Annotated in this window: 40 protein-coding genes and 1 pseudogene; 4 read left to right on the top strand and 37 right to left on the bottom strand. The window is 40.1% G+C overall.

The features are described from left to right. Window positions 1-67: 67 nt before the first annotated feature. Window positions 68-292, bottom strand: a pseudogene (tnpA, locus tag LKD36_RS15070) (IS200/IS605 family transposase); the annotation flags it as partial. 154 nt (window positions 293-446) lie between these two features. Then, a complete protein-coding gene (locus tag LKD36_RS15065) occupies window positions 447-950 on the bottom strand; it encodes a Gx transporter family protein (protein ID WP_308460116.1) in 504 nt (167 codons plus the stop codon). A 159-nt stretch (window positions 951-1,109) separates the two neighbouring features. Between LKD36_RS15065 and LKD36_RS15060 the strand changes: the two genes are divergently transcribed. Continuing rightward, a complete protein-coding gene (locus LKD36_RS15060; protein ID WP_308460115.1) occupies window positions 1,110-2,063 on the top strand; it encodes an alpha/beta hydrolase in 954 nt (317 codons plus the stop codon). Here LKD36_RS15060 and LKD36_RS15055 read toward each other — a convergent pair. After that, window positions 2,032-2,733: a hypothetical protein gene (locus LKD36_RS15055; RefSeq protein WP_308460114.1), complete on the bottom strand. Its 702-nt coding sequence runs from the start codon at window positions 2,731-2,733 to the stop codon at window positions 2,032-2,034. The genes LKD36_RS15060 and LKD36_RS15055 overlap by 32 nt on opposite strands. 265 nt (window positions 2,734-2,998) lie before the next feature. Here LKD36_RS15055 and LKD36_RS15050 point away from each other — a divergent pair, with 265 nt between their 5' ends. Further along, on the top strand, window positions 2,999-4,021 hold the full coding sequence (locus LKD36_RS15050) for a LacI family DNA-binding transcriptional regulator (protein ID WP_308460113.1): 1,023 nt from the start codon (window positions 2,999-3,001) through the stop codon (window positions 4,019-4,021). Between the two features lie 108 nt (window positions 4,022-4,129). Here LKD36_RS15050 and LKD36_RS15045 read toward each other — a convergent pair whose 3' ends face one another. The 16 genes from LKD36_RS15045 to LKD36_RS14970 form a co-directional block, all read right to left on the bottom strand. Continuing rightward, the gene (locus LKD36_RS15045) at window positions 4,130-5,416 is read right to left on the bottom strand and encodes a TRAP transporter large permease (RefSeq protein ID WP_308460112.1); all 1,287 of its coding nucleotides are present in this window, start codon (window positions 5,414-5,416) and stop codon (window positions 4,130-4,132) included. A gap of 3 nt (window positions 5,417-5,419) precedes the next feature. Then, complete coding sequence (locus tag LKD36_RS15040) at window positions 5,420-6,031, bottom strand: TRAP transporter small permease (protein WP_308460111.1); 612 nt, start codon at window positions 6,029-6,031, stop codon at window positions 5,420-5,422. 13 nt (window positions 6,032-6,044) lie between these two features. Continuing rightward, entirely contained in the window at window positions 6,045-7,058 is a 1,014-nt protein-coding gene (locus LKD36_RS15035) for a TRAP transporter substrate-binding protein (protein WP_308460110.1), read from the bottom strand. A gap of 63 nt (window positions 7,059-7,121) precedes the next feature. After that, the gene (locus tag LKD36_RS15030) at window positions 7,122-8,555 is read right to left on the bottom strand and encodes a hypothetical protein (RefSeq protein ID WP_308460109.1); all 1,434 of its coding nucleotides are present in this window, start codon (window positions 8,553-8,555) and stop codon (window positions 7,122-7,124) included. Window positions 8,556-8,571: 16 nt separating this feature from the next. After that, a complete protein-coding gene (locus tag LKD36_RS15025; protein ID WP_308460108.1) occupies window positions 8,572-9,678 on the bottom strand; it encodes a cysteine desulfurase family protein in 1,107 nt (368 codons plus the stop codon). Window positions 9,679-9,882: 204 nt separating this feature from the next. Then, window positions 9,883-10,416: a DUF2284 domain-containing protein gene (locus LKD36_RS15020; RefSeq protein ID WP_308460107.1), complete on the bottom strand. Its 534-nt coding sequence runs from the start codon at window positions 10,414-10,416 to the stop codon at window positions 9,883-9,885. Next, on the bottom strand, window positions 10,403-11,884 hold the full coding sequence (locus LKD36_RS15015) for an ASKHA domain-containing protein (protein ID WP_308460106.1): 1,482 nt from the start codon (window positions 11,882-11,884) through the stop codon (window positions 10,403-10,405). Before LKD36_RS15015 ends, LKD36_RS15020 begins: the two co-directional genes overlap by 14 nt. Before the next feature lie 106 nt (window positions 11,885-11,990). Then, window positions 11,991-13,403 carry an aldehyde dehydrogenase family protein gene (locus LKD36_RS15010; RefSeq protein ID WP_308460105.1) on the bottom strand — a complete coding sequence of 471 codons (1,413 nt, stop codon included), beginning with the start codon at window positions 13,401-13,403 and terminating at the stop codon, window positions 11,991-11,993. Between the two features lie 2 nt (window positions 13,404-13,405). Then, complete coding sequence (locus LKD36_RS15005; protein ID WP_308460104.1) at window positions 13,406-14,302, bottom strand: HpcH/HpaI aldolase/citrate lyase family protein; 897 nt, start codon at window positions 14,300-14,302, stop codon at window positions 13,406-13,408. A gap of 34 nt (window positions 14,303-14,336) precedes the next feature. Next, the gene (locus LKD36_RS15000; RefSeq protein WP_308460103.1) at window positions 14,337-15,407 is read right to left on the bottom strand and encodes a zinc-dependent alcohol dehydrogenase; all 1,071 of its coding nucleotides are present in this window, start codon (window positions 15,405-15,407) and stop codon (window positions 14,337-14,339) included. Window positions 15,408-15,433: 26 nt separating this feature from the next. Continuing rightward, window positions 15,434-16,378, bottom strand: coding sequence for a transketolase family protein (locus tag LKD36_RS14995; RefSeq protein ID WP_308460102.1), 945 nt, complete (start codon window positions 16,376-16,378; stop codon window positions 15,434-15,436). A 9-nt stretch (window positions 16,379-16,387) separates the two neighbouring features. Continuing rightward, window positions 16,388-17,188 carry a transketolase gene (locus LKD36_RS14990; protein WP_308460101.1) on the bottom strand — a complete coding sequence of 267 codons (801 nt, stop codon included), beginning with the start codon at window positions 17,186-17,188 and terminating at the stop codon, window positions 16,388-16,390. A 61-nt stretch (window positions 17,189-17,249) separates the two neighbouring features. Continuing rightward, window positions 17,250-18,365 carry a 3-dehydro-scyllo-inosose hydrolase gene (iolN, locus tag LKD36_RS14985; RefSeq protein ID WP_308460100.1) on the bottom strand — a complete coding sequence of 372 codons (1,116 nt, stop codon included), beginning with the start codon at window positions 18,363-18,365 and terminating at the stop codon, window positions 17,250-17,252. A gap of 59 nt (window positions 18,366-18,424) precedes the next feature. After that, on the bottom strand, window positions 18,425-19,072 hold the full coding sequence (locus tag LKD36_RS14980; protein WP_308460099.1) for a corrinoid protein: 648 nt from the start codon (window positions 19,070-19,072) through the stop codon (window positions 18,425-18,427). A 14-nt stretch (window positions 19,073-19,086) separates the two neighbouring features. Then, window positions 19,087-19,890, bottom strand: a complete 804-nt coding sequence (locus LKD36_RS14975) for a methyltetrahydrofolate cobalamin methyltransferase (protein WP_308460098.1) — start codon at window positions 19,888-19,890, stop codon at window positions 19,087-19,089. Window positions 19,891-19,903: 13 nt separating this feature from the next. Beyond that, a complete protein-coding gene (locus LKD36_RS14970; RefSeq protein WP_308460097.1) occupies window positions 19,904-20,950 on the bottom strand; it encodes a uroporphyrinogen decarboxylase family protein in 1,047 nt (348 codons plus the stop codon). Between the two features lie 234 nt (window positions 20,951-21,184). On the opposite strand from LKD36_RS14970, the gene LKD36_RS14965 reads away from it, so the two are divergent. After that, window positions 21,185-22,063 carry an AraC family transcriptional regulator gene (locus tag LKD36_RS14965; RefSeq protein ID WP_308460096.1) on the top strand — a complete coding sequence of 293 codons (879 nt, stop codon included), beginning with the start codon at window positions 21,185-21,187 and terminating at the stop codon, window positions 22,061-22,063. Window positions 22,064-22,168: 105 nt separating this feature from the next. On the opposite strand, the gene LKD36_RS14960 is transcribed toward LKD36_RS14965, so the two are convergent. The 17 genes from LKD36_RS14960 to LKD36_RS14880 form a co-directional block, all read right to left on the bottom strand. Then, window positions 22,169-23,215, bottom strand: a complete 1,047-nt coding sequence (locus LKD36_RS14960; protein ID WP_308460095.1) for a zinc-dependent alcohol dehydrogenase — start codon at window positions 23,213-23,215, stop codon at window positions 22,169-22,171. Beyond that, window positions 23,215-24,189: an ABC transporter permease gene (locus tag LKD36_RS14955; RefSeq protein WP_308460094.1), complete on the bottom strand. Its 975-nt coding sequence runs from the start codon at window positions 24,187-24,189 to the stop codon at window positions 23,215-23,217. Before LKD36_RS14955 ends, LKD36_RS14960 begins: the two co-directional genes overlap by 1 nt. A 20-nt stretch (window positions 24,190-24,209) precedes the next feature. Continuing rightward, the gene (locus LKD36_RS14950) at window positions 24,210-25,724 is read right to left on the bottom strand and encodes a sugar ABC transporter ATP-binding protein (protein WP_308460093.1); all 1,515 of its coding nucleotides are present in this window, start codon (window positions 25,722-25,724) and stop codon (window positions 24,210-24,212) included. Window positions 25,725-25,814: 90 nt separating this feature from the next. Further along, window positions 25,815-26,819 carry a substrate-binding domain-containing protein gene (locus tag LKD36_RS14945; protein ID WP_308460092.1) on the bottom strand — a complete coding sequence of 335 codons (1,005 nt, stop codon included), beginning with the start codon at window positions 26,817-26,819 and terminating at the stop codon, window positions 25,815-25,817. Between the two features lie 483 nt (window positions 26,820-27,302). Further along, window positions 27,303-28,169, bottom strand: a complete 867-nt coding sequence (locus LKD36_RS14940) for an AraC family transcriptional regulator (protein ID WP_308460091.1) — start codon at window positions 28,167-28,169, stop codon at window positions 27,303-27,305. A gap of 147 nt (window positions 28,170-28,316) precedes the next feature. Continuing rightward, on the bottom strand, window positions 28,317-30,386 hold the full coding sequence (ppk1, locus tag LKD36_RS14935; protein WP_308460090.1) for a polyphosphate kinase 1: 2,070 nt from the start codon (window positions 30,384-30,386) through the stop codon (window positions 28,317-28,319). Beyond that, window positions 30,379-31,026, bottom strand: coding sequence for a phosphate signaling complex protein PhoU (gene phoU / locus LKD36_RS14930; protein ID WP_308460089.1), 648 nt, complete (start codon window positions 31,024-31,026; stop codon window positions 30,379-30,381). Before phoU ends, ppk1 begins: the two co-directional genes overlap by 8 nt. A 4-nt stretch (window positions 31,027-31,030) precedes the next feature. Continuing rightward, window positions 31,031-31,780 carry a phosphate ABC transporter ATP-binding protein PstB gene (gene pstB / locus LKD36_RS14925; protein WP_308460088.1) on the bottom strand — a complete coding sequence of 250 codons (750 nt, stop codon included), beginning with the start codon at window positions 31,778-31,780 and terminating at the stop codon, window positions 31,031-31,033. 7 nt (window positions 31,781-31,787) lie between these two features. After that, window positions 31,788-32,669, bottom strand: coding sequence for a phosphate ABC transporter permease PstA (gene pstA / locus LKD36_RS14920; protein WP_118769693.1), 882 nt, complete (start codon window positions 32,667-32,669; stop codon window positions 31,788-31,790). A 2-nt stretch (window positions 32,670-32,671) separates the two neighbouring features. Next, the gene (gene pstC, locus LKD36_RS14915) at window positions 32,672-33,523 is read right to left on the bottom strand and encodes a phosphate ABC transporter permease subunit PstC (protein WP_308460087.1); all 852 of its coding nucleotides are present in this window, start codon (window positions 33,521-33,523) and stop codon (window positions 32,672-32,674) included. An 84-nt stretch (window positions 33,524-33,607) separates the two neighbouring features. Beyond that, a complete protein-coding gene (locus tag LKD36_RS14910) occupies window positions 33,608-34,555 on the bottom strand; it encodes a substrate-binding domain-containing protein (RefSeq protein WP_308460086.1) in 948 nt (315 codons plus the stop codon). 217 nt (window positions 34,556-34,772) lie between these two features. Then, window positions 34,773-35,378 (bottom strand): protein adenylyltransferase Fic, encoded by a 606-nt coding sequence (gene fic / locus LKD36_RS14905; RefSeq protein ID WP_308460085.1) that lies wholly within the window; start codon window positions 35,376-35,378, stop codon window positions 34,773-34,775. Window positions 35,379-35,439: 61 nt separating this feature from the next. Beyond that, a complete protein-coding gene (locus LKD36_RS14900; RefSeq protein ID WP_308460084.1) occupies window positions 35,440-37,584 on the bottom strand; it encodes a M56 family metallopeptidase in 2,145 nt (714 codons plus the stop codon). A 2-nt stretch (window positions 37,585-37,586) separates the two neighbouring features. Beyond that, on the bottom strand, window positions 37,587-37,949 hold the full coding sequence (locus LKD36_RS14895; protein WP_308460083.1) for a BlaI/MecI/CopY family transcriptional regulator: 363 nt from the start codon (window positions 37,947-37,949) through the stop codon (window positions 37,587-37,589). Window positions 37,950-38,304: 355 nt separating this feature from the next. After that, a complete protein-coding gene (locus LKD36_RS14890; RefSeq protein WP_118769687.1) occupies window positions 38,305-38,838 on the bottom strand; it encodes a prolyl-tRNA synthetase associated domain-containing protein in 534 nt (177 codons plus the stop codon). Window positions 38,839-38,955: 117 nt separating this feature from the next. Further along, window positions 38,956-39,636, bottom strand: coding sequence for a hypothetical protein (locus LKD36_RS14885; RefSeq protein WP_308460082.1), 681 nt, complete (start codon window positions 39,634-39,636; stop codon window positions 38,956-38,958). A 78-nt stretch (window positions 39,637-39,714) separates the two neighbouring features. After that, complete coding sequence (locus LKD36_RS14880; protein WP_308460081.1) at window positions 39,715-40,566, bottom strand: Rpn family recombination-promoting nuclease/putative transposase; 852 nt, start codon at window positions 40,564-40,566, stop codon at window positions 39,715-39,717. Between the two features lie 570 nt (window positions 40,567-41,136). Here LKD36_RS14880 and LKD36_RS14875 point away from each other — a divergent pair. Then, entirely contained in the window at window positions 41,137-42,843 is a 1,707-nt protein-coding gene (locus LKD36_RS14875; RefSeq protein WP_308460080.1) for a protein kinase family protein, read from the top strand. Between the two features lie 160 nt (window positions 42,844-43,003). Here LKD36_RS14875 and LKD36_RS14870 read toward each other — a convergent pair whose 3' ends face one another. Further along, window positions 43,004-44,989, bottom strand: coding sequence for an ATP-binding protein (locus LKD36_RS14870; protein WP_308460079.1), 1,986 nt, complete (start codon window positions 44,987-44,989; stop codon window positions 43,004-43,006). Window positions 44,990-45,468 lie beyond the last annotated feature (479 nt).

Here is a 45,468-nt window from a genome sequence, read left to right as displayed (position 1 = left end):
TTTGGTAGAAAATGATTGTGCGCCGGAGATGATATTTTTACAAACGACTTACAGACAACACTTAAAGAATAGCAAACTGAGGGTCTACTTCCATGAGTATGTGTACATGATCCGGCATGATTTCCATTTCCATGATGTCTACAGAAATATTTGCAGCATATGCAAGGAGAAGTTCCTTTAATCTGGTATCTATTCCATTTGTTAAAATTTTGCGTCTATACTTAGGACACCAAACAACATGGTATTTACAAGAATAGACTACATTGCTATTGGATTTATATGTAATATTCATATATGTATTATATGCCATTTTTAAATCTAATACGAGGATATTTTGTTCCATCGGGGGTTACTTGCGTAAATTCGATGGAAGTGTCTTATATCCCCATAGCTAAAGCAAGGGGGTTTACGACACACTGGATAATCTTATACACAATCTTATTTTATCACACATGGCTTATCGGCACCCGTTTCTTCACTTCCGCCGATACCACACCGATCAGCAATCCGGTAATCACGCCTGCTGCCAGCAGCACGGGACCATAATAGATAAGATTCACGGATTCCAGCACCAGCATGGCCATAAAAAGCTGACCCACGTTATGCATAACACCACCTATCATACTCACACCGTAAATACTGAATGCACCGCTTTTTTTTGCCAGCAGCATCGTCAGGAAACTGACTACAGCACCTGAGAGACTATAAAGAATCATGGACAAGTTTCCAAAGAGAAATCCAGAAAGGAAAATCCGCATCATGTTCACGCAGATTGCTTCCACTGGAGTCAATGTGTACAGTGCCCATACGATCACGATATTGGCAAGTCCCGGTTTTACACCAGGTATCCCAAGCGGAATGGGAATCAAAAATTCAATATATCCGGCAATCAGACCAAGGGATGTCAAAAGTCCCATCAGTGCCAGCCGTCTTGTTTTATCATTTCTCATAAAATATCCTCATATACTATATGTTCAAATTATAATATATGGATTTGTAAAATACAACTATAACAGTACTAACAGCCAAAAGGAACTGTGATTCTTCGTTCCTCTTTGACCTTTCTCACTCTTTCGTATATAATGTTTTCTTGAAAGAAGTGGTTTACTATGAAAAAAGAACTTTTTACATTTACCGGTACGGCAGGAAATTCCCTGTCGGCTGTCATCTGGCTTCCGGAAAAGACACCAAAGTTACTTTTCCAGATTACCCACGGAATGACAGAACATATGGGACGCTATGAGAAACTGGCAGAAAAGCTTACCGAACAGGGGATTGTTACCGCGGGATTTGATCTGCCGGGACATGGACGAAACCCGGGACGCCCGGACTGTGCATCTTTTGGTGAAGCAGGATGGACCCAGACCCTTGCCGATATACAGGCATTTTCGGAACAGCTGACATCACGCTTCCTAGGTGTTCCTCTGGTACTTATGGGATTTTCTCTGGGATCTTTCCTGGTAAGAGATTATCTGAGCAGCGGATATACCATTCCGTCAGCTGCTGTTATTATGGGCACAGGTACCCAGCCGTCCCTGCTACTGTCCGGCATCAAAAAACTGGTAGAACGTGAATTTAAAAAAGAGGGTTTCAACAATACAACACCATTGATTCACAAATTATCTTTTGAAACCTATAATCAGAAATTCAAACCGGCCGGAACGGATTTCGACTGGCTCTGCTCTGATGAGCAGGAGCTGGAAGCTTACATGTCCGATCCACTCCGACGTGCCAATATTTCTTCTGGTCTGTTTTGGCAGCTGCTGGATGCCATGCAGCGTACTGCACAGCCAGAAGCCTATGCATCCCTTCCGAAGGAGTTTCCAGTGTTACTGCTTTCCGGAGCAGCGGATCCTGTCGGTAGTTTTGGTGAAGGTGTGAAAACGGTTGCAAAGATTATGAAAAAAGCAGGCATGAACAATGTTCAGCTGAAACTGATTGCTCATGCCCGCCATGATGTGTTTCATGAATTACAAAGTGGTGCCGCTGATGAGATGACAGAACTTCTGCTTTCCTTTCTGCATTCATTCCTTATTGCACCAGAACCTCCCAGTCTTCCATAAGCACCTGCACGCCGGCTGCAGACTGCGCCTCATAAGTGAGCTGATCGTATTTAATCCGATAATGAAAATCCAGATCACCAGTTACCGTCACTCTTGCACCAGAGCCTTTCCAATCAGGATCATATTCTGAGGAGCACCTGATAAATACAGCCTTTGTGTCCCAACATACACCGACTCCATCCACTGTATAGACGTTCAAACCTCCATATTCTGGATTAGCCATAACAAAATAGATCTCGTCACCTCCAAAATCCAGGACTTCTACATCCTCATCACCAGGTGTAAATCCTGAATAGGATATATCATGATACCAGTCATCAGCCGGCTTATGTTCTGTATTGCCCGGCTGTGGACCATCCATATATTTAATCAAGATTCTGCTGTCTTCACAAATTGGCATTTTCCAGACATCTTTATTTCTTATATCAAACTCTGACAACACCTCTGAATCTTCTTCCTCCGGCATCATTTCACTTTCCACCGGCAGTTGTTCTTCGTTGTTTTCTTCGTCCTGTTCTTCCTCAGCCTCTTCGATTTCCTGCTGATTTTGCTGTTGGTGCTGTTCCAGGAGAACAGGCTCTTCAGATCTGCTGCCGCACCCGCACAGACCAGACAAAGTAAAAAATAATAATATTCCAATTGCAGTTTTCTTTACTTTCTGTAATTTCATCTTCTTTCCCCCCTGTTTGTTTTTTCTACTATATCCCCTACTATAAGCTTACTCCCTGCTTCTGTATCCCGTCAAGTAAAGCATCATCATTCATTCCCCTCTCCATATAATTAAAAATAACTGAATCTCTTAAAATGTATACGTATTCATTTTTCTTGCTATTCTTGTTTGTCAATGATAAAATAAGTATAGTTTATATTCTTGATCTTAATATTTTCCGCGATTTATAGTGTAGTGTTTAAATTTTCATAGAAGGGATTCTATTATGTCAGACAACAACCTTAATAATCAACAAAAGAATAGTCGTAATACATCCATGGATGTTGCTCGCTTGGTCGGTGTGTCACAGGCAACTGTTTCACGTGCATTCGATCCATCTTCTAAGATGAAGCCAACTACTAGAGAAAAAGTTTTAAATGCGGCTCTTAGCTTAAATTACACGCCCGATGCAATTGCAAGAAGTTTAATTTCAAACAATACTAATATTATTGCCGTTATAATGCAGAACACCACAAACCCTTTTTATGCAAAAGTTTTAACCAAACTATCTATTCAACTTCGTAAGTTTGGAAAACAGATTCTTTATTTCTATTTAGATAATCCTGATAATCTTCAACAGATGATTACTCAGGTTCTTCAATACAGAGTGGATGGCATTTTGATTACTTCCATTAATTTAAGCAGCACTATCGCTGATACCTGTTTAAATTTTGGTATACCAGTGGTTTTATTTAATCGTCAAATAAATAGTTCTAAAATTCAGTCTGTTTGTTGCGACAACTTTCAGGCAGGTCGTGATTGTGCTGATTATTTTGTGATGAAAGGACATCGTCGTCTTGCATTTATTGGTGGTTTTGACACAGCTTCAACTACTTTAAAACGTAAAGAAGGCTTCCTCTCTCGCCTACGTGAACGTGGAATTACAGATGTTACAATTTATCATAGCGACTATACTTATGAAGCTGGAATTAGTGCTTTTCATCACCTTGTAAAAGAACAGGATCTTCTCCCCGATGCAATTTTTTGTATCAGTGATCTCGTTTGTGCTGGTGTCATTGATTGTATTCGTCATAATTATCACCTTAGCATTCCCGATGATATTGCGGTAATCGGTTTTGACGATATTGATCTGGCATCTTATCAATCATATGACATTACTTCCTTTTCTCAACCAATAGATGATATGATTTCTTATACTTGCGAACTTCTCATGTCCCCGGAAAAATATTCTCAAGAATCTAATCTTACACTTTTTCCTTGTACTTTAATTACAAGGACCACTGCATAATTTAATTTTATAATAGCATAGTTACCAGATATGCAAAAAAGCATAATTGCTTCTAATGATATTTCCTATCACTTCGTAGCAATTATGCTTTTTATTTAAATATTCAACTTAAATCATTCCTAGAGCTTTAGGAAGACACAAAGAAATTTCTGGAATATATGTAATCATCATTAGCAATACTATCATTACAAAAATCCATGGCCAAATTTTCTTTACTAATTCATCAAATGATATCTCCCCCACCTGACATGCCATAAATAAATTTGCTCCCAGCGGTGGTGTAATAAATCCTATTGATAAGTTCATAACAACAATAATTCCAAAATGAATCAGATCAACACCTAACATTGTTACGATTGGAAGTAAAATTGGTGTCAATATAATAATTGCAGCATTAGTTTCCATGAAAGTGCCCACAATTAAAAGCAGCACATTTATTAATAATAATACTAATATCTTACTATTTGTAATGCCAAGAATCATATTTGCAATCGCCGCTGGGACCTGAGTGATTGTTAAAATTCTTCCAAATCCTGTCGAAATACCAATAATCATAAGAACTGGTGCACTCATAAGTACAGAACGGAAAGCTAAATACAATAAATCTTGATATTTAATTTCCTTATACACATAAATTCCAATTAAAACACCGTAAATACCCGCAATTGCTGCCGCTTCAGTTGGTGTGAAAATACCACCATAGATTCCACCCAAAATAATAACTGGCATCATTAATCCTGGAATTGCACTTATAATTGTTTTTGCTGCCTCTTTTGCCGTGTATTTTTTATTTTCACCTTTATATCCATGTTTTTTGGAATATATTACAGAATATATTATCAATCCTATACCTATCAAAATTCCTGGCACAATTCCAGCCATAAATAGTCCACTGATAGATGCACCTGCTGCTACAGCATAAACGACCATACAAACACTCGGGGGAATAATTACACCTACCGTTCCTGCAGTAGCAACCAGAGCACTTGCATATCCCTTATCGTATCCCTTCGTAACCATAGTTGGTATCATGATCAGACCGATGGCTGCAACCGCCGCTGAACCAGTTCCAGCTATTGCAGCAAAAAACAGTGAAGTAATTATCGTTACGATTCCAAGACCGCCAGTAAACCTTCCGGTCAGCAAACTGGAAACATCTATCAGTCTTTTGGAAATACCTCCTTTTCCCATTACTTCTCCTGCAAAAGTAAAAAGAGGAACAGCCATCAACGGAAATGAATTAAGACCTTGAATCATAGCCTGTACAAATGTTTCCATACTGATTGGATTCTGTGTTGTGATGACTGCCAAAGAAGACAACCCCAAACTTACGCCTATAGGCACTGAAAGTAATAAGAACAATATAAGCGAAATAAACAATATACCAGCTATCATATCCTATTCCCCCTGTCCCGATTCATATTTTTCCAACAATTCTTCTTTTTTTTCCAGAAAATCTTTTTTTTCAGGCTGACAAAATACTCTATTATTATCATAATAGATGCCATCATAATTGATAAAACGTTCTAAATCAGAATTCCAGTTTCGAATTTTCCAGATGAGAATCTGGATATTTCTCATTACCATCATAAAAAAGCCAAGAACGCCAGCCAGATACAAAACATTATAATTCCATGGTATCGCTATCAGCTTATCGTGATATTTTGCTGCATCAATACATAAATTAATCACTGCTTTTAATCCTGCAACAGAGAAAATCAAAAATAATAAATCACAAATAAACAAAATTTTTTTCTGGACATCCTCTTTTATCTTTCCCACTAAAAATCCAACTCGCACATGACGGCTATTTCTGGTAAGATAGCCAAAACTCGAAAACGACATCCATAAAAAAAGAATTCTGGCAACTTCCTCTCCCCATGAAAAACCTGTCTTAAAAACAAATCGAAGAAGCACCTGTATCGTTATCAAAATAATCATCATTGTAAAAAAAACGACCATTAATACGGCCTCAAAATTCACATCAAGCCATTTTATTAATTTTTTCAAAAAACTACCCCCTTTAGTTGTCTCGTTGTTCTTCTACCGCTTTCATAAAGGTAGTGTATATTTCCTCTCCACAGAGAGAAACAATATCTTCCTTTGTCCTTTCATTCATCAAAGTTCCCATCTTACGGCGTTCCTCTATGTCAACTTCGTTAATATGTACACCTTCTTGTTCCAGTTTTTTTAGAGTATCTTCTTCTATTTCATCTACTAACTGCCAATTATAATCGATTGCCTCTTTGGCACATTCCAGAAGGATACTTCTTTCCTCTTCAGAAATGCTCTCCATAAAATCCTTATTTGCATACCATAAATAATTTGTAAACACATGTTTTGTCAGTGACCAATACTTTTGTGCTTCATAAAATTTTTCTGTGTAAAAACTATTGGTTGCGCATTCCTGACCGTCTATCATTTTTTGCTGTAACGAGGTAAACAGTTCATTCCAACTTACACTAGTAGTATTTACTCCCAATGCTTCCCATGCTTCTATTTGTATAGGATTGTATCCTCGGATTTTTAGACCTTTCAAATCATCCGCTTTTATAATTGGATGCTTACTATTAGAGAAATTACGAAATCCAAGTTCCATATATCCAATTCCCTGAAGGTCCATACGTTCCAGAGGTTCCAGCATCTTCTTTCCTATTTCACTTTCAAAAACTCTTTTTGCATGAGCAGAATCATCAAATAGATAAAAACTCTCCCACACCGCAAGTTCTGGAATAGCCTGAATAAAGTTACTTGTAGTGGAACCACTCATTTCGATATCTCCCCTTCGACACTGTTCAAATGTATCCTGAACGCTTCCCATCTGAGAGCCAGGGAAAAGAATAATATCAATTTTTCCATCAGATCGCTCTTCTACAAGTTCTTCATATTTTAAAAATGCTTTATGTAAAGGAGTGTTTACATTGTTATCATGTGCAATCCTGACCTTTAATTTTTCTTCTTCTTTTGGTCCGCATCCTGTCATTGTTATAATTCCTATCATAACAATAGCTATAAGAGTTATTCTTTTGCGCCCCATACAAAATTCACCTCCATACTAGAAAGAGCCCTGAAAGACCCCATCCTTCAGGACTCCTCGTTATTATGCTTCCAGAACTTCCAGATCACATTCCTTCGCAAAATCCTTGACTTCCTGCACATAATCTCCATATACAAGTGCAAAATGGTGTCCTACATATTTTTGACATTCATGGAATCGTTTAGCATCTTTTACAGTATACCTTACTGCATGCTTACATTCTGGTGTTAAATAATCGTCGCATCCATTAATTGTTGCTTTAGAGACCATAATTTTTTTCATGTCCGGACTCAAATTAATTAATGTGAGCGATTCGCCATTATCTCGTGCAAAATCATAACGCATCGTAGTTCCCCATGAATTCATAGTAAAGGAAACAAATTCTGTAGGCAAATCCGGTTGATCATAGCCTTTCATTTTTGCACTGGCTACATCATGAAGTGTCCGGCACTGATTGGTGTTTTTATCAAGAACCATTGTATTTCCCATATATGGTGCTTTTCTAGAAATGTTCATTAAAATTGTAATTGCAAGAACACTACCTACATCTCCTGCACAGGCAGATGCAATTCCTTCATCCTTAAATAATGAGTGTGCAAGACAGAATGTTAATTTTCTCTTATCTAGTTCTCTTGTAGCACAAACTTCAAAACAAGGCATTGTAAAAGCATTGCACTCATAATATTTCATCATTTTCTTAATGGTTTCAAAATACTCTATGTCATTTTTAATATACTCTACGGGCATGTGCACACCTTGAGATTTTTCAACCAGTTCATCAGCAAGTTTTTTAGCCTTTTCTCTCTCTTCTTGCGTCATTTGATCCATCCACTGAAATACTTCATCTGAATTTACATGTGCAAAACGTACCCCAAATTTATTTGTAACTCCGTCCAGAGTCAGATATGAACTCTGACATCCAAATGTTAACATAGCACTTTTCAATGGGAAGAATACTTTCGTGGAAGCAAGAGCTTTTTTCACTCTAAGTGCTGCAAATGTTCGATTCATTTCCTCAAAATCAAGAAATGCATAGCCTTTTTTTCCTTCCGCATATAAATGTGCAGTCATATCAACATGATCGCATTTTGAAAATGCCGATTTATTTGGAGTATGTCCGATTGGTTTATTTGTATGTTTTGACAGCTCCACCGCAAAATAGGAAGAAATCCGCAAACCTCTAATTAAATAAAAATCAGTCTTCTCATCTTCTTCAACAGCTTTTTCCATCTCAGACTCTTTTAATACAAAATCTTCATTCCAGTGAATGATCACCGGATCGAGAAGCTGAACGTTATCTGGATTTAATTCTTTGAGTTCTTCTTTGAATATTTCAAATTCGCGCTGTGCATTTTCCATATCAGCTTCTGTAGTTAATTCATAACCTTCTCCATAACGACACGGTCCCATATATGCATTTATATGATACATGGTAAAAAGGATCGGTTTCACAACCAGTTTCACGTTCAGAGTACTGTCTGCGTTAAGTTTGCTCATAATTTTGTTTCCTTTCTTAATATACATTTTTTATTATTTTCATTAAAATATCAAGTTCTTCTTTCGTGTTTTTTTTGCTTAATCCAATTCTCAAAACACTATCCGCTCTTCGCCCGGTAATGCCCATTTCTCTAATTACACGACTTTTTTCTCCCCGCCCACATGCGGAACTTCCTGAAATACATATATTGTTCATCCGAAATACATGTAACCATTCTTCAGTAGTCAATCGCGGTAATGATACATTTAATACATAGGGCAGTGCATTTTCGGGCGAATTAATCACCGCATCGTTCACTTTGTGCAGCTCATCTCTCAAATACTGATTTAATTTATGTACATAGGACCAATTTTTGTTCATATCCTTCAGAGCATTGTTTGCTGCTTTCCCAAATGCAACGATTCCTGCTGCATTTTCAGTGCCTGGACGAATCATGCTTTCCTGTTTTCCGCCATAACAAAGTGGCTTAAAAGGTATTTGATTTCGAATATAAATAGCCCCACACCCCTTCGGTCCATGTATCTTATGAGCACTCATGGTAATAAAATCCGCTGGAATATCATTCAAACTAACAGATAGTTTCCCGTAGGCCTGAATACAATCACAGTGAAAATATACCTTTGGATTCTTTTTTTTCACCCCATATGAAATTTCTTTTACTGGAAGTATTTCTCCCGTTTCATTATTAACAGCCATAACAGAGACTAATCTTGTATCTTTATCCACTTGGTCAATTATATCTTTGGCTTCAATTTTTCCATTTCGTGGAGAAACAAACACTACTTCATATCCCTGTAGCCCCATATACTTACATGCATCTAAAACGGATGCATGTTCAATTGATGTTGTTATGATTTTTCCTTTCGCTGCAAATGTTCCAAGACTTCCCTGGATAGCTAAATTATTTGCTTCCGTCCCCCCTGAAGTAAAAAAAACTCTTTCTGTTGGGGCTGCTATCACTTGAGCTACCTGATATCTTGCTTCCGTTATTTTGTGAAGAGCATCTCGACCAAATCCGTAAGGAGACGAAGCATTTCCATAACATTCTGTCATCATTTTATAGGCAGAATCTGCTACGTCAATATCAACTTCTGTTGTTGCACAATTATCCAGATAAATCATTCCTATTCGCTCTCTTTCCACGGCTTCGTAATGTATACGTATACATTATTGTCCAAAAAAAATAACCTTGATCTTTATCTTTGCTAATTTTTCTAAGACTTATATTACTTTTTTGTGCCATAAAATGTATACGTATACATTTTATAATCTCATTATATATACAACTACAAACTATGTCAATTGTTATTCCTATTGTTCCCACTATCAGAACAAAAAACATCCAGTATATGCAATTTTTTTCGGCCCATAATAATAATCCATCTGATTATCCCGACAGACTTGCAAGACTAAAATTCCATATGCTTCCATAGACGAAATTTGCTGATCTGGGAAACGACAGGCCGTATCTGTATATGAGCATTTGAGGCACCTTGTACAACATCCACTGCCAAGTGCTAAAACATCAGAAAAATATGTTTTCAGTTCTTCATAGAATTTCAGAAATGCCTCTTTATGCCGCCTTTCTATTTCCAGCATTCCTTCTACATCAAACTCGTCTTCTGTATCTCCAATTGTTTGTACCAAGATTCCCTGTGTATACTTAGAGATTTTTTTTTGACACTCTTTTAAACTTCCACACCCCGGCGGGCAACTCCAGTTAAGAGCATACATACCGCAAATATTTTTTTCACACATCATTCTGATTTCTTGACGCACTTCGATTGTCTTTACATTTAATTTACCAACTTTGAACCCGAATGCTTCTCCAATATCTACAATTTTCTCATAAATATTCATCATTTTCCTCTGTAAATTTTAATGAATCTACAAACACATCCTGAAATTCTGTTAAAGATGCCAATTCCAAAAACTCTGTTTCAGAAGCTAGTATCTTACTGTACTCATATTCTGTTTTGCTCAAAGCACATAATTTTGCGCCTTCACCTGCTGCGTTACCAATCCCTTCAATTCGATCTAACAAACAAATTGGAATCATTCCTATCAGGCATGCTGATTTTGGATTCATATAATTTCCAAAAGCTCCAGCTAAATATACCTTTTCAATTTTTGAAATACTTATTCCAATCTTTTTTGTCAGCAGTTCAATTCCTGCACGTATAGCTGCTTTCGCGAGTTGTACCTCCCGGACATCTTTCTGTGTCAAGTATACATCCGTATCACTTAAACGATATTCTTTGCCATTCATTAGCCGGCCACTTCCATCAATTTCGCCAATCTGCAAAAGAGATGCCACTAAATCTAATAGTCCCGATCCACAAAATCCTTTCGCGACTCCTCCTCCTATCACATGGAACACAAGCTTTCCGTCTTGCACTTCTACATGATCTATTGCACCTTTCTGCCCGCGCATACCGCACTGAATATTTGCTCCTTCAAAGGCCGGTCCCGCTGCAGTAGAGCAGGCTATTCTTCGTTGCCAATTTCCCAGCACCATCTCTCCGTTAGTGCCAATATCAATCAAGAGTGTCATTTTCTTCAAATGATCAAATCGTGTTGCAACAAGACATCCTACTGTATCTGCTCCAACAAATCCGGCAATATTCGGCAGAATTCTCACAACTCCTTCTGTATGTTCCGAAAACAATTTTTGCATGGCAAGTTCTACAGCTTCATATACTTTCGGCATATACGGTGGTGTTATCAATGATTTTACATCAATTCCAAGAAGTAAATGATGCATAGCAGTATTCCCTACAATCGAAACCAATGCAATTTCATCGGTTTTGATTTTTACACTTTTTGCTGCTTCATTAAGTAATTCTAACAGCGTTCCGCATATCATTTTTCTTAATTCTTCTGCATCAGTAGTTATTGCATACTGTATTCTGGAAATCACATCTGCTCCATAAGCTTTTTGAGGATTCAAACTACTTACTTGGGTCAACAACTCTCCACTTATTCCATTCATCAGATATCCAACAATGGTCGTTGTTCCGATATCAAATGCCATAACATATAAATGCGTTCCATCAAGAACTCCTTGCACAGAAATGCCTGTCATCAGAATATCAGTCTTCTCCTCATTCTGCAGTTCAACCAGCATATCTCTATCAATAACTGTTTGACATGCCAGAGCTGTCTGTCCATTCACTGTCACTCTGCACTTTCCGCAAACACCTCTTCCTCCACAGGGTGTTTCAATAAAATAGTTCTCTCGACGGAGAACATCCAGAAGATTGCTGCCGCTTTCTACCTCTAAACTGTAATATTCGTCCCTCTGCTTTACTCTCAGTTGATTTATCATGTGTTTTCCTTCTTTAAATACAGTTTACACATTTTAACACTGGATATATACCATAAAAAGCACCGGATCGCATTATATGCGAGTCCGGTGCTTTTTACACAATTACTTATAACAGTCCTTTAAACACCGGATCGGTCATTACATTTCCAAATAATTCCTCATCTGTTGGGACTTTGTAGTTAGCAATCTCACGAGCAACCCACGTAGTATTAATATAATTTTTCCACGTTACGTTCTCTGAGGTAATATTACCACCCCAGGTTCCACATCCCAGATTGATAGTGAATGGCATACCATTATTCCAATTACCAGCATTTGAAGTTCCAACTGTCATTCTTACCGCAACACGGCTAGTATGTGTTCTAAGTGCATACTCCATTATATGATCATCATTGAAACTGTGGATACCGCAAGAATGTCCTGCTCCACTATATGCCTGAATACCATTAACCAGTTCGATGGCATCATTAAACTCATTATATTTGTATGCAGTTACTACTACAGATAGCTTCTCTCCTGAGAATGGATACTCTTCACCATATCCAGTTTCTTCTACAATAAGCCAATTAGAATCTTCTGGAATCTCAAATCCAGCTCTCCTTGCCATCTCTGGTGCCGGCAAGCAAATAGCATTTGGATTCAGTTTATGGGGTGCAGTCCAAAGGAATGCCTGTAATTTTGCTTTTTCCTCAGCATTACATACATATGCACCTGTTTCTTTACAAGCAGCAATCATATCATCATAGATGTTTTTCTCTATAACCATAGAATTCTCAGTAGAACATCCGATTGCGTAATCATTCAGCTGTGCTGTCATGATCTTCTGAGCTGCATCCTTAATATCTGCTGTTTCATCAATAACAACCACAACATTACCTGCACCCACACCAAAAGCCGGTGTTCCAGAAGAATAAGCAGCTTTAACCATTGGTTTTCCGCCAGTAGCAACAATTAAATCTGCCTGCTGCATTAAAGAGTTCGTTTTCTCAAGACTTGGCTCCTCAATACAAATAAGTAAATCCTCCGGATATCCCATCTTCCGCAGCAATGCACGGATATCTTCGCATGCTTTCATAGTAGATTTCTTTGCACGCGGATGTGGGGAAAATACAGTTGCATTTCTTCCCATAATTGCATTCATTGCACCAATGAATACAACTCCCATAGGAACAGTCGTCGGAACCAAAGAAGCTACAACACCAACTGGTTTTGCAATTTTAACTAATTGTTTATCCTCGTCAACCTCTACAACCCCAACAGTCTTTGCATTCATATGATCACGAGTCAGACCACGCGCACGTCCTTTTGTACGGTCGATTTTACTCTGAATGCGTCCCATACCTGTTTCTTCATACATGAAATCAGCCCACTCTTCAGCCTTATTAACAGCCAGCCAACCGATTGCCTTTGAAATTCGACGAACGTCTTCCTGTGTCAGATCCTGAATCTGATCCATTGCCACTCTTGCGCGCTGTACTAAACCAGCGATATATTCTGAAGTAGAAGCAGAAATTTCCATTATTATACTCTCCTTTCAATCCCCTGTGTTTGAATTCGTTTTGCTTTTTTTATGATGCGCTCTGCACGTTCTGCCACTGGAGCATCTACCATCTTATTCTTATACATGCAGGCACCTTTACCATCATTAATAGCTTCCTCAAATGCCGCTAAAATGCCATTTGCATTTTCTATTTCTTCAGCAGTCGGGGAAAATACTTCATTGATCACTTCAATATGTGTTGGATGAATACATGTTTTTCCTGTAAATCCAATAGATTTAACAAGTTCTGTATCTTTTTTCAAACCATCCAAATCTTTAATTCCAGTATACGGTGTATCAATAATATCAATACATCTAGCACGGGCAGCCATAGCAAGCTGCTGTCTTGCATAAAGAATCTCTGCCCCGCTAGTGGTGCGTGTGATTTCCTGTTCTTTGGTTAAATCTTCTGCACCAAGCTGTACACCGTCAATTCTAGGTGTTGCGCCAAGAACCTGATATGCATTTGCAATTGAATATGTCGTTTCAAATAACGGAATCAATTTTATTGTATATAATTCTGCACCAAGTTCTTTCTCCATTGCCCCCAGCATCATATCTGCAGTAATCAACGAATTTTCATTTGCCTTAGGAAGAATAATTGCGTCTGGATATAAGCTGGCAATTGCCATTATATCCTTATATCCCCAAAGAGTATCCATTGCATTAATCCGGACAATAATCTCTTTTCCTGAGTTTTTCATCTCAGAAAGTGCTCTCGTAACATTGTCTCTTGCCTGATCTTTCTCAGAAATACTAACGGCATCTTCCAAATCAAAGATTACTGCATCCGCTGTTATCGTTTGTGCTTTACTAATCATTTTCTGAGAGCTTCCCGGAACATATAACAACGAACGTCGTAAAAACTTATCACTCATAGGAATCCATCCCTTCTATTTTCTTTAATTCCCTTTAAGGGTTAATAACTACCTTCAAACTATGATCTTTTCTTCCGACAAATACATCCAGTGCCTCTTTGTACTGTTCCAGTGGAAAAGTATGCGTCACAAGTGTACTTCCATCAATTACTTTACGTTCCAGCATAGAGATTACTTTTTCAGATACTCCAGGATTTGCACGGCTACCAAAGATAGAAATCTCATTACTAATAAGATCCACCAGATTAGGGAATTTTAATTCCGGATCATGGTAATGACCAATCAGACCTAAACGTCCACCACGTTTTAACATTTTCACTGCCTGAACTGGTGCCACAGATGCTCCTGAACACTCAAATATCTCGTCTGCTCCAAAGCCACCCGTGATTGCTTTCACTGCCTCTACTGGATCTTCTTTGTTTATATCGACAATATAATCAGCACCAACTTCTTTTGCATGCTGCAATCTGTCTCCACGGCCAATCATAATTGTTCTCGCACATCCAAGCCCTTTCACTATCTGCATTAGTGCAATTCCAGCAGGACCAGGTCCAAAAATCGCTACTGTACCAGCAGGGGTTACCCCTGTCAGTTCTACACAGTGAAGTGCAACACCACAAATATCAACCAATGAAGCATAATCATAACTTAAATCATCAGGAATCTTATGAATCGCCTTGGTAAAATAAGTATTATACTCACAGTTTGCTCCATTATAGTTAAAACCATAGTGACGAGCACCTGTTTCAGATTTTCCATAATTCAGACAAATGGTGTAATTTCCTGATAAACAATTTTTACAATATCCGCATCCCGCATGTGCTTCGCCGGCTACGCGGTCACCAATTTTGTATTCTTTTACATTTTCACCAAGGGCGACAACTTCACCTGCCCATTCATGTCCAAGAATATGTGGAAACTGTTGGGGCCACTCACCTGGTCTGTCACCACGGATAATCTGTGGATCGGAACCGCAGATAGCAACCGAATGAATTTTACACAGTACTTCATTCGGACCTGGTACTGGTACTGGTACTTCTTGAAGTTCCAGTTCATTGTATGCGGTCAGCACCATTGCTTTCATTTTTTTAGGAATATTCTGCATATTTTCCCCCCTATAGCAACCATAACTTATTTTTCTACACTATCAGTTATCTTAGCAATGATCGCATCTTTATCAATTCCATATTTATGCATCATATAGTTTAATTTTGCAGTCTCTCCAAAATGATCCTGGAATCCTAATCGTACAAGTCTTGCCGGATACTCCTCACAAAGGACCTCTGCCACTGCACTTCCCAGGCCTCCATAAATCGTATGATTCTCAACGGTTATAATCATGCCCGTCTTCTTCGCCATATCAACAATTGCTTCTCTGTCAATTGGTTTAATACTCGGCATGTGCATGTGATATACATGAATACCACGGGCCTCAAGTTCTTCCACTGCTTTGATACCTTCATTAGTGGTAATACCAGAGGTAATAAGTCCAATATCTGTACCTTCATTCAGAACAACTGCTTTGCCCGGTACAAACTTTTCTCCTTTTGTTGTAAATGTCCGGAATTTTCCTTTATTAGAACGTATATATACAGGGCCTTCATGTTCAGCTGCATATCTCAAAACAGCTTCAAACTCATTTGCATCTCCTGGATCAAATACCTGAAATCTTGGCATGTTACGGTAAATTGCCACATCATCAATAGAAATATGTGTACCACCATTTTTTTCGCTGGTCAGTCCTGCATAAGTTCCAATTACTTTTACATTAAAATCATTATAGGCAATCGAGTTCTGTGCCTGGTCACATGCACGTTGTGCCACAAAACATGCAAACCCACTTACAAAAGGAGTTTTTCCCATTGCTGCAAGTCCCGCGCCAAAACTAAGTGCATCCTGTTCAGCAATACCTACATTAAACATTCTTTCCGGAAATGTTTCTTTAAACAAATCACTTCCTGAAGCTTTCATTAAGTCTGCTTCTACTGCCACGATCTCGGGATATTCCTTACCAAGAGCAGTAATAGTTTCACCATAAGTTGTTTTAGTATCTCTTTCTTCACCAAGTTTTCTCATAGTGTTCACCTACACTTCCAACTCACGCATACCCTGGACAAACTGCTCTTCAGTAATCTGTCCGCTATGCCATTTATACTGATTTTCCATGAACGAAATACCTTTACCTTTGATCGTATTTGCGATAATCACACTTGGTTTTTCTTTCATGGCTTTTGCTGTATTAATTGCCTCTTTGATTGCATCGGTATCATGACCGTCAACTACCTGTACATGCCATCCAAATGCTTCCCACTTTTCAGGTAATGGTTCCAAAGCCATTACATCTTCTGTGGTTCCATCAATCTGATTCATATTTCTGTCGACGATAGCTACTAAATTATCTAATTTATAATGAGCTGCTGTCATAGCTGCTTCCCAAATCTGACCTTCATCTAACTCACCATCACCCATCAGGGCATATACATACAGATCTTTATTGTCCAGCTTTGCTGCTGATGCCATACCACATGCGACAGAAAGTCCCTGTCCTAACGGACCAGAAGAATAATCAATTCCCTGTACTTTCAAACGATCAACATGTTTCGGGAGGCTGCCTCCATTCACATCTAACTCTTTTAATCTTTCCGGATCAATAAATCCTCGATCGGCTAAAATCACATAAAGAGGAGGTCCTGCATGACCCTTGCAAAGGATAAATCTATCTCTGTCAGGCCAAGTCGGTTCCTGTGGTCGAAGATTCATAACATCGTAATAAAGAGTTGTCATTATTTCAATAGCAGAAAGAGAGCCGCCATAATGTCCTCCTCCTGCGTTGTAAATAGTCTCAAATGTTTTCTTACGCAATTCCTGCGCTTTTTCCTTTAACATGATTTCACCTGATTTCTTTTTTGGCCACACTTTAAAGTGTGGCCATAATAGGGTATATTAATTAATATACAAATTTATTGATTCCGTAAACTGAACGCCATCCTTCAGTAAACGGCTCTTTCATGTACGGTTCCATCTCCTCAGTAGTACGAAGAGTCATTGCCTCCGGCTTCGGAGTAGTTCCTACCGGATAAGAATCCAGATACTCATCAATCAGCATAACAATATATTTCATAATACAAAGCAGCGGACGTTTTGCTTTTTCTACAGTTGCTCTGGTCGGATGTCCAACAACGCCTTCCGGTGTAGCGTAGATTTCCATTGCAGAATGTCCTTCACCTTCTGACCATCTGGACGGTCGACGGTAACTATCTACAGAGTTATCAAAATGACCACCATCTTCTTTCATAAGGCTCATCGGATCAGTGTCAACGGCATAATCCATATTGCACATTTTCGGGAACAGATACAGTCCGCAAGATGTCTCTGCTTCATCAGCATGAGTAAACGGAGTATCATACAGTCCACCATCACGTTTTATTGCGAACATTTCACGCACTGCTCGATGCCAATCGATTGCACGGAAGATTCCCGGTAACTGATACTGTTTGCAGAAACGCTGTAATGCAGACTCAATTACCCAGAACTGACCATGATTGTTAATAATGATCTGTTTACGATATCCATCGTTCCAAAGACCAAGCATTACATCTTCAAGCTGTCCGATAACAATATCTTCGTGAACAACGATAGTTCCAGGCATACCCATATGATGCAGCGGATGGCATCCATAGTTAAGCGGCGGAAGAGCAATTGCAGTCGGATAACCTTTCTTTGCTGTGTAACGACGAACTCCCTCACAGATACAGGTTACAAAAAATGTATCCATTGCAGAAACAGTATGATCTCCATGCATTTCAGTACATCCAACAGGGATCAGAACCACATCATTTTTCTTCTGTTCTTCTTTCAGATCTTTACGGATCGTAGTCTGGATATACATTCCCGGTGCTCCAAACTGCGGGTCACACGGAAAACCAAATTCAGCAAGCATCTCATCAAGCTGTTCTTCTGTTGCATCGAAAATCTCTTTTTTCATCCGACCAACTTTAGTGTCTTCGAAACTCATCTTCCCGTCATTGCTGTAGATTAATTTTGGTACATCATTTAATGCCATTTTTTTGTCCTCCTATTAATGGAATAATATTGATTTGTTTTTATTGTAACTTGCCGCTATTAGCCAGCAAGTCCAAGTACGAGTTCTTTTGCTTTCTGTGCAGCACTTGCTGCATCCGCAGTATATACGTCTGCTTTTATTTCATCAGCGAATTCCTGTGTAACAGGTGCACCACCAACCATAATTTTGAATCGATCCCGCACAGCTGATTCATTCAGAGCTTCAACGGTTTCTTTCATTGCCGGCATCGTTGTTGTCAGCAATGCAGATACTCCAACAATCTTAACTTCCGGATCATTTTCCACCGCCTCCACAAACTTTTCAACCGGCACATCAATTCCAAGATCGATAACTTCAAATCCCGCAGCCTCAATCATCATAATGACAAGGTTTTTGCCAATATCATGCAAATCTCCATACACTGTTCCCATTACATACTTTCCAATAAACGCAGAACCAGAACTTGCAAGATATGGTTTCAAAATTTCGACACCAGTTTTCATTGCTCTAGCCGCAATCATCATTTCCGGAACAAAAATGTCTCCATTTTTAAATTTTTCCCCGACGCGATCCATTGCATCAATCATACCAACATTCAAAACATCCGTAGCGCTGTTCCCCTCGTCCAGAGCTGCCTGAACAAGAGCTGGTACAAGTTTTGCTTTTCCCGCTTCTACCGCCTGAGATAATTCATCTAATTTACTCATTTTATCTCTCCTTTCTATTTTTTTGCAGTTCCAAAAATTCCTTTTCTGTATGCAGAAATGTATTCCATACAATAATCGTCCATGCCAAGCATTGCTTCTGTTGCATATATCATTCCCATCAGATCTCTATTCAGAGGATCCAGAACCGCAGCATCCATTCCTGCATTCATTGCCAGCACTGTAAATGTCTGATTCAAAAGTTTCCTGGCCGGTAAATTAAAAGAGACATTACTTGCAGCTCCGACAATATGAATTTGCGGGTATTCTTCTTTAATGCTTCTAATAACATCTGTCACCATTTTGATGCCATCCTCAGAAGTGCAGAGCATTTCAACCAATGGATCAACATAAAATCTTTCCGGTGTAATTCCATACTTTTCAGCTTTTGATATAATATTGTGAAATACATCCAATCTATCCTGTGCACTGGTCGGAATACCTTTGGCACACAAAAGTGCTATACACTGCCATTTTGTATCCGCAATCGCTGGGAAAATGATATCCATCTTTTCCCCTTCTCCAGATACAGAATTAATGATTCCAGGTTTGTTGCAGAATTTCATGGCCGCTACACAACTATGTGGGCTTGGGGAATCTACGCAAATCGGCAGTTCAGTTACACTTTGTACCTGTTCAATCAACCAACGAAGAACCTCGATTTCTTCATTTTCCGGAACAGAAGCACAAACATCAATATATGTAGCCCCCGCTTCATCCTGTGCTTTTGCACGAGCACGAATAAAATCCGCATCTCTTTTTGCTATTGCTTCAGCCACTGCCGGAATAGAACCATTAATTTTCTCACCAATAATAATCATTTCTTATCCTCTTTTAAATCTTATAGTCATCTGCAGCTTTCAAAATTGCTTTCAAATTCTCGATCGGAACCTGATTTACAGATCCTCCAGGTCCAAGCACCAGTTTGTTGTTTCCTTTGAAACCTTTTAATGTTTCTATACAAAGATCATATGTCTCTTCTGGTGTTTTTTTCTGAAGTGCAACCGGATTCAATCCTCCCAGAAGTGTAACTTTTCCTTCACTTCCCTCCAGTGCAGCCAGTGGATCAATAGACGGTGCATACTGCCATGCATCCCATCCTCCATCTTTGATCTCAGAAAAAAGATGGGCGGCGTTTGCATCGTTGTGCAACCAGCGTTGCATATTCGGGAATTCTTTGAAAATTTTTTCATAGTATGGCAATACCCATTCCCGATACTGATTTTTACTTAAAAAGGAGGAAATATCATCGCCAACCAGAATGTGGTGCAGCGGACCGCCCATTACCTTTTCTATCTCTTTTAAATAATTAATTGAAGTCTCTGTGCACACTTCCAACAATGCTTCTGCAATGTCTGGTTCCACTAGAATATCCATGCACATCTGACTGATTCCTCGTAGCTGAGCAGCTACCGTAAATGGTCCATGAAGAACTGGCGGATTTACCTTAATATGTTTTGGTGCATTTTCCAGCATATACTGAAAAGTTTCCAAACCAATGCGCATATAATTGTCTCCCCAGGGATCACCTGGTTTCATCTGTAAAACATCTTCCAGGGTTTCAATTTCCATTTCTTTTACAGAGATAAAACCATGTGCATCAAATCTCACCTGTCCGCCCAATCCAGTGCACTCCGCAACTGCACCTGTATCCGGAGCAAAGCTTCCGCAATTGTCCAACATTTCATACACTTCTTGCTGAACTTCTAACATTACTTCCGGTTTATGATAATACTCCTGCAGATCTACACCTGTTACATTTTGAAAAAAAGGATATGTATAATAAAAGAAAACACTATGCCCATCGGATGGTTTTCCATCTATGCTTTTTTTCAAACGGTCAAATGTTCTGTCTCTCAATGTCGAATCTGGTGCGTACACTTTTTAACCTCCTTAGCTTTGTTCCTCTTGATGATTATATTTTACATTATTTGTATTTTTTTTCATGAACAAAGGTCTCCAAAAAACTAGATGATTATACCTTTCTTTAGCATGACAGAAAAAGATTTAGCACAATTCTTACTTCTTCTCTTTTGCACAATTTTTTACATTTGACAAGTATAATTTTGTGCTATATTATTATGTTGTATTATATTTTAAAGGAATATCTTGTCTATGAGTTATGAAGAAATCACAAAAAACGATAAACAAAATATTTTTTTTCAATGTGTTCCATTTTGCATTGAACGCAGCACTTTGACTTCTCCTGATTTTGTACATATCCACAACTATCATCAACTGACTGTTGTGACCCAGGGTAGTGCCACACTGGTTGTGAATAACACTTCCTGCAAAGTCAGTGCCGGAAGCGTGTATGTCATTAGTAGTTATGCACCTCATTTTCTGGAGCATACGGACAATATTGAGGTAATTAATATCCTGTTCTCTTTAGATGATCTCATGAAATACTCTTTATCTTTGCAACAGAGTGAAGGATTTCGTTCCCTTTTTATATTTCAGGCATCCACCTCCTTCTATGATCGCCCAAATAATGTTCTAATGTTAGATTATGAAGGCATCCAGAAGGTACTTCACCTTACAGATTCCATGCTAAAGGAGATCAATAATCCGGAACCTGGACAGGATATCATTATCCAATCCTATTTTATGATTCTGATTACTTACCTATCCAGAACATTTGACCTGAGCAAAGAGCCTGATCAGAGTTCTTACTCTTTTTATCGCTTAACCGAATATATCAATCATAATTTTAGTGAGCGATTCTCTATGGAGGATTTAACCAGACTCTCATTACTTAATGAAAAGAACCTCCGTAGACTTTTTATGAAAAAATATCATTGCTCTCCAATGCAATACATTAATCACCTAAAATTAGAAAAAGCAAAGTATTACCTCATTTCTTCTGAAATGAACATCTCTGAAATCGCAAGTACCTGTGGCTTTGATGATAGCAACTACTTTTCCAGAAAATTCAAGCAGGAATTTGGAGTTTCCCCAAGAGAATTCAAGCAAAGCATAGGTGGAAAACAATAATCAAATTAATGCAAATAAAAATATCGTCAGCATTCGGCCGACGATATTTTTATTTATTATTCTATTATCTATTTAGCTGGAGCTTTTTTTTAATTATAATGAATTTTAAATAGTGATAATAACCTTTACCACACCATCTGCTCTACTGGTAAATAGATCCAATGCTTCTTTAAACTGGTCTAATGGGAAGTGATGGGAAATCATCTTTTCAGCTTCAATATATCCAGCACTCATCATCTCCAAAACTTGTTTATGACAATTTGGATTTCCTCTACTTCCAACTAGTTTCTTTTCATCCCACACGATCGTTTTAATATCAATCTCCATTTCAGGCTTTGCAGGAATTGCCACTAGTCCAACTGTTCCACCTCGTCTGCATGTATGCAGAGCAAGATTCATAGATGCCCGATTACCTGCGCAATCAAAACTCTGATCCGCTCCAATGTGATCTGTCACGGCCAACACTTGTTCCAATGCATCTGTGTCCATGAAATCAATGGCATAATCTGCACCAAATTCTTTTGCCTTTTTAAGACGTGATCCGGTTTCAAGTACTATTGTCTTACTTCCCATTGCCCGGCAAAGCATCAACATTGCCATACCAACAGGTCCGCATCCTATAATCGTAGTCCAGCCTCCCGGCTTTACTCCTGCCTGCTGGATCAGATGAAATGCAGTTGCTACTGTATCAGTTAATGCACCATGATCGTAAGTCAGGTTATCTGGAATCTTATGTAGCACTTCTGTTCTGTACACACAGTATTCTGCAAAACATCCCGGGACAGTAAAACCATACTGTTTATGTCCTAACTCTACTTTTCCAAAATTCATGCAGAGATTATAATGTCCAGCCTGACAATTTTCGCAATATCCACATCCAAGATGAGACTCTACCGCAACAGCATCTCCAACTTTATAACCACGAACGTTTTTTCCTATTTGCTCAATAACGCCTGCACCTTCGTGCCCAGGAATATGAGGAAGACTCCTTGGAAGGCCGTCTTTCATACTTCCTCCAGCCAATAGTACTGGATCAGATCCGCATATTGCAACTGATTTTACACGCACCAAAACTTCATCATCTCCACAGATCGGCATCGGTACTTCCTCTATTCCGAACTGTCCGGCTCCACGCATAACTAATGCTTTCATTATTTATCAGATCCTTTCTTCATAGTATCAGCAACAACTGCAACAATAATAATTAATCCCTTACAAATTTGCTGCCAATAAGGAGACACTCCCATAATATTCAAACCATTCTGTAGTGCTCCCATGATTAATACACCAACTACAACACCTAGCACATTTCCGACACCGCCCTTCATACTGACGCCGCCGATAACGCAAGAAGCAATCGCATCCAGATGATATTCTATACCATTACTAGTTGCACCAGCTCCAACACGTCCAGAAATCAGAATACCGGCAATTGCCGCATAAAGGCTAAGTAAAAGATAAACACAAATACGAGTCTTTTCTACACTAACACCGCAGACACGTGCTGCCTGTTCATTTCCTCCCAATGCGTACACTTTTTTCCCAAAATGTGTTTTTCGAAGAACAATATGATTAATCAATGCACATCCAAGGAAAATCAGGATCAAAACCGGCATTGCCCAATCACCTGAACCAATACGATAACTTCCAAGCCAAAGAATCACTTTATTTTCCACTTGAATAGGCTGTCCATCGCAAAACAAAAGTGCCATTCCTTTTGCAATATTTGTCATACCAAGAGTAGCAATGAACGGTGGGATCTTAGGTCCTGTGATCAAAATTCCGTTCACTAATCCACAAAACAGGCCCATCGCAATTGACAGTATAATTGCCAATAACAAATTGTTCTGTGTTTCCTGCGCAAATAACGAGCACACAACCGAGACCAATGCGATCTGTGCACCTGCCGACAAATCTACGCCGCCGTTTATAATAACAAGCATCATACCCATTGCCAAGATTCCAATCAGAGAAACTTGACGAATCATACTAATGATATTACTAGCAGCAATAAACTGCGGTTTCAAAACTGCCAGAATAGCAACCATCACAGCAAAAATAATGATAATACTATACTCATTAAAAAATCTATTAAACTTTTTACTCATTGTATTATTCTTTTCCATTTTGTTCCTCCTGCACCTGCTTATCTGCCTTCATTTAGTTGTGCCTTGCTCAAAGATGCCATTTTTACGATAAGTTCCTGGCTAAACTCATTTCTCGTTAATTCGCCAGTCATCTCACCTTCATGCATAATATAAATTCTATCACTCATGCCGATGACCTCTGGCATCTCCGAAGACACCATAATGATTGCTTTTCCTTGATTTGCAAGTTCGCAAAGCTTTTTGTGGATTTCTGCTTTTGCATTTACATCAATACCACGAGTAGGTTCATCAACAATCAAAACATCCGGATTATTGACCAGCCATCTGGCAACCAGAGCCTTCTGTTGATTTCCACCAGAAAGGTATACAATATGCTGCTCTAAAGATGTTGCTTTAATCCCCAAATTCTTTTTCTGTTTTTCAGCTTCTTCTTCGATTCGTTTGTCATCTACGAAAATCGTTTTTTTGAACTGTTTAACGGTAGGCATAATGATATTTTCTTTCACACCAAGAGGAAGAAAACATCCCGAAGCCTTACGGTCTTCTGTCAATAATCCAATTCCATGGTTGATTGCATCCTGCGGATTCTTAATATATACTTCTGTTCCTTTAATATAAACTCTTCCACTTTCCGCATGTCTTAGTCCATAGAGAGTTTCCAGAACCTCACTTCTTCCAGCTCCAACCAGACCGGCAAACCCTACAATCTCACCTCTGTGTACTTCAAAACTTATATTATGAAAATATTTTTTAAACGTCAGGTTTTCTACTTTTAGTATCACCTCGCCAATTGGTGCAAAAGTCTTTGGGAACATACTGTCCAGGCTTCGTCCTACCATCATTTGAATCAACTCATCCTGCGTTAAATTTTTTGACAAATCATGCCCCGTCTTATACCCGTCTCTTAATACCGTAATTTCATCTGTGATTTCAAGAATCTCATCCATTTTATGGCTAATATAAATAATGGTTGTACCGTTTTCCTTCAATCGACGTATTATACGAAACAAATTTGCTACTTCTCTTTCCGTAATAGCCGAAGTTGGTTCATCCATAATAATCAATTTTGAATTAAATGAAATCGCTTTTGCAATTTCTACCATCTGCATATTTGCAATGGTAAGATCTCTCATTTTTGTATCTGCACTAAAATTTAATTCCAGGTCTTCCAAGAGTTCACTGGTCATTTCTTTCAATTTTTTCTCATCTACAAATCCTAGTTTTGTCTTTGGTTCACGTCCAATGTAAATATTTTCAGCAACTGTCATATCCGGAATCGGACTCATCTCCTGATGAATCATGGAAATTCCTTTCAGCAATGCTTGATTTATATTGCTAACTTCCAGCTGCTGTCCATCAAACATAATATTTCCTTCAGTAGGAGTATATACGCCCTGTAGAATCTTCATCAAAGTCGATTTACCTGCACCATTTTCTCCCATAAGTCCCATAACAATGCCTCTGCGAACCTGAAAAGTTACATCATGTAAAACAGTTACACCAGAAAATGTTTTTGTTATATGATTCATCTCAAGGATATATTCGCTATTCATGCGTTATTCCTCCTATAATGGGTGTACAATATTCAAATAGCAGCAGGCAGCAGCCTGCTGCTACACAATTTCAATATTATATTTTACTGATTATTTTTCAAGAGAAGTAAATTGCATATAATCTGCCACATTATCTTTTGTAATTAATTCATAATCTACTTTAAATACGTCTGTAGGCGTTCCTCCCTGGATATAATCCATAGCAATCTCAAGAGCAGCATCCGCCTGAGTAAACGGAGCCTGGAAAGCCGTAGAATCAAGAATTCCATCATTTACGCCATTGATACCAGATGGGTCACCATTGATACTAATAACAGGAATGGATTCTTTTCCATCAGCTGCCAGAGCCTGCTGACAGCCTAATCCAGCGTCATCATTTAAAGCAATAATTGCATCAAATTCCGTTCCAGACTGTAACCAAGTCTCAACCAGCTCGAGTGCTTTATCACGTTTCCAATCAGCTGCACCATCCAGAACAATTTCGATATCCGGATATTTTTCTTTCAGAGTCGCAGTAATAGCATCCGTACGTTCATATGTATTGGCCTGTCCCATTATTCCCTGTACTAAGGCAATTTTACCAGAGCCATTCAAAAGTTCTCCGACACGTTCTGCTACCAGTCGACCTGCATCTGCATTATTTGCACCAACAAAAGTATCGCAGCCTTCAAACACACGATTGAAAGCAATCAGCGGAACATTAGCATCATGACATGCAGAAATAATTGGCTGTGTCTGTTTTGCATCTACCGCCAGGCAGATAACAGCCTGTGTTCCATTAATAACTGCCTGTTCAATTTGCGTAACCTGCGTGGCAGCATCATTTGCTGCATCAAGATAAGTAATTTCTAATTCTGGATGCTCTTCATTAAAAAGTTTCATACGTGACATAGTAAAGGATGCAAATGTATTGTCAAAAGATGCAATCGACACTGTAATTTTCATGGTTTCAACAGAGTCTTTTTCATCTGCTGATGTTGCAGCAGACTCTTCACTCGCTTCAGGTGTTGCAGCAGATTCTTCTTTTGCACCACATCCAAACAAACACATAGTCATCATACTGACCGATAATAAAACTACAATAAATTTCTTCATTATATTTTTCCCTTTCTTTTCTTTTATATATTGTTGATAGCAATCACCAGGACAATTACGCACTACTTATCAGCTGTTATCCACCCCCTTCTAGCCCCCTATTTTTGTGCATAATGTCAATGCTATTGTTTCTCATCTTTATTATTTTTTCACAATTCATAAATATCTTTGTTTATTTTTCTAAATTTTATCATTTTTACACAAAATAATCCTTAAATTACTCATCCGCTATCCGCACTTCTATATCCTTTTTTAGCACATTCCTTTCAGACTCTAGCATAACCTTTCTCAATTTTTCCTTTTTGCTACATATTTTTTTCGTTTTTTGCAAGATTACTATTTACAATCAAAAATCCCCCCAAATCCTTTAAAACAAGCAAATTTGAGGGGATTACAATCTTATATTCAGTTTTATTTTAAATTATAATTATGATACGAACATAAAAATATTATAAACTTATCAAAAGCAAATATTTTTAAACATTACATATGACGTTTAAATTCTCTGGGGGAAACTCCATATTCCTGTTTAAATTTTCTAGAAAAATAATTACTATCATCAAATCCACACGCTGCTGCAATTTCTGAAATATTTTGATCGGTAGTGATTAAATAATATTTTGCCCTTTCGAGTCTTAGATGATTCAAATACTGTATCGGTGAACAATGATATTTTTGTGTAAAATATTTTCTAATCTGTTTTTCACTTAATGTTGTCAGTTTCGTAAGCTCCTGCAAAGAATAATTCTCCGTAAGATTCTTCTTAATATGTTCGATTAGACAGTAAAACTCATACGTATCACGTTCCAGTTCATCTTCCAAATCAAAATAGCGAGATAGATAGGTAACCAAAATCATAAAATAAGACTGGATCACAATCTCTTTACCAGGCTCTGCATCATTTGCTTCTTGAATCAATTCATCTGCCAGTTGCATAACTTTCTGAATATTATGATATCCCAGTCTCAAAATATTACTTGGGCGATTATTCAAAAAAGTAGATACTTGAAACATAAAAAGAGAACGAAAGCCTTCACTATTATGTAAACTCTGTGTATATTTCATCAAATCTTCCAACTGAAATAATATATGTATAATTTCCAAATTTTCTGGTTCTTTCAAGCAATGCGGTGCATAACTACCGATCACAAATACATTTCTCGCGCTGACTCTACATGAAAAATTATTTACCTCTAATATTGCACTTCCTCTGGTAATAATCGTAAGCTGATGAAAACTATGAATATGAATGGGATCTGGATTGATTATCTCTCTACGCTCAATACAAAAAGGAACACATGATAATTCTACATTTTCTTTATCACTTCTTGAAATTTCTTTATAACTCACAGCTACAACATCCTTTGGTAATTTTAAGTATTTTAAAACATAAACAACACCTTTCATCAGACACATACCAAATGAAAAGTGTTGCTTTAATTATACAAATATTAATAAAATTTGTCCATTGAAAATCACCAATGACATTCTCTACTATTATTTATTCAGATTTCCAGCTGCCTCATAGGCTTTTTCAAAGAAATATTCCTGTGAATTCAGTGGCTCTTCCCCATCAGGTCTGGATACATGCCGGTAACTGCCGTCTGCCAGCTGTACTCTGGCTTTTACGTTGTCTTCCAGCATAATACGGAACATCGCTCTCAACCGGTCACGTAATGCCTCATCTTTGATCGGAACTGCCACTTCTACCCGGCGAAGAGTATTTCTGGTCATAAAATCTGCAGATGCAATAGATACCTGTTCCCGCTCACCGGTTCCGAAGAAATAAATTCTCGAATGTTCCAGATAACGGCCTACAATACTGACTACACGGATATGATCGGTTTTTCCCGCAATACCACTCTGAATACAGTTAATCCCACGAATCACCATCTCAATGCGGACGCCTGCTTTTGACGCTTCGATCAATTTATCAATGATCTTCTTATCGGTCAGGGAATTGATCTTAATACCGATATACGCATCCCGGTCTTCTATTGCCTCTGCAATCTCCCGATCCATCAGCTCCAGAACTTTATTCTGCAGACATTTCGGTGCTACCATAAGCGTATTCACATGATCCACTGTCTCGCCCATGGCCAATGCCTGAAATACCGTCATCGCATCCTGTCCGATCTCAGGATCTGCAGTCATCAGTGAAAGATCTGTATAAAGCCGCGCCGTTTTCTCGTTATAATTTCCGGTACCGATCTGGGTAATGTACTCGATCTTTCCTTCTTCCCGTCTGGTAATGAGACAGAGCTTGGAATGAACTTTTAATCCATCCAGACCATAGATCACATGACAGCCTGCATCTTCCAGACGTCTGGACCATTCGATATTATTTTCCTCATCAAAACGGGCCTTCAGTTCTACCAGTACATCCACCTGCTTGCCATTCTCCGCAGCCTCCACCAGCGCTTCTACTACTTTACTGTCTTTTGCCAGACGGTAAAGTGTCATCTTAATGGACACTACTTTCGGATCCCAGGCAGCTTCATGAAGCATATTTAAGAATGGTTTTATACTCTCGTAGGGATAAGAAAGCAGAATATCTTTTTCCAGGATCTGCGGAATCACCGGCTGCGCACGGTCGATCATAGGACTGTTCTGTGGGATACGTCTCTGGTAAAATAACTCCGGCTTTGTGCGGAGTTCATCCTGAATCCGGAACAGGAAGGAAAGATCCATAGGGGATTCCATTCGGAATACCTGCTGTTCTTTCAGACCTAACACTTCGCAAAAACGCTTCAGAATCGTCTCATCCAGCTCCCGGGTCATTTCCATGCGGACCGGACAGAGTTTTTTGCGAAGCTTCACTACTTCTGCCATATGATCCCGGTAATTCAAGTCTTCATCATAAATACTGTCTGCATCAATATCTGCATTTCTTGTAATACGGATCAATGATTTTGCTACAATCTTATATTTCCGGAATACTTTAGGCAGAAAATGCAAAATCAGTTCCTCCGCCAGCATAAAAGAACCTGGTCTTGATGGAATTGCAATCAGACGTTCAAACACTCCGCTGTTGCAGGGAATAATGGCGATTCTCTCTTTCTCACTCCGGGTTTCCAGAACTGCCACTGCATAGATATCTTTATTTTTCAAAAATGGAAATGGCTGTTTTTTTCCTACAATGATTGTTGACAGAAGTGGCTGAATCTCACTTACAAAATACCGTTCCAGATATTTTGATTCATCTTCTGTCAATTCCGAAAAGCAGATCAATTCTACTCCCTGTTCACTGATCTGTCCCATCAGTTCACGGTAAATCTGATCTTTTCTGGCAGTCAGTTCCTGAATCCTCTTCAGCAGAGCTGCGATCTGTTCCTTGGCCGTCATGTTGGTTTTATTTTCCCGTTCTTCTTTCTTCAGAAGCATCATATCGTGAAGAGAGCCAATCCGGACCATAAAAAATTCATCCAGGTTGCTTTGAAAGATAGAGAGAAAACTCAGTCGCTCGCATAACGGATTTCTACTGTCTTCTGCCTCTTCCAATACTCTTTCGTTAAATTTCAGCCACGATAATTCCCTGTTTTGATAACAGGCACTGTCATCAATCATGTTCTTTATGTTCTCCTGTCACGGAATATTCTACCCATTCTGCAATATTTACCACATGATCAGCAATACGTTCAAAATATTTTGCAACCATCATCATATCAACGCACAGCTCACCTTCATTCGGATTCTGGGCAATTTCCTGAATTACTTCTGTCTTAATCTGATTAAACAGATCATCCACCGTATTGTCTTCTTTCATCACTTTTCTGGCCAGCAGAAGATCTTTTCTGACGAATGCATCAATACTTTCTGTGAGCATGCTCATGGCAGATTCCGCCATCTGCTGAATATGTACATGCTGGGTCAGTTCACTGTTTTCCAAAAACTTTGTAATATCTGCAATGTCGGAAGCCTGATCTCCAATCCGTTCCATATCTGAAATCATCTTCAGTGCCGCGGAGATATTTCTCAGGTCTCTTGCTACTGGCTGCTGCTGCAGGAGAAGCTTCATGCAAAGATTTTCAATTTCCCGCTCTTTATTATCAATTTCATACTCTGTTAAAAATGCTTTCTGTCTGGCCTGTTTATCTGAATGAAGAAGTGCTGTCATGGCATCTGCCACTGCTTCTTTACAAAGTGCTCCCATCTCGATCAGGTCTTCATTTAACTGCTGCAGCTGCTGCTGAAATTTGTCTCTCATAACATCAACCAAACCTTCCTGTAATATAATCCTCTGTTCTCTTATCCTTTGGCATAGCGAACAGTTTTTCCGTATTATCAAATTCTACGACTTCTCCCAGCAGGAAGAATGCCGTGTTGTCAGAGATACGGGCTGCCTGCTGCATGTTGTGGGTAACCATAATAATGGTATAATCTTTTTTCAGTTCCAGTGCCAGATCTTCCACTTTAGATGTGGAAATCGGGTCCAGAGCAGATGTCGGCTCATCCATCAGAAGCACTTCCGGCTGTACTGCCAAGGCACGGGCAATGCAGAGACGCTGCTGCTGTCCGCCGGACATGCCAAGTGCACTCTTCTTCAGACGGTCCTTCACCTCATCCCAGATAGCTGCATCACGAAGGGATTTTTCCACGATGTCATCCAAATGGGCTTTATTGCGGATTCCATGGGTTCTTGGTCCATAGGCGATGTTATCGTAAATGCTCATCGGAAACGGATTTGGTTTCTGGAATACCATACCGACTCTTTTTCTAAGGAGTGTTACATCCATATTTTTATAAATGTCCACACCATCCAGTGTTACCTCACCGGTAATTTTACATCCTTCTACCAGATCATTCATCCGGTTCAGAGATTTTAACAATGTAGATTTTCCGCATCCGGATGGTCCGATAAAAGCAGTGATCTCTTTCTCTGGAATATCAAGATTAATATTTTTTAATGCATGGAAATCATCATAGTAGAGATCCAGCTTTGATATGTTGAATTTTCCCATAATTCTTTTAGCTCCTCGTAAACTTCTTCGCTACAAATGCAGAAAGGGCATTGATTAACAGTACCATAACCAAAAGGACAACCGCTGTTGCATAAGCCTGCTCCGTATAAAGTCCTTCATTTAGCAAGGCATACATATGAATTGCCAGGGTACGTCCTGACGCCATCATGTCAAAAATCGGAATTCCACTTAATTTTGTCGTCGGGATACCAGGTACTGTTCCTGCCGTATAGATCAGCGCCGCAGTCTCGCCGGTGATACGTCCGATCGCAAGGATAACTCCGGCCAGAATTCCCGGAATCGCACTCGGCAGAATAACTACAAACACGGTTCTTAACTTACCTGCACCCAGACCAAAACTTCCTTCCCTGTAAGAATCCGGTACAGACTTCAGTGCTTCCTCTGTCGTTCTCATAATGGACGGCAGCACCATAATCGCCAGGGTCAGGGCACCACTTAACATGGAATAGCCCCAATGGAATGCCACACCAAACATCAGATAGCCGAACAGACCGTAGACGATAGATGGAATACCTGACAGTGTTTCTGTAGTCATACGGACAACTTTTACCAGTTTATTTCCTCTTTTGGCATATTCCACCAGATAAATAGCAGAGAATACACCAACCGGCACAGCAAAAAGCAACGTTACCAATGTCATAACAATCGTATTAATGATGGCCGGCATCATAGATACGTTATCCGTATTGTATTCCCATGCAAACAAGCTTGGCTTCAGGCACGGGATACCTTTGATCAGAATATATCCGATCAGGGCAAGGAGAATTGCTGTGGTAATTCCTGCGGATAACCAGACGATCGTTCTTAAAACACTCGCTTTCAGTTTCTGAACTTTTGTATAATTTACTTCTTTTTTCTTCTTATCCATTGTTACTTGCTTTCTCCCTTCTTGATCAGTGAGAACAGCAGATTAATGATAAGGATAAAGACAAACAGTACTACTCCGGTCGCAATCAATGCTTCCCTGTGAAGACCTGCTGCATATCCCATCTCCAATACAATGTTCGCTGTCATAGTACGGACACCTGCCAGAAGGCTTCCCGGAATCACCGGCTGGTTACCTGCTACCATGATAACTGCCATCGTTTCTCCTATGGCACGTCCGACTCCCAGAATCACACCTGCCATAATTCCGGATTTTGCTGCCGGAAGTACCGCACAGAAAACACTTCTCTCATGGGTATCTCCCAATGCCAGAGCACCTTCGTAATAACTTTCCGGCACTGCCCGGATCGCACTTTCAGATACTCCGATAATCGTCGGAAGAATCATAATTCCAAGCAGAATGGATGCTGTCAGTACTCCTTTTCCACTGGTTCCGGTCAGATGCTGGATAATCGGCACAATCACTACCAGTCCGAAAAAGCCATAGACAATAGACGGAATTCCTGCCATCAGTTCAATGGCCGGCTTCAGAACCGGATAAAGTTTCCTGGGGCAAAATCTTGCCATAAAAACTGCACACAAAATTCCAATCGGCACACCTACGATAATTGCACCTGCAGTTACGTAAATACTTCCCACAATCATCGGAAAAATACCGAAGATTTCATTCATGGGTTTCCATTTCATTCCTGTCAGAAATGCGGTTGGTCCGATTTTCGCAATTGCAGGCAGTCCATTTGCAAACAGGAAAATACAGATCAATGCAACCGCCAGGATCGATACACATGCAGCAACCAGAAAAACAATGTGCATGATGATTTCTTTTATGTCTTTCATATAGACGTTCTCTCCAATTTCAAAACAAAAGGGTGAAACCTGATGTTTTCACCCTCCTTGTCGTTCGTGTCAGTCTGAATGACCTTACTGCGCAATCTCAGACCAGTCAGTGGTTGCTCCGGTGTAGATATTCAGTACATCTTCAGAAGTCAGCTCATCAATGGTGTTCTCTTTGTTTACAATGACTGCGATACCATCAAGTGCGATTACCTGTCCAGTCAGTTCTGCTGCTTCCTCATCTTTCAGCTCTCTGGATGCCATTCCGATGTCATAGGTTCCGTCGATCGTGGAAGTCATACCGGTAGTAGAATCACTCTGCTGTACCTCGATGGTTGCATTCGGGTTTACTGCTGCATAAGCCTCTTTCAGTTTTTCCATAACCGGAGTAACGGAAGAAGAACCGCCAACGGTGATCTTGCCTTCGGCTCCTGTTCCTTCAAATGCACCGGTGTTTCCTTCGCTTACATATCCGTTCTCTTCTACAACTGCCTGGCCCTCTTCGCTTAAGATGTAATCGATGAAGTCTTTTGCAAGACCAGTCGGTTCGCCTTTGGTTGCGATGTTAAACGGACGGGATACTTTGTATGTACCATCTTTTACATTCTCTGCAGTTGCCTGTGCTCCGTCGATCAGAACTGCTTTTACCTGATTCTCATCAAGTGATCCTAAAGATACATATCCGATTGCGTTTTTGTTTCCTGCTACCGTTGTCATCATAACAGAAGTACTGTTAGTGATCTCTGCACTGTCGATGGTGTTATCTACTTTATTACCATCTGCGTCTTTCTGCTCAATACCGAACAGCTCGATGAATGCACCTCTGGTACCTGATCCATCCTCACGGGAAAGTACGGTGATTGCTCCGCTCATGGAACCTGCTGCTGCGGTGTCGTCTGCTGCCTCTGCTGTGGTATCAGCTGCTGCGTCTGTGGTGTTCTCCGCTGCTGCGGTATCATTGGAGCTGCTTCCACATCCTGCTACGGAAGCTGCTGTCATTGCCATAATCATCATTGCTACGATTGTCTTTTTCATAATAGATTTTCTCTCCTTCATACGAATGAAATGATGTTTTTATTCTGTACCTGTTCCTTAAGTACAGGTAAGATCATAAAGGAGAAATGTAAAATCCATTATCGTGATTGCGTGAAATGTTTGTAAAATGTGATTTTACATAAAACAATCACAAAAGTACCCATCTGTGAAACGGGACTGCGGACGTTCCTTTTCACAGATGGGCACTTTCTTATTCTTATAATTCTTCAATTTTGTAAGTGGTATATCCTTCGTAATAGTAACTATGGTCAATTCCTTTCATATAGACCTCACGACTGTCTACCTCGTCCGTCAGTGCCTCCTTCAGAAGCACTTTGATCTCCACATCTTTGATGGGACTTCGTTCCATGGCAAGAAGATAATCTTCTTTGTCTACCTTACTCCAGTCCACTACTTTACCGATTTCCATTTTCAAAATATGATCCAGCCAAATACGGGTACTGCGTCCATTTCCTTCCCGAAATGGATGAGCCACATTCATTTCCACATATTTTTCGATGATTTCATCATACGTGGACTGAGGCATTTTCTCAATATTGCCAAGCGCCGCCTCCAGATACATCACCGGAGCAAATCGAAAATTGCCTTTCGCCAGATTTACCGTACGTATTTTTCCTGCAAAATCATACAATTCTTCAAACAGACACTTATGAATCTCCTGTAATGCCGCAAAAGTTCCCGCCTTCAGACTGTCAAGCGTTCCGCTTTCAAATAACCACAGTGCCTTTTTCTTACTGATTTTCTCTTCCTCACGGGCAAGTTCCGCTGAATCAGTAATACCTAATTTATTTTCGAGCGCCATATCGCACCTCCGTTAATTTTCATTATAGAGAAATCCATCCTTGAAAACAACAGTCTTTCCTTTAATGCTGAATATTTTCATCCGGATACGGGCCTGCCAGATTGGAGAAACTGTTCCAGTCTGCATCCAATGAGATTTCATAGGTCTCACCGTTGGCAGTTACCACCGTCCAGATGGAAGGATCTGCCGAATAATTCTGATATACCTTCTTCACCGGCTGTCCATTATATTGTCCGGAATGGGTTACATACCAAATGGCTGCACTCTCGTCATCTGGAAAATCTAACACCACTCCCGGCATTTCCACCTGTCTGGCAAGTTCAGCCGCACTGACAGTGGGTGACCATATCAGGTCTGATGCCAGATTCATGGTCTGAATAGAATTTTCCGCTCCCGGCACATCAGCGAAGCACCGGCTTAAGAAGATACGGCCATGTTCCAGATCCTCCGATGACATGGCAAAGTCCACGGTTCCATCATCATGGGAGAAATAATAGCACTCCTTTACCAGATATCCTGTCAGATCATAAAGTTCCTCCAAAGCTTTCTGTGCATGGGCTTCTGCCTCTGCTTCCGTATAGCAACTCTGCATACTGTCTTTGTAGCTTTCCGGAAAATACCAGTGAAGGGATGCATTCTGAAAACCGGCGCGGTGTTCTGCTGTATTTATCGTCTGCGCCTCTTCTTCTGTGGTATTTTCCATATCCATCTGTTCCACAAGTTTCAGAAGCTCCCGCACTTTTTCCGGTGATTCTGCGTAAGCTTTCAGATTGTCAATACCAAGCAAACTCTGTGCCCGGTCTATATCCACGTAGGAAATGATCTGCTCATCCGTACCGTACCACTGCACTTCTCCGAGATTGTCTGTCAGTGCCAGCATCAGTACCGAAGTGACGGACAGATCCTCATCAAGTACTGTCTCATCCACTTCATCTGTTTCTAATAAGAAATGAAATTCATAGGGTTCCTCCGATGTCTGCAGCTCCGTCTTATAAGAGAGACTCGCAAATACCGAATCAGGCCTTGCCTTTGCAATAGCTCCCAGAAGTTTTCCATTGGCAGAAGCATCTCCCACGTAAGGATTTCGTGCTTCGTAGAGAAGTTCTGCTGCCTGTGTTTCGGTATCTACTGTTACCGTGCTGCTTCTGCTCTTTGTCTGACCATCATTTGTCCCTGTATTATTTCCAGATGGATTGCTGCGGTTACTTCCCAGCAGGAGAAATACTGCCACAATCAGAATCACGGCTGCCACTCCGGTTCCAACTGCTGCCTTTTTATATTTCAGCACATGCTGGATTCTGCTCTTTACATTCGGTTCTCCAAATCCCAGAGGCATGGAAAGAGACTGTATGGGTTTCTCCGATGCAAACTGCAAAAGGGCCATACTGTATTCTTTTTTGCGCGCTTTTCCAATGAGTTCCAGTACTTTTTCATCACAGCTCATCTCCATATCCCGGCACATCACTGCCCATGCTGTCCACACCAGTGGATGAAACCAGTAGACAGCCAGCAAGAGACACGCCATGGCTTTTACAAGCTGATCCTTCCGCCGGATATGATACTGCTCATGAAGAAGTACCATCTCCCTGTTTTCTGGTTTCATTCCATATGGAAGATAAATCTTCGGATGGAGCATCCCCATAGCAAATGGAGACGGGAGACTGTCACACTCATAGATCGGAATCTTCCCCCAGTCAGGATGGTGATTCTGTTCCTCTGCCAGCACAGCCTTCTTCAGTTTCCGGCGAATACGCCAAAGGCTGAATACGTAGTAACCTGCCAGAGCTGCCATACCGATGACCCAGATGCGGGATGCCAGCCGAAGTACTCTTTTCTCTCCTGCCACATGGATGATTGGCCGAGCAGGCGTTTCCTGCTGTTCCTCACCTACGATGGAAATTTGTTGTAAATTCTCCATCGGCTGTACTTCTGATGGATTGTCTGACCGCAGAACTGCTGCCTGCTCAACACTCGTCTGCTCACTTACCGTCTGCCCCACAGTTGTCTGCTCACCCTGGAAAATTCCCACCGGTGTGCTAATAGAAACCGGACAGAGCAGCCGGAAAGCCACCACCAGCCACAGAGCATACAGATATTTTTTCGGAGCCTTATGAAAAATCAGATGCAGTACCAGTACTGCCAGAATACACCAGCCCGCTGTCATGCTCATTTTCAGGATCTGTGTAAAAACCTGCTCCAGATGCATACTCAATCCTCCCGATATTCATCAATCAGCTTTTTCAGTTCCTCTGCTTCTTTCCCTGATAATTTCTTATTTCCCAGAAATGCAGTTAAAAATCCGGGCAGCGATCCTGAAAAAGTCCGCTCCACAAACTCATCTGACTCCTTCGCCTGCACTTCCTCCTGTGTCACCAGCGGCGTCACTACCGCATGCTCATTTTGCAGCACTCCCTTTTCACAGAGCCGCTTGATCTCCGTATACGTAGTGGATTTTTTCCAACCAAGCTTTTCCGCACACAGCTTCACCAGTTCTCCAGATCCAATCGGTGCATGCTCCCATACCAGCATCATGAAGCGGTAATCACTGTTGCATAATCTGAACTCTTCCATAAATATATCCTCCGAAAGAAAAAGTCGGTTATTGTAGACCTGTTTCTTAATTCAAGTCTACAATAACCGACCAACGATGTCAAGGAGGATTTTCAGAAAGTGTCAGCTTCCCGCCGGGACAACCGGAGAACAATTTCCCTGACTGGAGCATTATATTTTTATCTCTGTTGGCTGGGTCTATATTACATCTCCATCTCTACCGCATCCACGTTTTTCATTTTCGCAGGAACTAATTTTCCCCCAGCTCTCTTTCAGTTACAATTTCATCGAAATTATCAAATTTAAGCTAGTATGACAGGAACTTTTTTCCTGTTTGTTTAGCCGAGACCCAAGTCACTTTTTCCACCCCTATTTTTTACAATTTCACCTTCACGAAATCATGTCCCATTGCCGGGATTACTTTTTCTATCAAATCTTTCACCTTAAACCGGATACTGGAAGTGTTAATGCAGGGATGACAGCCGATATACTCGCCATCTAGTACATCCTCATCAATCAGGAGCTGTACCCGGTGCTCCTTATCATTCATTAACCCCATAACACTGACCGAGCCGGGTGTGATATCCAGGAATTCTTCCATATACTCTGGTTTTGCAAAAGAAAGTCTCGCGGACCCAATCTGTGCGGACAGATCTTTGGTATGAAATACTTTCGTATCCGGAATCATCAAGAGATAAAAGGCCGTCTTCTGGCGGTTGCACAGAAACAGATTTTTGCAGATCACTGCCTCCAGTAACTGGTCAACTTCCTTACAGTCTTCCATGGTCATAGCCGGCTCATGATCTATTCTCTCATACTCCACACCCAGACGATCCAGTAAATCATACGTACGAATTTCTTTTTCCAGTCTGCCTGCGGTATCCGCAGGTCTTCCCTTCTGTAATTCCATTATGCAAGTCTCCTTTTTGCGGTTAATTTATCCACTGTAACTTTTCTGAATTGTACCACAGTTTTTCCATTAAGAAAAGCACAGCGCATCTTTTGATGACACTGTGCTTTTCACTCTTTATTCTGCTTTTTCAATCCGGTATACATTTGTCAGCTGCGCGGGTGCAGTTTCCAAAATGATCCCACCAAACCAGATGGTCACCACATCGCCTTTCTGTACCTCATCCAGAAGATTGTCCGTGGACATCACATAGTCTCCATCTGACAGCTCCATAAAACCGTCTGCCGTAGAAAGATAAGTTACCAACAGATTTCCATCCCCGATCTCTTTTACTTCCCCATTGAAATGAAGTACCTCCGGCGGTATGGAGCCATCTCTCTCCATTTCTATATTTTGAAAAATCTCCGGTTCTCCATCCATCATCACAATCACATAATTTTCTGTGCCTCTCTGATATGCATAACCTGTTCCAAAATTCGACTGATCATTTTCTGCAGGAAGCTGAGTTCCATCCACCTCTGATGTAATCTCGCCATCCATGACACCACATCCCAGCATGGAACTTACATACCCCGTATCCTGGTACACGATTCCATCAATCATCACACAAGGCGGATATGCCATCGGCCGGTTCTCCGAAAGTTCCGGCAGTGTCACGGCTTCATTATCCGATACTACCTGTTCTTCCTGCGTCTGTACTTGGACATCTGATTTCTGCTCGTCACTCTTCTGACCGCAGCCGTTTAAAAGTGCAATGGCCGCCATAAACATCATTGCTGCTGATAATTTCTTCTTCATATGAATTACCTGCCTTTCCCTTTTCTTTTACTTATAAAACGGGAAATGACAGATATTTACTACAAAAAATTTCATTTTTTACAGTCCATATTCCTGATACAATTTCTCTCGGTACACTTTATCAGAAATTGCTTTCACTAAATCGTCTGACCGATGATCTCTCATCAATTTTTCATATAAATGATTAAGCCTATCTTCTCCAATCCGAATGCCTTCTTCTCTTGAACTGCTCATCTGTGAATCGTAATCACGAATTGCCTTCTGTCTCGCTTCATATTCCAGACGTTTCCGTTCATCTGCACTAAGCTTTTGCAAAACCTCATAGGCTTCGTTAATATAATTATCTTCTCCTGCCATTTTTTCAAAATCCTCTCTACTCTCTGCAGCCAGAAACCGCATCCATTTGATAATCAGCGGTTCCTCTTTTTGCTCCGGTGGAAGTTTCTTTAATTCTAATACATAGATCTCCAGTAAATCCGTATACTTTTGCTTCGTTGTCAGATCACAGAATGCAATTTCACGAAAGCACGTCCGGTCTTCATGAAACAGGTTAAAATTCAAAATACTGACCTGAATACATGGTTTTAAATTTTTATATTTATCCCCCTCTTTAACCTGTTCCGCATACATTTTACTTAAATAAAAAATAACCCGATTATTCCAGAATTCAAATGGTGCCACCTGCATTTCCAAATCCATCTGTGAACCATTTTTCATCCGTACCCGAACATCCAGAATACCATACTTACCATCTTCTGTATCTTTGCTGAGAATCGTTGGCATCAATGTAGTCTCTGCAATTTCTTCCGGATCTTTATTTAAAATTGCTGCAATAAATCCTTTTCTGATCTCCGAGTACGCCAATAATTCTTTAAAGCAATAATCCACTTTCGGGGACATTAAAAAATTATCTTTCGCTTTTGTTTTCATATAGCTTCTCCTTTCAAATCCTACAAAACAGATATCAAAAGAGAAACTTTCCTTTTTATAATTTTATCACAAATTCTTTTTCTCTGAAAGCTACTTCTTCCCGTATCTGCTCTATATTAAATTGTGTCATTATCGGGAATTTTGCTCGATCAGAGCTCCGAAAATGCTTTTGCATTATTTAGATAAATTGTATATTTAGATAGTAACATATAGTTATTTAAAAAGCAACTTATTTTAAATAAAATACCAGGGAAATGTTCTCATCACTTTGCAATCCACGGGAAATCAACCCGGTGCATTCCTGAGTGAATGCGGAATTGACCAGATAATCGGTGGAATCCATCCGTTTCTGGATATCTTTTTTTGTGGTAAAAGCTCCTTAAAATCTTTTATTCTCGCACATTTATCCGATAAACAAAGAGCCGCTTATTTCCAAATCTACTTGAAAATAAGCGGCTCAGACCACAACAGATTTTACATTTCCACACTATACGAACGGGTAGTGCCTTCTTCCTTTTTCTTCTATATAATAGAATCAGTAAATTCTGAGAGCCGAAAGGAGGTTTTTCCATGGGAATTTTTTCACGGAAGAAAAAAGAAGACAAGACTGCCGCTGACCCTGTATGGCAGGAGAATCCACTGTTTGAACAGGAAGAGCCACAAAGAATCTCTACTGTCAATGTCCCTATGCGCGATTTATACGATGAATTGTCGGCTTCTAAAAAAGGAGGCAGCGGACTTTTTAAAAAGAATTCAGATAAGTATAATGAAGTTTCTGACAGTATGGTTCGCGTGTTAAGTTTACTGGCTTCTCCTTTGAAGAAAAATGATTATGAATCCACAAAGGAAGTGGCACGTCAGGTAACAAACAGTTATCAAAATCTGGTCTCCAAGTGCGACCGTTATCTAAATCGCTATGCTTTCTCTGACCGCGGTAAAGCTCGGCAGGATATTGTCGAGAAAATAAAAGCGCAGGCCATGGAAGACCAATTAACACTGACTACTTACTGGGGACAGTATCAGACTCTTCCTGCTTCGGAACAGGCTTCCAATGTATGGCAGGCTGTGGAAATCGCACGTCGCAAAAAGTTTTATATGAAAAAAGCGGATTCCGAACACAGTCATGTCGGTGGTTTAGCCAGTCGTCTGACGGTACTGAAAGAAGGTGATCTGGAGAACACGGATACTTCCGGCTTTTTTAAAGATGCTGAAATATTTACATATTATGAGGATAAAGAAGTTCTTATTTTCAAACTTATGGAACGAGCCCTCAAGCTGTCTCCTATTTCTGATAGCCTTTATGAAAAGGCAAAGGAAAAAATGTTAAGTTGTACTTCTTCCTGGGATCTGACAAATACATCCATTCAATCACTGGCAGACATCTTAAAAAATATGGATGAAATGTTGACTGTTCCAGAATTTTCTTCTTATGTAAAATCCTTATGTGCACTTGCAGATTCTTATGATATCACTTCCTACAATATTCGAACAAAAGGTCTTTTAAACGTAAATTTGCAAGATGGAGAGAGCATTAATCTTACTAATAGAAATGTAGCTACCAGCCGTATGGCCGATCTTCTTGGTGCCGGAGATGTAATTGCCCGATCAGAAACCGTCGAAATGGTGGAACCTGGAAAAGCCACCGGAAGAGTTGGAAATCTGATGCAGAAAGCAGAAGGAAAAGCTGCCGCTGCCATTGCTGAACGTTATAAAAATAAAACCGCATCCTCTGATTCCGGTGATATTTCTCAGAAAATAACCGGTAATTTACAACGTCAGCTGACAAATCTTCAGGTACTGGATTATATTACAGGTCAGATTGACAGGCATACGAACAATTATTTTATTCAGGAAGACGAGTCTACCGGAATGTTGACTGGTGCGACCGGAATAGATAATGATTTTTCCTTTGGTGATGCTTTCCAGTTAAATAACATCATCGGGCAAAACGGAATCAGTATCTTTAATGATGATGGAACTTTTCATATTCCACATATGGATGCAGCTATGGCAGATCGGATTCTGGCCGTGAACAAGGAACAGCTCTTCTTTCTGCTTGGCGATCTGTTGGATCCATCCGCCATTGAGAATGCCTGGAAACGTCTTGCACAGGTACAGACAGCTATCAAAAAAGAAAAAGAGGAAAGCGGAAGTCATTTCTTTCTTCAAAATCAGGAATGGAATGCAGAGACACTGGAAGAATTTAAAAATACGACCGTTACCGGAATGTTTAATAAGAAAATAGGCGGAACTTACGTTTCAAGACTTTTACTATAAGATTCGCAAGTGGACGAATCGGAAAATATTTCCAAAAAATATCCGGCAATTTAAACTTCAAAAAAGGAGCTGTTGATCCCTCACCTATTTTGCAGCAACTCCTTTTTCTTCTGTTAGTTTTCATTACTCTTTGGGCAGGTGACTGTTCTTCCGCAACGACTCATTTTCCAGCTTCTTCTTCCATCATATCTCCATATAATCCGAAATCTTTGCTGAGCATGACTTTTCCTGTTTTCGCATTTTCATTTTTGATACTGTACAGCACATCCAGCATGGATACCGGCTCATTTCTCGCTGCTGCCAGGAAGGCGGCATTCAGAACGATATTTTTAATCGACCCACCGGAGATTTCAAACTGTTCCGCCAGATAATCATAATCCAGATATTCTGTCGGAATCTCATCGGAAAAACTGGATTTCCAGAGTTCTTTTCTCAAGCGTGCATCCGGGAGTGAAAATTCCACCACATATCGAATACGCCTCATGAATGCCTCATCAATATTTTTCCGATAGTTGGTCGCCAGAATCACGATGCCATCATACTGCTCGATTCGCTGCAGAATATAGGACACTTCCGTATTGGCATATTTATCCTTTGCCTCGTGCACATCACTTCTTTTTCCGAAGATCGCATCAGCTTCATCAAAGAACAGCACCGTATTGTTCTTCTCTGCCGCATTAAAAATTTCTTCCAGCCGTTTCTCCGTTTCACCAATGTATTTGTCGACTACCTGGGACAGATCAATCCGGTAAAGCGGCAGATTCAGCATATTGGCAATTACGTGAACTGCCATGGTTTTACCGGTTCCGGGCGGGCCATAAAACAGTGCGGATACATTTTTTCCATAGGAATATCTGCTTTCCAGATTCCATTCATCATACACTTTATGCCGGTGCCATACGTGCGCACAGATATTGTTGAGAATCCTTTTTTGCTCCGGCCAAAGTTTCAAGTCATCAAAGGTATACTGAACCGGGATTCTTTTGATGCTGCCGCAGGATGGCTTCAGAAGAACTTCTTCACAGATTCGGCCGATCTCGCTCTCACCGATGGTCAATGCAGCAGAGGTTACCACGATACGCTCTACCGCTTTGCGGATTTCTTCGGCGGAAAGTTTAAACTTCGAGCCTGCTGTAATGCAGTCTACCTGCTTTCGAATTCCATGTTCTTCCGTAAATCCCTTCCAGAGTGCAATTCTTTCTGGTCTTCCATACGCAGGCACCAGCACATACTCTACATGGCTGTGAATCCGCGGAATCACTTCTGCTTCCATATCTGTACACAAAAATACACGAATATTCTGAGCAAGCATCGGTCTCAGGAAATGCGTCAGTACCTGTTCCAGTGCTTCCTGACTGATATGATAAAGACAGATTCCACAATCAAGGAGCATGCCTTCCCGAATCAGTAACTGTGGATATAACAGGCCATCTTTACACTGCTGAATCTGCCGGATATCCGCCAGAATCATTTTCTGTCCTGTTGCATGGCATGCTTTTTTCAGGAGAAACTTCTTTCCGCATCCTGTATTTCCTGCGATCTGGACACAGTCCCCGTTCTCCTTTCTCAAGATATCTGAAAGTTCTTGCTCAACCGCCTCATTTACGTAGATTTCTCCAGGATCTTCCTCTCCTGTGTAAAGTTCAGTTCCCACACGGGTTAATTTTTCATCAATAACATCCGGATCCAGAAAATAGTCCAGGATTCTTGTATCTGCCCAGAAAACATGCCTCAAAAATAATCCATGATTTTTCTCACACTGCAAAATACGCCCGGCACATTCCCAGACCTGTTTCATTTCTTTATAAGTAACTTCCTCATCACACAACGATTCCATCACATCCAGTGTGATTCCATTCCACTGCTCTTTTGCAAACTGGTAAAATTCCGGATACAGAAGTCCTGCAATACAACAGTCCAACAATTTTCTGCTGATCTCTGTATTTCCACAAAGTTCGATCAGTCTCCTGTATTTTTCAGCTTCTTCACTCTCTTCGGCTAGCAAGTTCTGGTACACTTCCCTGATCTCACCTTCCTCCGACAATTCTGTTTCAAACAGGTGATGGTATTTTTCAGGAAGATTTTTTCCCTCTTTCATCTGGATCCATGCCAGAATCACTTCTGTCAGATACTGTATATATCTCATAGGCCCACCTTCTACAATTTCACTTTTTCTTATTCTACCACGATTTCTCTTTCTCCGAACGAAGCTTCTTCCCGTATCTGTTCTGCATTCAATTGTGTCATTATCGGGAATCTTGCTCGATTGGAGCTCCGAGAATGAGATGTGAATTAGCTAGATTTATTGCATATTTGCATTATAATATACAGTTATGTAAATAACAACATTTTTCCATCTCAAATTGCTTTTTTCTTTCCTCTATACTACGCCAAAAAAAGTGTGTGTTCACTTGTATTTACCTTTATTACCTTAGGTATTATTTATGCAGGTGTACGCAACGGAATCGAGCGCGTGTCCAAATTTATGATCCAGTATCTCTGCCCCATCTTCGCAGCTATCATACTGATCAGCTCCGTGGCCAATGCTTTCGGTTGGATATCCATGTAAAAAATCCCACATTCAGAATAATTCCCACCATAGTGGATACCGGCGCAGCCAGACCG

It is taken from the genome of Hominiventricola filiformis (assembly GCF_020686965.1).
GTDB lineage: Bacteria > Bacillota > Clostridia > Lachnospirales > Lachnospiraceae > Hominiventricola > Hominiventricola filiformis.
Note: the sequence above shows the minus strand (reverse complement) of the source record. Positions and strands in the feature narration are given on the sequence as shown.

Excerpts from the sequence above, each read along its gene's own strand:
- LKD36_RS15065 (WP_308460116.1), bottom strand. The coding sequence starts at position 950 with ATGAGAAATGATAAAACAAGACGGCTGGCACTGATGGGACTTTTGACA.
- LKD36_RS15060 (WP_308460115.1), top strand. The coding sequence starts at position 1,110 with ATGAAAAAAGAACTTTTTACATTTACCGGTACGGCAGGAAATTCCCTG.
- LKD36_RS15055 (WP_308460114.1), bottom strand. The coding sequence starts at position 2,733 with ATGAAATTACAGAAAGTAAAGAAAACTGCAATTGGAATATTATTATTT.
- LKD36_RS15050 (WP_308460113.1), top strand. The coding sequence starts at position 2,999 with ATGTCAGACAACAACCTTAATAATCAACAAAAGAATAGTCGTAATACA.
- LKD36_RS15045 (WP_308460112.1), bottom strand. The coding sequence starts at position 5,416 with ATGATAGCTGGTATATTGTTTATTTCGCTTATATTGTTCTTATTACTT.
- LKD36_RS15035 (WP_308460110.1), bottom strand. The coding sequence starts at position 7,058 with ATGGGGCGCAAAAGAATAACTCTTATAGCTATTGTTATGATAGGAATT.
- LKD36_RS15030 (WP_308460109.1), bottom strand. The coding sequence starts at position 8,555 with ATGAGCAAACTTAACGCAGACAGTACTCTGAACGTGAAACTGGTTGTG.
- LKD36_RS15025 (WP_308460108.1), bottom strand. The coding sequence starts at position 9,678 with ATGATTTATCTGGATAATTGTGCAACAACAGAAGTTGATATTGACGTA.
- LKD36_RS15020 (WP_308460107.1), bottom strand. The coding sequence starts at position 10,416 with ATGAATATTTATGAGAAAATTGTAGATATTGGAGAAGCATTCGGGTTC.
- LKD36_RS15015 (WP_308460106.1), bottom strand. The coding sequence starts at position 11,884 with ATGATAAATCAACTGAGAGTAAAGCAGAGGGACGAATATTACAGTTTA.
- LKD36_RS15010 (WP_308460105.1), bottom strand. The coding sequence starts at position 13,403 with ATGGAAATTTCTGCTTCTACTTCAGAATATATCGCTGGTTTAGTACAG.
- LKD36_RS15005 (WP_308460104.1), bottom strand. The coding sequence starts at position 14,302 with ATGAGTGATAAGTTTTTACGACGTTCGTTGTTATATGTTCCGGGAAGC.
- LKD36_RS15000 (WP_308460103.1), bottom strand. The coding sequence starts at position 15,407 with ATGCAGAATATTCCTAAAAAAATGAAAGCAATGGTGCTGACCGCATAC.
- LKD36_RS14995 (WP_308460102.1), bottom strand. The coding sequence starts at position 16,378 with ATGAGAAAACTTGGTGAAGAAAGAGATACTAAAACAACTTATGGTGAA.
- LKD36_RS14990 (WP_308460101.1), bottom strand. The coding sequence starts at position 17,188 with ATGTTAAAGGAAAAAGCGCAGGAATTGCGTAAGAAAACATTTGAGACT.
- iolN (WP_308460100.1), bottom strand. The coding sequence starts at position 18,365 with ATGGCATTAAATGATGTACCAAAATTAATCTACAGCAATGACGGGAAG.
- LKD36_RS14980 (WP_308460099.1), bottom strand. The coding sequence starts at position 19,072 with ATGAGTAAATTAGATGAATTATCTCAGGCGGTAGAAGCGGGAAAAGCA.
- LKD36_RS14975 (WP_308460098.1), bottom strand. The coding sequence starts at position 19,890 with ATGATTATTATTGGTGAGAAAATTAATGGTTCTATTCCGGCAGTGGCT.
- LKD36_RS14965 (WP_308460096.1), top strand. The coding sequence starts at position 21,185 with ATGAGTTATGAAGAAATCACAAAAAACGATAAACAAAATATTTTTTTT.
- LKD36_RS14960 (WP_308460095.1), bottom strand. The coding sequence starts at position 23,215 with ATGAAAGCATTAGTTATGCGTGGAGCCGGACAGTTCGGAATAGAGGAA.
- LKD36_RS14955 (WP_308460094.1), bottom strand. The coding sequence starts at position 24,189 with ATGGAAAAGAATAATACAATGAGTAAAAAGTTTAATAGATTTTTTAAT.
- LKD36_RS14950 (WP_308460093.1), bottom strand. The coding sequence starts at position 25,724 with ATGAATAGCGAATATATCCTTGAGATGAATCATATAACAAAAACATTT.
- LKD36_RS14945 (WP_308460092.1), bottom strand. The coding sequence starts at position 26,819 with ATGAAGAAATTTATTGTAGTTTTATTATCGGTCAGTATGATGACTATG.
- ppk1 (WP_308460090.1), bottom strand. The coding sequence starts at position 30,386 with ATGATTGATGACAGTGCCTGTTATCAAAACAGGGAATTATCGTGGCTG.
- phoU (WP_308460089.1), bottom strand. The coding sequence starts at position 31,026 with ATGAGAGACAAATTTCAGCAGCAGCTGCAGCAGTTAAATGAAGACCTG.
- pstB (WP_308460088.1), bottom strand. The coding sequence starts at position 31,780 with ATGGGAAAATTCAACATATCAAAGCTGGATCTCTACTATGATGATTTC.
- pstA (WP_118769693.1), bottom strand. The coding sequence starts at position 32,669 with ATGGATAAGAAGAAAAAAGAAGTAAATTATACAAAAGTTCAGAAACTG.
- pstC (WP_308460087.1), bottom strand. The coding sequence starts at position 33,523 with ATGAAAGACATAAAAGAAATCATCATGCACATTGTTTTTCTGGTTGCT.
- LKD36_RS14910 (WP_308460086.1), bottom strand. The coding sequence starts at position 34,555 with ATGAAAAAGACAATCGTAGCAATGATGATTATGGCAATGACAGCAGCT.
- fic (WP_308460085.1), bottom strand. The coding sequence starts at position 35,378 with ATGGCGCTCGAAAATAAATTAGGTATTACTGATTCAGCGGAACTTGCC.
- LKD36_RS14900 (WP_308460084.1), bottom strand. The coding sequence starts at position 37,584 with ATGCATCTGGAGCAGGTTTTTACACAGATCCTGAAAATGAGCATGACA.
- LKD36_RS14895 (WP_308460083.1), bottom strand. The coding sequence starts at position 37,949 with ATGGAAGAGTTCAGATTATGCAACAGTGATTACCGCTTCATGATGCTG.
- LKD36_RS14890 (WP_118769687.1), bottom strand. The coding sequence starts at position 38,838 with ATGGAATTACAGAAGGGAAGACCTGCGGATACCGCAGGCAGACTGGAA.
- LKD36_RS14885 (WP_308460082.1), bottom strand. The coding sequence starts at position 39,636 with ATGAAGAAGAAATTATCAGCAGCAATGATGTTTATGGCGGCCATTGCA.
- LKD36_RS14880 (WP_308460081.1), bottom strand. The coding sequence starts at position 40,566 with ATGAAAACAAAAGCGAAAGATAATTTTTTAATGTCCCCGAAAGTGGAT.
- LKD36_RS14875 (WP_308460080.1), top strand. The coding sequence starts at position 41,137 with ATGGGAATTTTTTCACGGAAGAAAAAAGAAGACAAGACTGCCGCTGAC.
- LKD36_RS14870 (WP_308460079.1), bottom strand. The coding sequence starts at position 44,989 with ATGAGATATATACAGTATCTGACAGAAGTGATTCTGGCATGGATCCAG.